The organism is Streptomyces sp. NPDC057963 (assembly GCF_042887155.1).
Taxonomy (GTDB): domain Bacteria; phylum Actinomycetota; class Actinomycetes; order Streptomycetales; family Streptomycetaceae; genus Streptomyces.
Window position 1 is genome coordinate 1 of sequence record NZ_JBHVPX010000005.1, and the last position, 55,134, is coordinate 55,134.

Consider the following 55,134-nt stretch of genomic DNA (forward strand, 5'->3'; position numbering starts at 1 on the left):
ATCGGCTCCGCGAGTGCTGTCTGCCATCCAGGCGCGCCGAAGGCGTCCGCGAAGCACTGCGTCTCGTGCACCACATGCCCGCGGGCACATTCCATGATGCTCACTGAGTAGGTGGGCACCCCGTCGTACGTGATGACGCACTCGCTCACCCACAGATTCCCGCTGCCAACGATCCGGTGGACAGTGAAGTGCAGCGACATCGACGTCATCGAGTTCCTGCGACGAGCCGGGCTTGATGACCCGGGTCCCCTTCTCGACGACCCCTCATGGGTCGTGCCGCACGCGGTCACCGCCGTGACCGGCCCCAGCGGTTCGGGCAAGACCACACTCCTGCTACTGCTGAGCCGGGGCACCGACCCCGACGACGGCACGATCAGCCTCGGGGACACCCCGTACCGGGACCTGCCGCTCGAATCGATGGCACGACGAGTGGCCACCGTCCCCCAGTTGCCCGGGGTCCTTCCGCGCAGCGTCCGCGAGAACCTGCTGCTCGCCCGCCCGCACGCCACCGACGAGGAACTACGCGCCGCGCTGGCGTCGGCCGCGCTGCCTGTCCCGCTCGACGCCCCGGCCGCGCCCCTCTCCGGCGGAGAACGCCAACGACTCGCCCTCGCCCTGCTGACCGGGGCCCCGGTGCTCGTGCTCGACGAACCCACCAGCGCCCTCGACCCCGACACGGCGCGGACCGTCATGGACACCCTGCTCGCCCTGCCCGCCCGCACCGTCGTGCTGGCCACCCACGACCACGCCCTCGCGGCGCGCGCCCACCACCGGATCGTCGTGGTCTCCGGCACGGCGCAGACCTTCGCCCAGCGGACGCTCGCCCGTACGGACGCACGCCGTCAAGCCGCCCGCACGGCCTCGGTCGAGGCGCTCCTGGAATTCTCCGAGCACCAGGAGCTGTACCGGTCCGTGACCGGAACCACCGGAGCGGTGCGTCGGCTGACCGACGCCTGGAACCACGAGCACGCCGCTCTGCGACGCCTCAACGACGTCAGCGCCCCCGCCACCTTCGTCTCGGCACTGGCCACAGCCCTGCCCACCGTCGGAATGCTTGCCCTGTGCGTCACCCTCGGCACCACCCCCCACGAGGCGTTCGCCGTGCTGCTGCTGACCCTGCGCGCCACCGCGCCGCTCGACGAACTCGTGCTCCTCGGGGTGACCCTCAGCGACACCCGGGCCGGGATCGACCAGTACGCCTCACTCGTGACCACACCGCCCCTGCCGGAATCGCCCCACCCCCGCCCGCTGCCGGAGGACACCGCCCTCCACATCGACCGCGTCACGCTCGCCCCGCCCTGCACGAAGTGTCGCTGACCGTGCCGGCCGGATCGACCACCGCCATCACCGGTCCCACCGGCAGCGGCAAGTCCACCCTGCTGAACCTCCTGCTGCGGGGCGACGACCCGGAGAGCGGCCGGATCACCCTGGGCGGCACCGACCTGTGCGATCTGGCCACCGCGGACCGGCTCGGCCGCTTCGCCATCCTCCACCAGGACCCCACCCCTCTTCGACGGGACGATCGCCGACAACATCCGCGTCGGCGACCCGCACGCCGACACCGACGCACTTGTCACGGCCACCGTCAACGGCCTCGACTGCACCCGGATCATCGACACCCACCGCGACCCCGCACGGTGGCGCCCCGACCAGATCGTCCACCTCGCCGACGGCCGCGCCACCGTGCCGGCACCGGGACGGACCCCGACCCCCTGACGGCGTTCCGTCGGCGCCTCGCCGGTCACCACCGGCGGCGTCGGCAGGGGGAGACCTTTCGCGAGGGGCGGGCCCGGGAGCCGGAGAGCCCGGGGCCCGACCACCTCCATCGGGCTGCGGCACGGACGGTTCCGGCGCCGGCGGGTAGCGGACCCGGCATGGCCCCGCGCGGCCAGACTTGCGGTCGTACGGCTGTACGCCTGTACGGGAACGGTGTGACGACGTGCTGGGTTGACGGGGTGTGAGCACGGGCGAAGAGGGGCGTGTGACCAGGTAAACCACCAGTGCTGGCGGGCGGAGGACAGGGGTTCCGAGGGACGTTTCCGGCAGGCCCGGGCCACCGGCGGCACCGGAGCCGCCCCGCTGGAGATCCGCCGGCGAACCAGTCGTGCTCCGGATCGACTTCGTCCCCTCCCGCGACCACACCGCGGTGCCCGTACGGATCACGGCGGAGACGTCCACGGGTACCACCCCGCTCGTGGACGGCCTGATGGGCCCGCTGACCGCCGGTGAGCCTACGGCCCTCGTGGAATCGCTGCGGTTCGGCGCCCGGCACATCGAATCGCTGCGTTCCGTGCACGTGATAACGCTGGGGTGGTTAGTCGGGGTGTTGGGTGGTGTGTGAGCTGGGATGTTGACGGTTGGTTGAGAACATGGGTGGGTGGGTTTTGAGGGTGTGGGATGGGGGCTGGCCGGGGGACAAGAGCATCAAGGTCGACTGCCACACCTACAAGGCCACCATCACCATCGACATCTTGATGTCGGCTCCCGGACCGTAACTTCATGGCCTTGGGCTATAGCGACGTGGCCGGTGCAGGTTTCCGCTGATGCGCCCGGAGTTCCGGGGGACGGGGGCCAACCCTGCGACGCCGTCCAGGCGGTCGGAGGTGCCAAAGGCATCCATGTTTCCGCCGGTGATGGCGATGAACTCGGCGCTCAGCAGCGGGCCCATCCCTGGCATGCTGGGGATCGCTTCCGAGTGCTGGTGCTCGCGAAACCGCGCCTTGATCAAGGTGTCGATCTCGGAGATCTCCTTGTCGAGGGCCATTACCTCCCTGGCCGGCTTGGCCACCATGGCGGTGGCCGGCTTCTCCCCGGGGACGGCGGTGTGCTGGGCTTCGGCGGCCTGGACCGAGGCGGAGCTGCGGACCTTGCGGTTCTTCAACCAGGTGGCGAGGCGGCTTGAGCCGATCCTGCGCAGTGCAGCCGGGGTCTGGTAGCCGGTCAGCAAGACCAGTGCTCCCTTGATCCGGCTGTAGTCGAAGGACCGCACCAATGCGGGGAAGTATTCCAGGAGTTGTGCGCGCAGCCGGGTCATTGCGCGGGTGCGGTCGGCGGTCAGGTCGTAGCGACGGGCAGTGAGGATCTTCAGGTCCACCGACACATCGTTCCCGACTGCCAGAGGCTCAAGGTCGTGTCGCATGCAGGCCCGATCGGCGATGACGTAGGCGTCCTTCGCGTCTGTCTTCCCGTCGCCGCGTAGGAGCCCGAAGCGTAGTGGCCGGAGCGGCCGGGGATGTAGAGCACCTTCTGCCCGTGGTTGACCAGCGGGGCGATCAGCAAGGCGGCGCCTCCTGCATTCAGGCCATCGCCCAGGTCACGTCCTCGCTGATGTTCCAGGACATCCGCGATCAGTTCCAGCAGCTCAGGCTCGCTGTTGGGCATCCGGATCGACCACCGTCGCCACCCGGCGGCATAGGTCGGGGCTGCCGGCCACCCACGGTGAGGGCCCCGCAGCTCCTGCGGGCCCTCACCGTGGGTGGCGGAAGGATGGTCATGACCCTCTCGGGGGAGTGTCCCTTCAGTGCGCGACCCTGTCGCCGGTCGTCGCTGCAGTGGCATGGGTTCGGGGGAGGGACCTCTGGAGGAGGGCGCCGACCAGCGGGATGAGCCCTGCGTTGGCGAGTTGCAGCAGGTCGAGTACCGGTCCGGAGATGACGTCGTTCAGGAACAGGTTGATCGTGAGCGGCAGGGAGCCGTTGACGGCTATGCCGACGCCGACGATGCCCAGGAGGCGCCCCACGCCGAGCGTCGGTTCCCGGTGTTTGAGGAACACGTTGACGACCCAGGCCGAGGCGGGCAGGAACATCGCGACCGAGGTCAGCAGCCCCGGGTTGTACGTTCCGGTGACGAGGGCAGGGACGATGTGGAAGAAGCAGTTGACGATGACGAGGCTGTAGAACGCGAACCCCATCATCACGTACCTGCGTGCGAGCAGGGCGCAGAGCACCGCCACGACCCAGGTCAGCCCGATGTTGACGAAGAGATAGAACTCCGTCGGGATCGCGCAGTCGGGATAGGTGCCCAGGCCGAGCGTGGTGCACAGCGAGTCGGGGAAGGCGTGCCGGGCGCCGTCGGCGGCGATGCCGTACTCCTCGAAGATGTGGAACAGGTACATCACGACGGCGAGCCAGCCCAGGCAGGAGGGGTCCTTCCACCGGGGGAGGGCGTGGTCGCTGCGCAGCGCGTCGGTCGCCAGGAGAACGACCATGAGGACGACGGCGGCGCCGAGGCCGATCCAGGCGAACTCTAGATCGAAAGTGGAGAACATACTTTGAGGCACCTTTCAGGTGTCTGGGGCACGGACCCGCTGTTCGGGGCGGATCGCGCGCTTCGTCGCGGGAGGGGAGGTGGTTCCACGGATGCAAGGGGTTGGTCGTGCTGCGCGGCTGCTCGGTACCCCACGCGTGAGCGGGGGCTGATCAGCCGGAGTCTGTGCCAGGGGCGTAGCGAAGGGCGTGGCGGGTCCGTGCCCGGTGGGCACGTGCGGCGAGCGTGTGCCGGATGCCGCCGCCGATGAATGCGCCGATCACCGGGGCGAGCAGGTAGATCCACAGATGTGTGGTGTTCCCGGACAGGAGTGCCGGGCCGAGCTGCCGTGCGGGGTTGGCGGATCCGCCGCTGCGGGGGCCCAGTGACGCGATGATGAGTGCCGTGGCCAGACCTACGGCGTACGGCAGCAGTGGTCGGGAGGACGGGCGGCGGAGGAAGGCGCCGAGCATGAGTGTCACGGCGACGACGGCTCCAGCCTCTGCCGTGAGCACCGCGGCGGCGTGCCAGGTCGGCGCGGACCCCACGACCGCGTACGCGATGGGGGCGTGGCGGGCGGTGGCCCCCCAGACGAGGCCGCCGAGCGCTGTGCCGGCCAGCGATCCGGCCGCCTGGGCGGCGATGTACGGGACGACGGCCCGCCCGGGAAAGGCCCCGAGAAGCCACAGGGCCACGGTGACGGCGGGGTTCAGATGCCCGCCGGGGTACCGCCCGGAAGGCGACAGGATGAGCAAGGTCAGCAGCACTCCGATGAGCGCGCCGAGTACGGCCGGCGCGACGTCCGGGTTCCCGATGGCCGTGGGCGAGTCGGGCGCGAGCAGCCATCGCATCGCGGTGACGACAAGGAAGAGCAGCAATCCGGTGAGGCCGAACTCGTGTGTGGCGCAACGAAGGGTGCGCCGAGGCGGGCCCGGCGACGTGTCCGGATTGGGCGGCGATTTTCTGGTCCGCATGAGGGATGACCTCGATGGTGTGTGGTGCGCGTCGGCAGGACCGCGGGGTGGGGAACCCGGCAGCGCAAGGGGTTCCCCACCACCGCTCGGCCGTCGTCACTGAGCCGTGTGCGCGGCCTCCAGCCAGTTGAGGAACTCGCAGGCGAAGTGCCACTGGTGGCCGGTGAAGACGTGCTCGGGGGCGTGTGCGGGGAACTGGATCGTCAGGCGGATGCGCAGGCCGTGCGGGCCGTCGCCGAACTCGTGCATGACGCGGCAGATCTCGGTGCCGTCGGCGAGTCGGCCGGTGCCGCCGATCCGGACGGGGTAGGTCTCGTGGCCCTTGCCCTCGATCGCGACGCCGTCGTGGAAGGTGAGGAAGAAGCGCAGCGGTCCGGAGCCGATGGTTTCGATGATCTCGACCACCCCGTCGGCGGAGTCGGCGAGGTAGTGCTCCGGATTGGCCGCGAGCAGCGCCGCCCGGTCGGCGTCGGCGAGCCGTCCCTGCCACCAGGTCAGGAACTCCTCGGCGGTGATCCCGCCGATCTCCATCTCGGTCACGGCGGACCGCCACGCGCCGCCCGAGGCGTCCGGCAGCGGTGCCATCGCCTCGTCCGCCGCGCGGAGGTCCTCGGTGAGCAGTTCCCGCATCGACTCGTCCCCGATCCGGTCCTTGAGCAGGGCGAGCGCGGTGCGGGCGCGGTCCAGCTCCCATCGGCGGACGTCGTCCTGCGTGTACTCGGTGCCGTCGATCACGGTCCGGACAGTCAGCGCGCCGTTCATGGCGTGCTCCCTTCAACATTGAACATTAAGCGGAGAGTTCATCTCCGTTTCTAGGACGATACCATAGCGGAGAGGAATTCTCCGGTTCGGTGAGTGACGGAAGGCGGTACACCGTGCGGGCGGATGCGGCACGCAGCAGGCGGCGGATTCTCGACGCGGCCCGGGACGTCTTCTTGACGCGCGGTCTCGACGCGCCCCTGGACCTGATCGTGCGCCGGGCCGGAATCGGGCCCGGCACGCTCTACCGGCGCTACCCCGACCGGGAGGTGCTCGTCCGGGACCTGACCGGCGACCTGCTCGTCCGCCTGGAGGGCGTGGCCGAAGCGGCCGCCGCGGTGGACGACGACGCCTTCGCGGCCTTGCGCCGCTTCGTCCACGGCGCGGCGGACCTGCGGATGGGCGCGGTCGTTCCCGTCCTGCTCGAAGGTCTCGTGGTCGACGAAGAGCTCGCACGTATTCGTACCAGCACCGTGAGCACCGTCGAAGCCCTGATCGACGCCGCACACCGGTCAGGCCGGCTCCGCCGAGACGTGGGCATGGGCGATCTCGTACTGCTCTCGATCCGCCTCTCCCGCCCCCTTCCCGGCGGTCTGGACCGTCTCGACGCCGACGGCGACCTCCTCCACCGCCACCTCGACCTGGCCCTCGACGGCCTCGATACGGCAGCAGCGACCAGGTCCGTGGCAGCCCCGGCGCCGGGCACTCCCCTGGGCTTTGCCGACCTCGTCGCCGCCGCCGACCGCCCGGCCGTCACCGACCGGAGGCCCGCGGGCGGGTAGTTGATGTCGTCGGCTGCCATGCCGTACGGCCCGTACCGCAGCGCCCTGGTGGCGATGAGCTTCGCCCCGGCGCGTGCCCTGTCGGTGTCGATGACGAGGCGGGGTGCGGTGTCAGCTGATTTTCGCGGCTGTCCTGCCGGCGATCTCATCGGTGGTGACGCCGGGCGCCGTCTCGACGAGGACCAGGCCGCCTTCGGTGACGTCCAGGACGCCGAGGTCGGTGATGATCCGGTCGACGCAGGCCTTGCCGGTGAGCGGCAGGTCGCACTCCTCGACGATCTTCGGGCTGCCGTCCTTGGCGGCGTGGGACATGGTGACGATGACCCGTCGGGCGCCGTGCACCAGGTCCATGGCACCGCCGATGCCGGTCACCATCTTGCCGGGGACGGCCCAGTTGGCGAGGTCGCCGTTCTGGGAGACCTGCATGGCGCCGAGCACGGCGGCGTCGATGTGGCCGCCGCGGATCATGCCGAAAGACAGGGCGGAGTCGAAGAAGGAGGCGCCGGGCAGCACGGTGACCGTCTCCTTGCCCGCGTTGATCAGATCGGGGTCCACCTCGTCCTCGTACGGGAACCGGCCGGTGCCGAGGATGCCGTTCTCCGACTCCAGCACGACGTGGACGCCGGCGGGCAGGTGGTTGGGGATCAGCGTCGGCAGGCCGATGCCGAGGTTGACGTACTCGCCGTCGCGCAGCTCGCGGGCCGCGCGGGCGGCCATCTCCTCACGTGTCCAGGCCATCAGGCCCTCACCTCCCTGGGCGTAGCGGTGACCTTCTCGATCTTCTTGTCGGCGGCCTGCTCGGGAGTAAGCACCACCACGCGCTGTACGAAGATGCCTGGCAGGTGGACCTGGTCGGGGTCGATCTCGCCGGGTTCGACCAGCTGCTCGACCTCGGCGATCGTGATCCGGCCCGCCATGGCCGCCAACGGGTTGAAGTTGCGGGAGGACTTGTTGAAGACCAGGTTGCCGTGCCGGTCGCCCTTCGCGGCCCGTAGCAGGGCGAAGTCGGTGGTGATGCCGCGCTCCAGGACGTACTCCGCGCCGTCGAACTCGCGGACCTCCTTGGCCGGGGAGACCACGGCCACCCCGCCGGCGCCGTCGTAGCGCCAGGGCAGCCCGCCGTCAGCGACCTGGGTGCCGACGCCAGCGGGGGTGTAGAAGGCGGGAATGCCGCAGCCGCCGGCGCGCAGCCGCTCGGCCAGCGTCCCCTGTGGGATCAGTTCGAGCTCTATCTCCCCGCCGAGGTACTGGCGGGCGAACTCCTTGTTGCCACCGATGTAGCTGCCGGTGACACGAACGATCCGGCCTGCGGCGAGCAGGACCGCAAGGCCCGACTCCATCGCCCCACAGTTGTTGGAGACCACGTCCAGGCCCGTGACGCGCTTGTCGTAGAGGGCCTGGATCAGGACCCCTGGCACTCCGCTGAGTCCGAAGCCGCCGACCGCGAGGGACGCCCCGTCCGGGACGTCCGCCACGGCCTCCGCGGCCGATGCGACCACTTTGTCCATCCGCCCACCACTTCCTTCCATGGCGCCCGGCGCCCTTGCCGAGATTGTTGTCCGAATTCGCAAACGGCTTTGAATGTCTTCGTTGGGGCAGCGACGCCGCCTAGCGTCGCGCTGCTGTCCCAGGACGGGGCCGGGCGCGCGCGGGATGCCGGTCCCGTCCTGGGTGGGGGAAGTGCTGTCGCCGGACTACCCGACCGGGCCCTCGGCAGCCGCCCGGCCAGCGTTGGACCTGCGGCTGCACACGCCGCGGACACAGTCCCTGGGACTTCCCAGCCGTCAGCACAAACTGGGTGCTGCGTCCAGAGGGTTCCGCAAGCGGCTGATCATTCCAGTGAGGAGATCGGCAACCTCTGCCGAGGTGTTCGCCTGCCCGTAGGTGTAGAAGTCCGGGCGGACGAGGATCGCCTGCGCGTTCGAGGAGGTGAACCACCGGTCGTACGTGCCGTCGAAGTCGACATAGGAGCCTGGAAACTTGACGGGGGCTTTGGAGACGTAGACCACGTTGATAGTGAGGAAGCCGGACACCGCATCACAGATCCGGCGGGCATCCTCGGCGAGGGAGCGATCGGCGCAGAACAGCGTCCACCCCGATCCCGCCACGTCGTCGAACCGCTTGACCTTCTCCTCGTGGACGATGAGGCCCTGTACTCCGAGCTGGCCACGGGCGCTGGAACTGCCGTCGGCCTTGCCGAGGAAGCCCGCCGTCAGGGCCGGCATCGGGGGCACGGGCGGCGGTCCGTGCCGACGGATCTCGGCGTCTCGCGCGGCCGCCTTCTCCGGGTCGGTTTCGCACAGGACGGCGCCCAGCGCGATCGCGATCCGGGTGATCTCGGAGACGTGGTCCCGTCGCTCCCGCGTGTAGGTCTCCAGGATGCCGTCCGAGGTGGTGCCCTTCAGGACCAGGTCCAGTTTCCAGGCGAGGTTGGCGGCGTCGCGGATTCCCGAGCACATCCCCTGTCCCAGGAACGGTGGCATGAGGTGCGCGGCGTCGCCGGCCAGGATGGCCCGGCCGCTTGTGAAGTCGTGGGCGACCAGGGAGTTGAAGGTGTAGAGGGTTCGACGGATCAGCGTCGCGTTCTCGGGGGTGACGCCCCAGCGTTCGAGTCTGCGCCAGCAGTTGGACTCACTGACGAGTTCGGCGGGGTCTTCTCCCGGCATCAGCATGAACTCCCACCGGGCGTGCTCGCGGGCCAGCCAGCGGAAGAGGGTCACGGGACGCTCGGGGTCGCACATCTGACCGGAGCTGGGCATCGCGATCTTCCGGTCCGGTTCGTGGAGTTTGACGTCCACGATGGAGAGCGTCTCGGAGAATCCGAAGTCGTCCCAGGTGATGCCGGCCGCCTTCCGGACGAACGAGTTGGCTCCGTCGGCACCGATGACGTAGCGGGCGCGGACTGTCGTGGTGACGCCGTTCGGCTCCCACCTCTGTCCGTCCTGTGTCCCACCTCGGAAGGTCACCTCCACCCGGTCCTCGTGTTGTTCGAGGCCGACCGCTTCCCAGCCGCGGTGGACAGAGACGCTCTCATTGGCTTCGGCCGCCTGTGACAGCAGGGCCTCGAGGTCGGGCTGGTAGAAGATGTAGTCGGACCTCCAGGACGACTTGGTGGGCTTGCCCCAGTCGATCTGGAAGAGGAGGTCTCCGTTGCCGTCGACCCAGTCGTACCCGGTGGCCGGGACGGCCCTCACCTCGAACCGGTCAGCGACACCGACGGACTGGAGGATGCGTACGATCTCGTCGTCGACATGCCCGGCCCTGGGAAGCGGATAAGGCAGTTCCCAGCGCTCGTACACCCCGACCTTCCATCCCTTCTGCCCGAGCAGGGCCGCCAGCGTCTGGCCCACCGGGCCGTATCCGACGACGCAGACGTCCAGGTCGATCGATGCCGCGTTCATTCCTTGGTCCCCGACTGGGTCGCTGCCATCGTTCCGGCCGGACCGGGCTGCTGGGCGCGCACCTCGTGGCGCATGGTCCCCACCCCGCCGACGGTGGTCTCGAGGACATCTCCGTCGTTCAGGAAACGAGGGGGCGTGCGGCCGATGCCGACCCCCGACGGGGTTCCGGTGAAGATCAGGTCGCCGGGCCGCAGCACGACGATGTCCGAGAGGTAGGCGACCACCTTCGGGATGCTGAAGATGAGGTCTTTGGTGGATCCGCTCTGGACGGTCTCGCCGTTGATGGTGCAGCTGACGCTGATGTCGTCCGGATCAACGAACTCGTCCGGTGTGGCGATGAACGGCCCGACCGGTCCGTAGCCGGGGCGGGACTTGCCCAAGCTGGGCTGGCTGTTCACTCCCAGCCGGTTCTGCACCGACCGGTCGGAGACATCCTGGCCGGCAGTAATGCCCGCCACATGGCCCCACGCCTCGGACTCGGGGACTTGGTGGGCGGTCCTGCCGATCACGACCACAACCTCGGCCTCCCAGTCGGTCGTGTCGTTGGCGATCGTGACCGGTCCGAACGGGGCCGCGAGGGACGACGTGAATTTCGCGAACACGAACGGGTGATCGGGAATGGCGAGGCCGGATTCGACCGCGTGGCTTACGTAGTTGAGGCCGATGCACAGGATCTGCCCGGGTGCCGGTGAGGGGCACATGAGGCTGTTCCCGCTCCAGGTGACGGTCGCCCCGGGGGAAGGCGAGCCGCGGTCGAGCCTGGCTGCCCGCTCGGTGACCTCCTCCCACCGGGAGAGCGCGGTGCGCGGGTCGGCGAGGCTCTCGTCCCCGGTGGCGCGGGCCAGGTCGATGCCGGTGGCGCTCCCTGTGACGAGGGTGGAGCGGCCGTTGACGTTTGCGAATCTCACGTGTTGCCCCAGGGGTTTCCGAGTCCGGCCACGTCGATGGCGGACGCTGGTTGGTCGGCGGTCGAGATGGCCGGCAGGACTTCGAGGAATGCCTCCGGCAGCGGGTTGCTGAGGTAGAAGTCGGCGGATCCCTGGGTTGGAGCCCACTTGACCGGCTTGTGGTCCGGGGCGATGCGCTGGAGGCCGGGAGAGACGATCTCCAGACGCATTCCTCCGGGTTCGCGCACGTAGACCGAGAAAGACTCCCCGTGCCCGTGGCGTCCCGGGCCCCATTCGATCGGGATCCCGGCTTCGCGGAAGATCTCGGCGGCACGGATGACGTCGGTGCGCTCGTCGACCTGCAGGGCGAAGTGGTGAAACCGGCCTCGGTACCCGGAGTCGTCGCGCAGGAAGGCCAGTTGGAATGCCGAACCGGTGGACAGGGTCGCGAAGATGGTCAGGCCTCCCTCGGGCACCTCCGTCCATTCGGTGAGGAAGACGCCGAGGTTCCTCTCATACCACTGCGCGTCCCCGAGCACGTCTGCGGAGGGGAAGTTCACATGGTCGAGGTAGCGGGCGGCGACTCCGCGGGCGGGGGTGCGCTGCGGGCGGGTAGGCAGAGGCGAGGCAAGGTGCTGAGGTGCCTGGTAGTGCTCGGCCTCCCAGAAGATCTTCTGCTTCTGCCCATTGGGCCCGACGAAGAGATACGCCCTTCCCTGCCAGGGTGCCGGCTCCTGCCAGCCGAGGCCCCCGTTGTCCGCGCCGAGCCGGCGTGCCGCGAGGTCGAGGGCTCCGGCGTTCTTGGCCCGCCATCCGATGTGGCCGAGGCCCGTCGCCGGGCTCTGCGTGAGGATCAGGTCGTAGGGGAGGTAGTTGCCCCACGTCCTGAGGAAGACCGAATCGTCGTGTTCGAGGACGACTTCCATGCCGACGAGGTCATGGAAGAACGCAACGCTCTCCTGGAGCCTGGGTGTGAGGATTTCGACGTGCGCGAGGTGCGCGATGAGATGGTCCATCTCTGTCCCTTCTGGCTAGTCGTGGGCGTGCTTCATCGGGCCATCGCATGCCGATGGCTTTCCTGGGGATCGAGGTCAGAGGGGGGATGCGCATGACGTCTCGTCCGGCGATCACTCCGCCGGGAACCCTCCTGCGCGCGACACATCGCCGTCACGGTGACGTCGGGGTGCCCCCGCTCATGAGCTGGAGGAGTGCGGGCTAAGCCACCCTGTCCAAGTCGCTCACCTCATGGACGAGCACATCCGTGCCCTCAGCGAGAGTCATGAGGTCATCTGCCGCCGCGGTGTCGCTGCTGAAGATCACTGAGAAACCGTGGTGTCGCACCGGCAGGCGAACGACGTGAAGACCGGCGGATGGTAGGCGAGCATCGCGCTCACCCGGACCAGGTCGTCCTCGTGGACAAGGAAAGGAGTGCACCGTGGCGCAAGCCCGCCGCCGTGCGCCTGCCCTCGGGATGTCTGTTTCGTCCAGCGAAACGACGCACCGATGTCAGGCAGGTCTCGTCCTGGATCCGGACGTCGCAGTCCTGACCGCTGCCGCGGCTGACTTGTCCGTGCCCGACGCCGCAAGGTCGCCTGACTTCTCCATTGAATGTCTCCTGACCTTGATGCGAACGACCCGGTGCGGGCTCACACCGTTCGGCAAAGCTCCGGCGATGCGAGCCTCAGAGCCGGAGCGGTGTTCGGCGCAACCTCGCGGAAGCATTTTTAGCACGCTGTCCGATAATAGGGAAGAGGTGTCGGTCTCCGCGTCTCTGGAGGCCCGCGTAGCCACCCGGCCTGGGCGAGCTGCCGACGGGGCCCGAGTTTGGCGAGCCGGACGGCGGGATCGGCTTCCCCCGAGAGCTCGTAGATCTGCGCGGGCGGCAGCTGGGCATTGATGATCCACGCGCGAGTACATCCAGGCCGCCGGGTTGCAGCAGGCATTGACGAGTGCCCCGCTGGCGCCGCCCACCGTGTCACCACTGCGAGAGGATAGGATTAATGAGGCACTGTTCCATAACCTGGAGGGAACCTTGACTCAGACCGCCACCAGGGGACGGCCGGCTCACATCGACCGCTTCCGCGTGAGAGACGCTGCACTGGCTCTTTTCAAGGAACTCGGGTTCGAAGAGGTCAGTACAGCGCAGATTGCAGCCGCTGTAGGGATCAGCCGGTCCAGCCTGGCCCGCTTCTACCCCACGAAACAACAGATCGTCTGGGAGGGACTCGACGACCTTTCATGCCGGCTCTCCGCGCAACTCGAACAGTCCCCGGAGCAGGGCTCAGTCTCGGCAAGGATCAAAGCATCCACTGAGGCAGCCCTGACCCTTCCCGAGAGCGAGCTGAGCATTCTCCGAACACGGCTTCAGCTCGTACGGGACAACCCTGGCCTGCAGGTGAAGCGAGCCTATGGGCGAGACCCCCTCGCTCAAGTCGTCAGCGCCTTCATCGACGCCAACTCGAGAATGGCCTACACCGAAGGCGAACTGTCCTGCCTGGCTGCGCTTATCGCCACCGCCATCGACACGGCACTCATCGAATGGAGCGGTTCGGACGAGACACAGCCGGTGAGTCACGTCGAAGAGTGCCTGGGGTTCATCATCCCGATTCTCTGACCCGGCGTGCCGCCGAGGCGAAGGACCTCGGACGGCCGCCCGCCTCGGCTGGGCCGGTAGTGCCTTCAGGAGCCACCAGGGCGCTCGCGGCGGGCGGATGTCCCGGTGCTCGGCAACGAACAGGGAGGGCAGGAACCGCGAGCTGCGGGCGTGGAGGTGGCATAGGCGTGGGCGGTGCCGAAGGTCGTCACCGACCCCACCGGCGAGGTGCTCTGGATCTCGTCTGCGCTGCCGGGCCGCACCCACGACCTCACCGCGGCCCCGGGTGGCACGTCTGCCAGGAGCCGGTCCTGCGCGCCGCCGGCATCCCCGCCACCACCCAGGAGCCAGCAGCAGGCCGGACAGTCTGCAGCGTCCGCAGTTGCACCGGAGCCCCGGTGCGGCTATCGAACCAGGCCGTGGCCCCGTGCCTCGGGGCGGGTGGCGACATTGCCGATACCGCCCACCCGTTCGACCCGGGCGTGGGCGTCGCGGAACTGCCGCGGCACGTAGCAGACGACGGCGTCGACCCTGTCACCGCGCGCGGCCACGAAGGTCCGCCGGTGGCGGTCGGAGTCCAGGGCGTGCAGCGCCGGGAGGTGCGGGGCGTCGAAGCAGATCGCCCATAGCGCGTGCACGGCTGCCTCGTCGGCCGGGGCGAGGGTGCGCAAGGTGTATGTCATGGCGTCAAGTTTCCTTCTGTGCTGACCCGGTCACCAAAGGGTGGCAGAGCTGAGCGTCGTACGCCGCGTACGCGGCGGGGCAGATGAAGCGCATCCTTGGCGCCCTTGGACAGCTCCTTCACCACGCCCATCAATGCATCTGTTCGGCGAACACGCCGCCGTCCACGACGATCCGGGCCCCGTTGATGTACGCACCGGCGTCCGAGGCGAGCAGCAGCGGGCCCACGTTCTCGTCGGGCACCGAGTAGCAGCCAAGCGGAATACGCTTTCGATAGGCATCTCGAACGCATCGCGGCCGAAGGGGAAGGCGCCGTCGATCGGGGTCCGGACTGTGCCGAGTGCGAGGGTGTCGGCGGTGATGCCGTGCGGTGCGAGTTCGACGGCGAGGGCTGAGCGCCGCATCGACGACACCGGGCCACGGCGTACGGTCGCCGTGGCCCGGTGTCCGCGCGCGGGTGTCACCCGCGCCTGGTCCGTTGAAGGCTCACCGCGTCGACGTATCCGGTCATGAGGTTCCACGCGGACGAGTACAGCGAGACGCGGACCGACGCCGTACCAGGCGGAGCCGTACCGCTGGCCCGCGCGTCGATCCAGCGCCGCTGGTCCGCGCTGCGGAGCGGTGCGCTCGCCATCCGGCCGACCGGCCCCGTCGAGGAAGCTCAGCAGCAGCACCGAATCGTCGGTGCTTCCGTCCTCGATGTATACCTTGGCACGGGCCCGGTAGTACGCCCCCGCGGCAGTCGGCACCGGCTCACTGGTCAGCTCCGCCGACGCCTCGGGGCCGCTCCGGGCCGCATCGGCGATCTTCATGCTGCGTCTGCCGGTGTATGCCCGCTCTTGGGAGAGGGCGAACAGGGTGCCACCGCCCTGCCACCCTGGGACGGCGCCGTCGTCCGGCGGCGCCACCTCGAAGCCGGCGTTGTCGACGGCCACGGCGTCGGCCAGGCCGTGGCGCACCGGGAGCATCCGCAGCCGGGACTCCGCCGTCTTGCCGAGGAAGTAGATGTTCTCGTGGCCGTCGGCGTCCCGGGCCGGGGTCATGAAGGCGACCTCCTCGTCGTAGTCGCCGAGTGTCACGTGGTCCATGGTCTTGGGGTCCACAACGGTGAGCTTGCTGGCCAGGGTGGTGTACAGCAGGCCGTCGGCGCCCCAGCGGAGGTAGACCGGCCGCCACATGCCGTAGTTCTTCACCTCGGGGTAGACGTTCTTGTAACTGACGACCTGGAGGGTGTCCGGGTCCATCGCGAACAGGAATCCGTCGGCCGCGCCCCACAGCAGGCCGTCGCGGCCGAAGCTGAGACCGCTGATCATCTTCGGGCTGTCGAGGCCGGGGAGGTCGAGGGTGAACTCCTTGACCTTGCGTTCGCCTGCGACATCCCAGACGAACATCTTGGCCTCGGACTCGGTGGCGTCGGTCCCCAGACCGCCGTAGACGGTGGTGGAGCCGTAGATCCGTCCGCCGCGCTGGGCGGGCCCGGCGACGCTCTGGTCGATGCCCGGCTCGGCCAGCGCGATCATCGCGTCCTCGCGGCTGATGAACCCGAACTGGGCGCTGTACAAGCCGAGACGCTCGGGATCAGCGTGCAGATGGCGCCGCCGTTCACACCGACTGCCAAGAGCATCGTGGAGCGATAGCCGATCGGTGATTTCCCTCGCCGTCAGCACCGGAGCCGCCGCGTGGTCAGGGGTTTGGCCAGAGCCACGAGGGCTGCTCCCAGCACCGCGCCGAGCACCGGAGCGAGCAGGTAGATCCACAGGTGGGTGATGTCCTGGGCCAGGAGCGCCGGACCGAACTGTCGTGCCGGGTTGGCCGATCCGCCGCTGAGGGGACCGAAGGTCGCGATGATGACCGCGGTGGCGAGCCCCACCGCGCAGGGGAGCAGTCTGCGGCCGGCCGGGTGCGCCAGGAGCACGGAGAGCATCATGGTCAGCAGGACGAGGACTCCGGTCTCCGCCGTGAGGATCGCGGTGGCGTCCCATGCCGGGTCGGCGTGGACGGTCGCGTAGTAGACGGGGACGCGGGAGACTGCCGGTCCCCAGACAAGTCGGCCGAGCGCCGTTCCTGCGACGGAACCGGCCAGTTGGGCCGTGACGTACGGGACGACGGCGCGGGCCGGGAAGGCACCGAGCCGCCATAGCGCGATGGTGACGGCGGGGTTGAGGTGTCCGCCGGACCGCCGGCCGGGCGGGGACGCCATGAACACCATGAGAAGCCCCCCGATGGCGACGCCAAGGATGGCGAGAGCGTAGTGGATGTCATGGACGGAGATCGGTGAGTCGGGTGCGATAAGCCAGCGCACGCCGGTGACGACGAAGAACAGCAGAATGCCGGTGAGGCCGAATTCGCAGGCTGCGCGACGCAGGATGCCGGATTCTGCTGTGGTGGGCGGGTCGGCCTGTACTGGCACGGCCGAAGGTGTGATTGCCATGGGCGTGGTCCTATCGAGGATCGCTGTTCGCTGGGCCGCGCCGAGGAGAGCCCGGGGCGCGGGGTCCCCTTGGCGGCGGGGATCCCCTGATCGCCAGGGGATCCCCGCCTGCGTGCGGAAGGGGCTCAGGCCTGGGCGTGCGCGCCTTCCAGCCAGTTGGTGAATTCGCAGGCGAAGTGCCACTGATGTCCGACGAAGACGTGCTCAGGGGCGTTGGCCGGGAACTGGATGGTCAGACGGATGCGCAAGCCGTCGGGGCCGTCGCCGAACTCATGCATGACGCGGGCGATCTCCGTGCCGTCGCCGAGGCGTCCGGTGCCGCCGATGCGTATGGGGTACTCCTCGTGGCCCTCGTCCGCGATCTCGACACCGTCGTGGAAGGTGAGGAAGAACCGGAGAGGGCTGGATCCTATGGTCTCGATGATCTCGACCACTCCGCCGCTGGAGTCGGCGAGGTAGTGCTCGGGGTTGGCGGAGAGCAGCGCGGACCGGTCACCGTCCGCGAGCCGGCCCTGCCACCAGGTGAGGAACCGGTCCGCGTCGATCCCGGCGACTGTCATTTCGGTGACGGCCGACCGCCAGGCTCCTCCGGACCCGTTCGGAAGCGGTGCCATCACCGTGTCTGACGCGGCGAGTTCGGGGGCGAGGAGTTCCCGCATCCGCTCGTCCCCGATCCGCTGCTTCAGCAGGGTGAGCGCCGCCCGTGAACGGTCCAGCTCCCACCGCCGAACGGCATCGTCCCCGTACTCGACACCGTCGATGACAGTGCGGACATTCAGCGCGCCAGCGTTCATGGCGAAGCCCCTTTCAAGTGAAGCGGAGATATTTTCTCCGCCTACGGCACGCTAGCATAGGCGGAGAGAAATTCTCCGCTTCATAGATGGAAGGTGGATCTCATGCGGGCGGACGCCGAACGCAGCAGACGACGGATCCTGGATGCCGCCCGCGATGTGTTCCTGGAGCGGGGCCTGGACGCCCCGCTGGACCTGATCGTGCGCCGGGCGGGTGTGGGGCCGGCCACGCTCTACCGTCGCTACGCCGACCGCGAGGCACTCGTGCGTGATCTCACCGGTGACCTGCTCTCACGCCTTGAGGCCGCGGCCCACCAGGCGGCGCGGGAGGAGGGTGGCGCGTACGCTGCGGTGCGGCGCTTCGTCCACGCGGCAGCCGACCTCCGGATGGGCGCGGTGATCCCGGTGCTGCTCGAACGGCTCGTTGTCGACCAGGAGTTGATCGAGAGCCGGACCCGCACATCGGGGGCGCTCGACCACCCGATCCGCGCGGCGCACGAATCCGGCAGGCTGCGCCACGAGGTGGGGGTGGGGGACCTGATCCTCCTGTCGATCCGGCTGTCCCGCCCCCTGCCTGTTGGTCTCTCCCGGCTCGACGCGGACGGCACGCTGCTGCACCGCCATCTCGACCTTGCCCTCGACGGCCTGACCACGCAGGCCGCCCCTGCCCCTGCCCCTGCCTCCGCCCCTGCCCCTGCCCCTGGCGAACCGCTCACCTTCGCCGACCTCGTCGCCGCCGCCGACCGCCCGAACACGACCGACTGAGCCCGCCGGCACAGCCCGGATCACGAGAGCCTCTCTACCAGGCGATGGAGCTGGGCTGTCATGCAAAGACGGTGCGGTGGTGGCTGCACCGTTTCAACATGCTGGGTGTGGAGGGGTTGGAAGACCGGCCGGTGGCCGGCCGTCCGCGCCGGATCACCGAGGCGGAACGGTCGAGGATCGTCGGGCTGGTCAATCAGGCCCCGCAGGGGCGTCTGACCAGGTGTGAGGATGGTGAACTGGCCGCGGAGGAAGAATCGGGGGCACCTGAATGGACACTCGACGCCCTTTCCGAAGCCGCCCGCCGCCACGGGATCGAGGTAGGACGTTCACAAGTCCGCAGAATCCTGCTGGCCGAGGGCGTCAGATGGCGCCGCACCCGTTCCTGGATCCGTTCGAAGGACCCGGATTTCGAGGGAGAAGGACGCGGGTCGTCGGCCCCTACACCTGCCCGCCCGAAGATGCGACGGTCGTCTGCGTCGACGAGCTCGGGCCGGTGATCCCGCGTACTTTCCCGCCGGTGCCGGGCCGGTCGCCGGACGGACACCGCATCAAGGCAGAACTCGACCACAGCCGCGGGCCAGAGAAGACCTTGGTCTACGGCGGCCTCCGCGTCCGAGACGGGCAGCAGGTCACCATGACCGCGTCCTCCCGCAACAGCGTCTTCTACCAGCAGTTCTTACAGAGGCTCGAGCAAGCGAACCCGGTCGGCGACATCTACGTAGTCACCGACAACCTGTCCTCACACAACAGCCTGTCCACCCGGACCTGGCTCGAGGACCACCCCCGCATCCGGCACGTCTTCATACCCGTCGGCGCATGCTGGCTCAACCTCCAGGAAGGCTGGTGGCGCATTTTCCGCAAAGCCGCCCTCACCGGCCAAACCTTCGCCGGACCCGACGAGATCACCCAGGCCACCACACTCGCAACAGTCCAGCTCAACTCCCGTGCCAGACCCCGGATCTGGGGCAGACCCGCCCCACCCACCCGCCATATGACGGCGAGCTTGGCGCCGACCTCGGCGGTCTCGTCCTCGGCGACGGCGATCTCGAGGAGAACACCGGCGACGGGCGAGGGGATCTCGGTGTCGACCTTGTCGGTGGAGACCTCGAGCAGCGGCTCGTTCTCGGCGACCTCGTCACCGACGGACTTCAGCCAGCGCGTGACGGTGCCCTCGGTGACCGGCTCGCCCAGCGCGGGCAGGGATACAGAGACGGACATGGTGGTTCACTCCTTCCCGGTCAGGCCGTAGTGCTGGGCGGCGAGTTCGGGCACGTCCGGTTCGACGTCGCCGCGGGCAGCGAGCGTGCGCAGGGTGTGCACGACGATGGACTCGGCGTCGACACCGAAGTGGCGGCGTACGTTGTCCCGGCTGTCGGAGAGGCCGAAGCCGTCGGTGCCCATGGAGGTCCACTGCTGCGCGACCCAAGGGGCGATCTGGTCCGGAACGGCGCGCATCCAGTCGGACACGGCGACGACCGGCCCCGGCGCGTCGGCCAGTGCCTCGGTGACGTACGGGGTGCGGCCCTGGGCCTCGGCCTCCATGGCGTCCCGGCGCAGTAGTGTCCAGGAGGGGGCCGACCACACGTCGGCAGCGACGTGCCAGTCGGTGGCGAGCAGCTCCTGGGCCCGCAGGATCCAGTGGATCGCCGTGCCGGAGGCGAGCAGCTGCAGGCGCGGAACGTCCGCGGCGGCAGCTGCGGCGGGCCGGTAGCGGTACAGGCCGCGCAGGATGCCCGCCTCGATGCCCTCAGCCTGCGGCATCGGCGGCTGGATCTTGGTCTCGTTGTAGACGGTGAGGTAGTAGAAGACGTCCTCGGGGTCCTCGCCGTGCATGCGCCGGAGCCCCTCGCGGACGATCACGCCGACCTCGTAGGCGAAAGCGGGGTCGTAGGGAAGACACGCCGGGTTGGTGGAGGCGATGAGGTGCGAGTGGCCGTCGGCGTGCTGAAGGCCCTCGCCGGTCATGGTGGTGCGTCCCGCGGTGGCGCCGACGACGAAGCCGCGGCCCAACTGGTCGGCGAGCGCCCAGAACTGGTCGGCGGTGCGCTGCCAGCCGAACATGGAGTAGAAGATGTAGAAGGGGATCATCGGCTCGCCGTGCGTGGAGTACGAGGTCGCGGCGGCGGTGAAGGAGGCGAGTGAACCGGCTTCTGTGATGCCCTCGTTGAGGATCTGGCCGTTGGTGGACTCCTTGTAGTAAAGGAGCTGATCCCGGTCGACGGGCTCGTACGTCTGGCCCTTGGGGGAGTAGATACCGGCGGACGGGAACAGCGACTCCATGCCGAAGGTGCGAGCTTCGTCCGGAACGACCGGTACCCAGCGCGGGCCTGTCTCCTTCTCCCGCATCAGATCCTTGACCAGGCGGACGAAGGCCGTGGTGGTGGCGATCGCCTGGTTGCCCGAGCCCTTGGCGAGCGCGGCGAACGGCTTGTCAGCGGGGGCGGGGAGCGGCCGGGCGACGACCCGGCGGGCCGGGGCCGGACCGCCGAGCGCACGGCGGTGCTCCTGAAGGTAGGCGACCTCCTCGGAGTCGGCTCCCGGATGTGCGTACGGGACCAGGTCCTCACCCAACCGGGCGTCGGGGATGGGCAGCTCAAGGAGGTCGCGCATGACGCGGAACTCCTTGCCGGACAGCTTCTTCATCTGATGGTTGGCGTTGCGCGACTCGAAGCCGGGGCCGAGCGTCCAGCCCTTGACCGTCTGGACCATGACGACGGTGGGAGCCCCACGATGCTCGAGCGCGGCCCGGTAGGCAGCGTGGATCTTGCGCGGTTCGTGTCCGCCGCGCGAGGTGCCGACGATCCGGGCGAGGTCCTCGTCGCTGTAGGGGCGGGCGAGTCCGGCGAGCGCGCCGGTGAACAGACGCTCGCGGATGTACGCACCGTCGCGGGCGGCGAAGGTTTGCAACTGCCCGTCGGGCAGGGTGTCGAGAGCGTTGAGAAGCAGCCCGTCGGCGTCGGCGGCAAGCAGGCCGTCCCACTCCACGCCCCAGGGCACCTTGACGACGTTCCAGCCGGTCGCGCGGAACCGGGCCTCCAGCTCCTGCATGATCTTGAAGTTGCCGCGTACCGGGCCGTCGAGGCGCTGCAGGTTGCAGTTGACGACGAAGGTGAGGTTGTCGAGTTCCTCGCGGACGGCGAGGGCGAGAGCGGCCATGGACTCCGGCTCGTCCATCTCGCCGTCGCCCAGGAACGCCCACACATGGCTGTGGCTGGTGTCCTTGATCCCGCGGTGATGCAGGTAGCGGTTGAAGCGGGCCTGGTAGATCGCCGAGAGCGGGCCGAGCCCCATGGACACGGTGGGGAACTCCCACAGCCAGGGCAGCCGCCGCGGGTGCGGGTAGGACGGCAGACCGCCGCCACCCGCCTCCATCCGGAATCTGTCCAACTCGGATTCGTTCAGGCGCCCTTCGAGGAAGGCGCGGGCATAGACACCGGGGGAGGCATGGCCCTGGACGTAGAGCTGATCGCCGCTGCCGTCGGCATCCTTGCCCTTGAAGAAGTGCTGGAAGCCGACTTCGTAGAGCCAAGCGGCCGATGCGTAGGTGGCCATGTGTCCGCCCAGGCCGCCGCGTTCGTTGCCGCGGGTGACCATGACTGCGGCGTTCCACCGGTTCCACGCCGTGATCCGCGCTTCCATCGCCTCGTCGCCGGGATAGGCCAGCTCAGCGGAGGTCGGGATCGTGTTGACGTACGGAGTCACGGACTGCGGCGGCAGAGGTACTCCCACTTGGCGCGCGTGGTCGACGACTCGCTGCAGCAGTCGCCCTGTGCGCTGCGGACCGACGGCGCCGACCGCACCGTCCACGGAAGCGAGCCATTCGGCCACTTCCTGGGGATCGGGTTCGGGCAGCTGGTCCAACTGGTGGTTCAAGGACATGGGATCACCCTTCTGTGACGCGGGCCGAACGGAACCGGATAGGCCTTTTGGCGGCCGGTTGTGTGGTGGAACCGGCCAGCTGTGGTCGTCGAACCCTTGTGCTCAATCTTCCTCACTGTGGAAGATTGATTTCTTTCTGCAGAAACTATGTGCCGTCTGATCGCGCGATCAATCGCTACTGACCAGCAATGTTCAATGATCGATCAAATGTCTGTAAGCATCACCGTTGTTCGGCCAGTTCGTCGGCGGTGCGCAGGATCGTCTCCCACGCGTTCGGATCGTCTCGAGTGATCGTCGGGAAGCCGGTTCCGTAGGCTCCGTGCCAGGTCGCCTCGACGCCGGGATTGGCCCACTCGCGACCGTCGGACGCGAAGACGTGCGGACTGCACCGAACTTGGTGGCGGCGGGCGCATTCGAAGTCGAGCGTCACGAGGCGACGGGCCCGACCGTCGTCCAGGCCTGCCGCGATCAGCTCATCACGCACTTCGGGGGTTTCGCGAGCAAGGGCGATGATCTCCGAGCGGGCACCGATGGGCCTGCTGTGGGCCCAGAACGCCCGGCGTATGGCCAGGTCGAGCGCCTCGGCCGCGGCAGGCCCCTGCTCCTTGGCCAACTGCACTGCCTCCAGGGCGAACAGTGAGGTGGACGGGAACTTCCAGTCGGGTGAGCGCCACATCTGCCATCCGGCGTTCGGTTCGATATGCGCGATCCCTCCGACCTCGGAGTCGGTGCCACGGCGTGGACTTGGCCCGTCGTTGAACAGTTCCAGAGGGAAGGCTCGGTGGTTGATCCGGATCCGCTCGGTCAGGCCGAGTCGTTCCCGTGTGCTGTGCAGGCGATGCAAGGCGACGTGCGCGAAGGAGCACCAGATGTCCGAGAAGATCGTCAGAGTGCCGGGGGGCGTGGTGGTGCGTGGGTCGGCGAGCCGCGCGACATGGTGCGGCGGTACGTCGTCTGCGGGGTTCTGAGCGTCGGTCGTAGGCATCAAGCATTCCTCGATTCATGTGCATAGTCCATGATGTGCAGTTCCATCAGGCGTCCCAGGTGCGGATCGCCCCGGCGTAGACCTTCGGCGATCTCTTCGTGGTCCTCCGTGTTGTCGTGGAGCTCGGTGCGCGGCCACCGCAGGGAGAGACGGGTCCAGGCCTCCACGCCGAGCCGGTCCCAGTGCCGGATCAGTACGCGGTTTCCGCATGCGTGGACGATGGCGCGGCGGAAGGCCACGCCGTGCAGGGCCTGGTCGTCGAGGTTCCCTTCGACGGCGGCCTGATGCATGGCGAGCAGGTGCCGCTCGAGCGTGGAGACGTTCCCGGCCAAGCGGGGGCCACCAGACCTTCGAGGACGAAGGCCCGCACGCGTTCATGCAGGGGGAGCCGCTCCAGGGAGGCGCCCGACCTGGTGGCTCCAGGGGGCAGGGAAGTCGCGGGGGTCGTCGGGTTCGTGTGAAGCGGCAAGTCAACTCTCCTCAGCTCCTTTTGAGCAATGATCGATCATCGGCTGCAATTATCTGGTCGCTTCAGCCTCAACCAGTACCCGCTCCCAGGTCGACTCCGCCGCAGCCTACGGCTTCGTCACCTCTTCCTGACCTCGAAGCGCAGGTCGCCCATGGCCCCGCAGAATCCGGGCTGACACGACGCCAGTCCTCAACCGGGCGCACACCTCCCGAACAGAAATCAACACGCCGGACTTGACAGGGAAACGAGGTTCACTGTTGCAGAGCCGGACGGGTGCGTCGGCCGGGGTCCCCGCCCTGGTCTCCCGCCTCGACGACGACGTCGAGGCGGGAGACCAGGGCGGTCACCTGGCGGGCGACGTCAGGGGCGGTGAGGCCGATCTCGGCGAGGATCTCTGGCCGCGAGGCGTGGTCCAGGAACTCCTGCGGGATGCCGAAGTCGCGCAGCGGCAGGTCCACGTTCGCGTCGCGCAGCGCCTGGGCGATCGCCACGCCGACGCCGCCGACCCGACCGTTGTCCTCGATCGTGACGACCACCCGGTGCTCGGCGGCCAGGTCGGGCAGCGCCGGGTCGACCGGCTTGACCCAGCGCGGGTCCACCACGGTCGAGCTGATCCCCTGGGCGGACAGCAGGTCGGCCACCTCCAGGCACATCGGGGCGAGCGCGCCGACCGAGACGATCAGCACGTCGGCCAGGCGGCCGTCCCTGGCCTCCCCGAGGCCGTCGGACTCCGCCGCGCGCAGCACGTCCATGCCGCCGGCCTTGCCGACCGCGGGGACGGCCGGGCCGACCGCGCCCTTGGGGTAGCGGACCGTGGTCGGGGCGTTGACCTCGACGGCCTCGCGCAGCTGGGCCCGGACCTGCTCGGCGTCGCGCGGTGCGGCGAGCCGCAGGCTGGGGACGACCTGCAGGATCGACATGTCCCACATGCCGTTGTGCGACGCGCCGTCGCTGCCGGTGACGCCGGAACGGTCGAGCACGAAGGTGACGCCCAACTTGTGCAGGGCGATGTCCATCAGCACCTGGTCGAAGGCGCGGTTGAGGAAGGTCGCGTAGACCGCGACCACCGGGTGCAGGCCGCCGGTGGCCAGGCCGGCGGCGCTGGTGACGGCGTGTTGCTCGGCGATGCCGACATCGAAGATGTGGTCCGGGAAGGCCTCGGCGAACGGGGCCAGGCCGACCGGGTGGAGCATTGCGGCGGTGATGCCGACGATGTCCTCGCGCTCGCGGCCGAGCGCCACCATCTCCTCGGCGAAGACCGAGGTCCAGCTCCGCCCGCCGCCGCTCTTGACCGGCAGGCCGGTCTCCGGTCTGATCACGCCGACCGCGTGGAAGCGGTCCTCGTCGTTGTTCTCGGCGGCGGGGTAGCCGCGGCCCTTCTCGGTGAGGCAGTGCACGATCACCGGGCCGCCGAAGCCGCGCGCCTTGGTGAGCGCGGATTCCAGGGCGGTGAGGTCGTGACCGTCGATCGGGCCGATGTACTTGAGGCCGAGGTCCTCGAACATGCCCTGCGGGGCGATGAAGTCCTTGAGGCCCTTCTTGGCGCCGTGCAGGGTCTCGAAGAGCTGCTGGCCGACCACCGGGGTGCGCTGGAGCGCGTCCTTGCCCCAGGACAGGAAACGCTCGTAGCCCTTCGTGGTGCGCAGGGTGGCGAGGTGGTTGGCCAGGCCGCCGATGGTGGGCGAGTAGGAGCGCTCGTTGTCGTTGACGACGATGACGACCGGGCGGTCCTTGGTGTCGGCGATGTTGTTGAGCGCCTCCCAGGCCATGCCGCCGGTGAGCGCGCCGTCGCCGATCACCGCGACGACCGGGTCGTTCTTGCCCAGCAGCTGGTTGGCCTTGGCCAGGCCGTCGGCGTACGAGAGGACGGTGGAGGCGTGCGAGTTCTCGATCACGTCGTGCTCGGACTCGGCGCGCGACGGGTAGCCGGACAAGCCGCCCTTCATCCGTAGCCGGGAGAAGTCCTGGCGGTCGGTGAGCAGCTTGTGGACGTAGCTCTGGTGGCCGGTGTCGAAGAGGATGCGGTCGCGCGGCGAGTCGAAGACCCGGTGCAGCGCGATGGTGAGTTCCACCACACCGAGGTTGGGCCCGAGGTGGCCGCCCGTCTTGGAGACCTCGGTCACCAGGAAGGACCGGATCTCCTGGGCCAGTGCGGCCAGCTGTCCGGGCGTGAGCCGGTCGAGATCGCGCGGTCCTCGAATGCGGGCCAGCAGTGACACACGTTCCTCCTCATTCAGCGTTCGCGGACCACTGGCGGTCCGACGGGCGTCGCTGTCCGGCTCGGCGTTCAAGATCATGGGACAAGGCCCCGTTACGGACACGGCAGCTCATCCCTTCTCCGTCAGGCCGTAATGCTGGGCAGTGGCGTCGGAAATCCAGTAATACTCAATGATCGATCAAATGAATCGGCGCCGATGCAGCCGCGCCAGGGAACGGGGGTCCTCGGCGTCAGGTGATTCCCGACTTGTGTGCGTAGTCCATGACGTGTAGTTCCATGAGGCGTCCCAGGTGCGGGTCGCCTCGGAGCAGGCCTTCGGTGATCTCCTCGTGGTCCTCCACGTTGTCGTGCAGTTCCGTGCGCAACCACCGCAGGGAGAGACGGGTCCAGGCCTCCACGCCCAGCCAGTCCCAGTGTCGGATAAGCACGGGATTTCCGCACGCGTGGACGATGGTGCGGTGGAAGGCCACGCCGTGCAGTGCTTGGCCGTCAATGTCCCCTTCGACGGCCGCGCGGCCCATCGCGAGCAGGTGTTGCTCCAGTGCGGCGACGTTACCGGCCAACCGGGGGGCGGCCAGCATGACGGCGCGGCGCTCCAGAGAGGCGCGCACAAGGTACACATCCCGGAGCTGATCCAAGGTCAGCTCCCGTACCCGGACGCCCTTGTTGGGTGTAGACGTCACGAGCTCCATGATCTCCAGCTCGCGCAGCGCCTCGCGCACCGGCGCCTGGCTGATGCCCAGCTCGATCGCGATCCGGCGCTCGACGATGCGGTCCCCGGGCTCCCAGCGGCCGGCCACCAGGCCTTCGAGGACGAATGTACGCACGTGTTCATGCAGAGGGACCCGCTCCAGTGAGAAGCCCGGCCTGGTCGCTTTGGAGGACGGGGGAGCTGCGGGGCTCGTGGGGCTTTTGGGAAGTGGCAACTCAGCTCTCCTCCGCTCAGCATTTGAGCAATGATCGATCATTTATTCACTATAGTACTCGACACGAAGAATCGCGTCCGCGGCTACCTCTGTTGCCGCGTATGGATGCTGCGGATGTGGGCCCGGCCCCGCGATCTGTCGATTGCTCACCAGTGCCGCAGCGCGCTTTCCCCTCACTCGCCTCGGCGAATGACCGTAGAGCCTGTCGCCGGACAGAGCCCTCACACCAGCCGCTCGGCCTCGCCCGGGGCGAAACATGATCGAGCAGTTGCTCGACCTCGCTCAGCACGAGAGGCGACGGTGTACCGCCTGGCTGCAGGGGAGGCGCACGCCGAGGATGAGGGCCGTCGTGAGGGTGCGGTAGCGCAGCCACCGCGGATGCCGCGGCGCGGTGCCCTCGGCGGTGTTGCGATGCCGCACAGCAGGCCGCGCAGAAGTCGGACTGGTGGCAGTGGTCCGGCCGGGGGCCGGTCGCCTCGGTGGACGGGACGCGCTTCGTCGTGCCCGTGCCGTCGGTGTACGCGCGACCGAACCCGAAGTACTTCGGACGCCGGGGCGGCGCCACCTGGCTCAACATGATCAACGACCAGGCGGCCGGGCAGGCGGGAAGGTGGTGGCCGGCACCCCGCGCGACTCCCGGTACGTGCTGGATGTCCTCTACGACCGCGACGGCGGCAAGCGCCCCGAGATGATTGTCACCGACACTGCGAGCTACAGCGACATCGTGTTCGGGCTGCTCACCCTGGCCGGGTTCGCCTACGCACCGCAGCTCGCCGACCTGCCCGACCAGAAGATGTGGCGCATCGACCGCGCCGCGGACTACGGCGCTTTGGGATCGACCTCGCCCGGATCGAGCGCCACTGGGAGGACATCCTGCGGATCATCGGCTCCATCCGCACCGGAGCCGTCCGCGCTTACGACGCCATCCGGATGCTGTCCCGCGACGGCCGGCCGACCCCGCTCGGCGACGCGATCGCGCACTACGGGCGGATCGCGAAGACCCTGCACGTCCTGCGCCTGGCCGACGAGCCCGCCTACCGCAGGCAGATCAAGGCGCAGGCCAACCTCCAGGAAGGCCGCCACGCGCTGGCCCGGAAGATCTTCCACGGCCGCTCGGGGCAGCTCTACCAGCGCTACCAGGACGGCATGGAGGACCAGATCGGCGCGCTGGGCCTGGTCCTCAACGCGCTCGTGCCGCTCAGCACCCACTACATGGACGCCGCCGTCACCCAGCTCCGGAGCGACGGCTCCGAGGTCCGCGACGAGGACGTAGCCCGGCTCTCCCCGTTCGTGCGGCATCACATCAACGTGCTCGGCCGGTACTCCTTCCAGCTCCCCGACCTGCCCGGCGGAATGCGCCCCCTGCGCGACCCGGACACCGCCGAGGATTGAGTTCCGCGCCGCTCTCGCCGGGCAGCCGGTGAATGCAACCGACCCGGTGACAGGCTGACGCCATGGGCAGTGGCGTGTCCGAAGCCTGTCGGGGTCAGGTGTTGAGGGCGTGCCCGGTCGTTGCGTCGACGTGGTCTGGGATCTCGTCGTGGCGATCGCCCACAGTCGGTGTCCCGGTGGGCTCGAACATGAGGATTGCGGCGCCGGACGGAGCGTGCGGCTTGTGCTCTGTGCCTCGGGGGACGGTGAAGACCGCCCCCTGCGGGAGCGGGACCGTGCGCTCCCCACCGGGCTCGCGCAGGGAGATGTGCAGTTCGCCGTCGAGTACCAGGAAGAACTCATCCGTGTCGTCGTGAACGTGCCAGATGTGTTCGCCCTCGACCTTGGCGATGCGGACGTCATAGTTATTGACGCGCGTGACGATGCGGGGACTCCACAGGGCATCGAAGGAGGCCAGAGCCTTGCTGAGGGGGATGGGTTCGCTGTTCATGGGCTCATCCTGAGCCGTTTCGCGTGGTCGCCGCGAGCGCTAGAAATTGCACATGGCGAAAGAATCCTCTCACGCAGCTCACGCGGCGGGCGTACACCGGGTCGTCGTGATCGTGGACAAGAACTCGAACCCCTTCGAGCTCGGCTGCGCGACCCAGGTCTTCGGTCTGCGCAGACCGGAGATCGGCCGTGATCTCTACGACTTCAGGCTCTGTTCCCCCCAGCCCCGCACCCTGATGCGAGACGGATTCTTCACGCTCACGGGAGTCGCCGGCCTGGAAGCGGCCGACGCGGCAGACACCTTGATCGTCCCCAACCGCCCGGACACCGAAGTGCCCCGACGCCCCGCCGTTCTCGATGCCGTCCGACGGGCACACTCCCGCGGTGCGCGCCTGGTCGGCTTCTGCAGCGGCGCCTTCACACTGGCCGAGGCCGGAGTCCTCGACGGGCGCCGGGCCACCGCGCACTGGCAGTGGGCGGATTCCTTCCGGGCCCGCTTCCCCTCCGTCAGGCTCGAATCAGACGTGCTGTTCGTAGATGACGGTGACATCCTCACCGCCGCGGGGAGCGCGGCTGCGCTCGATCTTGGGTTGCATGTGGTCCGCCGCGACTACGGCGCGGAGGTCGCCAACTCTGTGAGCCGGCGACTGGTCTTCGCGGCGCACCGGGACGGTGGGCAGCGGCAGTTCGTGGAGCGCCCCATGCCCGACCTGCCGGACGAGTCCCTGGCGCCTGTCCTGGCCTGGGCCCAGGAACGGTTGGACTCACCGCTCACCGTGTCGGACCTTGCGGCGCGTGCGGCGGTCAGTCCGGCGACTCTGCATCGCCGCTTCCAGGCACAACTGGGCACAACGCCGTTGACGTGGCTCACGGGGGAGCGGCTCGCCCTGGCGTGCCGGTTGATCGAGCGAGGTGAGTCCCGGTTCGAGATGGTCGCACGGCGCAGCGGGCTTGGCACCGCTGCCAATCTGCGCACGCTGATGCGCCGCGAGACCGGCATCACACCGTCGGCATACAAGCGCCGGTTCGGGCCGGAAGCGCACTGACGGCGGGCATCCCCTTGCGACGAACCATGTGTGCTTCATCGTCTGCTGTCGCGAGGGGTGAAAAGGCTGGTCAACTCCGAGATCGCCTCGGGGGAGGGCTTGAAGTAGCGGCGGACGTTCTTTCAGGTGCGAGGCAGGCTTCACCCGCAGTCCGCCTCAAGGACGCACCTGGGGCGGCCGGCGGGTGAAGCCTGCCTCGTCCTCGAAGCAGATGTACCCTCCGCAGGCCGCCCGGGCTCTTTTGCCTCCGCCCAGGTCGCCTCCTTCCACACCGTCACGGCCCGTTCATCGCGATCGGTCACCCGCGGCGCGGGCACCTGCGGGCTGAAGCCGAGCCGGTGCATCAGCCCCGTGGCCCCGGAGACGCTGTAGGAGACTTGGAACTTCCGGCCGATCAGCGTGGCCACCCTCGCCGCGGTCCACACCTGGTCCTCCACCCAGCCGTGCGCCGCCGGGCCCTGCTCCAGATACGCAACGAGTTTCTCCGGACAGCGCGACGACAGACGGCACCGCGACCCGCTCGGGCCACGGGAGGCCAGAGCCCGCACACCGCCGTCCCGCCACAACTGGTACCACTGATAGACCGACTTCCGGCTCACCCGCAGGCGCTGTGCGACCTCCGGCGGCTTGATCCCCTGCTCGAACAGCCCAGCCGCCTGCATCCGTACCGCCTCCCGGCGCTCACGTCCCGCAGCGGTCAACCCGCCCCCATCCGCATATCTCACACACCGCGAAGTACAGCCAACACTCCAGGTGGATCAGGGGCTTTCGGAAAGATCACTGCGTCACCACCGGCCCCGTGCCTGGCTGGGTGCGGTGCCCACCATCCGGGCCGAGGCGTAAACCGGCCCCGACCGGCCCGTACGCGCAGGCCAGTGGACCTTCCTGATCTACCGCTGGGACCCCGTCAGGGACAGGGCTCCGGTGCAGCTGGCGGACTTCGTACGCGCCGCGCTCACCGGGACACGTGAACCGCAGGTACACCGCCGGACTCGGCGCCGATTTCACCGGCGACCGGTCATTGCACCCGTCTCGGCAGTCGAGGCCCACGCGGCCAGAGTGGCCCTCAGTCCCCTTCAGGCTACCTGCAACTGCATTAATTACTGAGTGGTCGAAGTGGAGTATGCCCGGGATCTATAAGGGTTGTCTGAACTTACATATTTGTGTTTGCAAGCTACTGGGGCATAGTGTCGCGTCATGTCCACAGAGCAGACGCACGATCACCTGCCCATGGCCGAGGCGGCCACGGCGGTCGAGGCGCTACCTCCGCTGGAGGAGTTGACCTCAGAGGGGCACCTCGGGACGCCCGCGGACGTGGCGCACAGCCACCTCTTCTTCTGGATCACCCAGGTCGCGGGGCGGCGGGACCGGCTGCTGGCCCAGGAGTTCCGGGCCTTCGGTGTGCGTGTGGCGGAGTGGCGGGTGCTGCTGTCGGTGTTGCTCCGGCCGGGGATCTCGCTGAAGGAGACCGCGGAGCATGCCACGGTCGACCCGACCACCCTCACCCGCACAGTGGACGGCATGGCCCGCTCCGGGTGGCTCGCCCGGAGCCCGGACCCGGCCGATCTTCGGATCACCCGGCTGGAACTGACCGACACGGGCCGTGACCTGCTGGGGCGGCTGTGGCCGGTGGCCGAACGGGTCAACCTCCAGGCGTGCGCGGGGCTGCCGGACGGCGCGGCGCAGCTGATGTGCCACGGCCTGCGCGAGGTGCTGCGGGGCCTGGAGAAGGCGGCGCCGACCCACAGGTGACGGCCGCCGGCCGTATCGCCCGACGGCGGCCGGTGCCCGTGCGTCGGCGGGACGAGAACAGTACAACGATGAGGAGAAAAGCGATGAGCGGGCAGGTCACGGAGCTGGACATGAGTTACCACCGTGTCCCGTTCGACTGGGAGAGCCGCAAGCAGTGGCTGGAGATCCCCTTCCCGATCGAGGAGTACCACGCGCGCGTGGCCGCCGTTCGCGCGCGGATGGCCGAGGCCGGCCTGGACGCGCTGGTCGTCCACGGCGCCCCGGGCTGGCTCAACGGCGACGTGCGGTGGATATCCAACTTCCTGACCGCGATCGGCAACACGGTCGTGGTGCTGCCCGCCGACGGGCCGCTGATGCTGACCACCGACTCGATCCTGCACTCGGCGCCGATGCACTCCTTCATCCACCACACCTGGATCGCCGACGTCCGGCCGGGCGACCTGCCGGGAACGGTGGCCGACCCGCAGGGCGTCGGCGGCCACGTGCGCGACTTCCTCCTGGAACGGGGCCTGGGCGGTGCGCGCATCGGCGTGGTCGGTGGGCGCTTCATCCCGGCGGCGGTCGTGGACGAGATCCGCGCCGCCCTGCCGGGCACCGAACTCACCGACGCCCAGATGCTGTTCTGGCAGGCCAAGCAGATCAAGAGCCCGCGCGAGATCGAGCTCATCGAGCACGCGGGCCGGGCCACCGCGGCGGGCCTGGAGGCGGCCATGGAACTGGTCCGCCCGGGCATGACGGAACTGGAGCTGTCCGCGGCAGCGCACGAGGTGATGGCCTTGGGTTCGGACTGGGTCGGCCACTGCATGATCGCGGCCGGTCCGCGCTCGGGACTCAAGCACCTCTACCCGACCCCGCGCCCGATCAAGGACGGCGACCTGGTCTTCATGGACATGGGCGTCCACTACCAGGGCTACTTCACTGACACCGCCCGCACCCTGTGCGCCGGCACGGTCGGTCGCCGCCAGCGCGAGATCCTGCAGTGCGGACTGGACATGTTCGAAGCTGTCCTCGCCGAGGTCCGCCCGGGCGCGCGGGTCGCTGACCTGCAGGACCTCGCCCAGGGCATTGCCGAGGATGCCGGCTACGGCGCCCACTACTGGCCCACCGGCTTCGGGCACGGCATCGGCACCAACATTGCCGAACTTCCCAGCCTGCACTGGAAGAGCGAGACCGTCCTGCAGCCCGGGCACGTGTTCGCCCTCGAACCGATGATCGTCATTCAGGGCCTCGGCTGCGGAGTGATGGAAGACCAGGTCCTCGTCACCGATACCGGCGCCCGCTCCCTCACCCCCGCCCGCAAGAAGACCTGGTAAGGGCCGAGCCTGGGCGCCGAGGGCAGATCTCGTCCTTGGCGAGGTCGGCCTTTTTGAAAATCTTCGGAGTCCCTTGGCCTCGATCCGAGTCGTCTACGCACGAGTGCATTCCAGGACGGCGCGTATTTCACACGGACTTTGTGTCGCCGTCCGGCCTCGGTAATGCGCAATTTCGCCCGCTCGAATATTCCGGTATTCCACGCCGATACGACCCAGGCGTACTCGTTCAGCGGGCACGGGAAGCAATCTTTTCCGCCCGCCGACACGCGCGGCGCGTGAGCAACCGCTACCCGTCGTCCCGCATTCGCGCGATCAGTTGTGTCCGGGAACGGACTCCCGCCTTCTCGAAGACGTGCTGCACGTGCGTCTTGACGGTGGCCACGCTGATGAACAGCGCGGCGCCGATCTCGGCGTTCGCGGCGCCCTCGCAGACCAGGCGGACCACATCGCGCTCGCGAGGGGTGAGCCCCCACGCGGCGACCGGCGGACCGGTCTCGACGGCGCAGCGGCCGGCCTGGAACGTGTGCTCCAGGAATGCGTGGGCCTTGTCGAGAAAGCCCAGGTCGGATGGGGTGAAATCACCTAGCTCCGCAGTCCGCAGCAGGGACAGGCCGCCCACGATACGCGCGCCGCTGTAAAGGTAGAGCTCTGTCTCGTGGCGGAACCCGAGCGGGGCCATGAAGCGCCGGTAGTACTCGCCGCGCTCGTATCGCTCCGGCAGGTCGCGCATGGTCACCAGGGGTCGGCGGGGGCCGACGAAGCGCCGCGGGTGGAACGGGTCGAGGCGGTGGTAGTGCGCGGTGTAGCTCCGGTTCTCGACAGGCCGAATCCGGTGGAACGCGTGATCGACGGCGTTCAGTCGCGCGTCGACAGAGTAGAAGACGATTCCGGAGCAGTTCACCACGTTCGCCAGGAACGTCATTGCCTCGGTCTTGAAGCTCCAGGAGTCTTCGTTATCGGGAAGAAGTCGCATCGTTGTCGCCACAACCTCGAAGCGGATTTGCGCGATTCTAGCAGGAATCCGGGAAAGCGAAACAGGCGCGATCTCATACATTGGAATGATGTTCGGGGTCGAGGGACTGACATAGCTTCGCCTCGGTGATCGGGAACACCGGTCGCAGCGGAGGAAGGGAATGCCCGAGGCAATGACTGGGACCACGGCAGGGCCGGCCACAGGGCCAACGACCAGGACGATCATCACCGGCGGACGCGTGCACACCCTGGACCCGGCCGCCCCCGAAGCCGAGGCCGTCGTGCTGGAGCACGGCCGGGTACTCGCTGCGGGGCCGGGCGACGACATGGTGAGCCTCGCGGGTCCGGGCGCGCACCGGATCGACGCGGAGGGCGCCTGGGTGGTGCCCGGCCTGATCGACACTCACCCGCACGTGCTGCACTTCGGGGGGCTCGCGGGCGGCCTGGTCGACCTGACCGACGCCGTCGACCATGCCGACATCGTCGAGCGGATCCGTGCCAGGGCCGCCACCACGCCGGTCGGCGGCTGGATCATGTGCACCCCGGTCGGCGAGCCGCACTACTTCATCCGCCGTTCCGAACGGGATCTCGCGGAGCGACGACTGCCCGACCGCCACACGCTGGATCGGGCCACCACCGACCACCCGGTGCTGATTCAGGCGTGGGCGCCCAAGATGCCCGCCGTGGTGGCGTTCAACAGCGCCGGACTGCGTGCCGTGGGGCTGGTCGGCTTCCTGCCGGACCGGGTCTGCGACGTCGAGATCGACAAGGACGAGCACGGCGACCCGACCGGCATCCTGCGCGGCCCGGTCACCAACTACTACACGTACGACCCGTTCTGGGGCCAGATCCTGATGAAGCTGCCCGGTTCGGACCCCGCCGACGCGGTTCAGGGCACGATCGACGAGATGGCCCGCTTCACGGCCAAGGGCGTGACCGCGCTCTACGAGGCACACGCAATGGAGCCCGAGCACATCGACGTCTACCGCCGGCTGCGGGCCGCAGACGCGCTCACGGCCCGGGTGCTGGCGACCTGGGACATGGAATCGGCAATCTTCTATCCGTTCGATCCGCTGAGCCTCGACGCGTTCACCGAGCGCCTGCACCGCCTCGGCGCCCACTGCGTCGACCTCGACGACGACCTGCTGCGGTTCAACGGCCTCACCCTCAGCCCCGGCGGCCCGTGCTTCTCCGGCCACTTCGCGACCCACGAGCCGTACACGAACCCCTTCGGCCGGCCGGCGCACGGTACCCGCTTCATCACCCTCGACAAGGAGGAGGCGTTCGTCCGCTACTGCGCCGAGAACGGCATCCGCGCGAACGTGTGTCTGGGGGCCTTCCGCGAGCACGACGAGTTCCTGGAGATCGCCGAACGCGTAGTGCGCGAGCACGACTTCCGGGACCGGCGCTGGATCCTTCAGCACGCCATGACCATCACCCCGGCCCAGGTGCGGCGCTACCGTGCCCTCGGCTTCCAGGTCACCACGTCGGTCGGCTTCGCGTGGGGCAAGGGCACGATGTACGGCGAGCGGATCGGCACCCACGTGTGGCGTGACCTGACGCCACTCAGGCGGCTGCTGGACGCCGGCCTCGACCTCGCCGGGGGTACCGACTGGGGGCCGAAGAACCCCTGGGAACAGATCAAGCTCGCCCAGACGCACGAGTTCGCGGGCAGCGACCACCGCAACGACGGTCCGGACCAAGTACTCACCCGTGCCGAGGCGTTCGCGATGTGGACCACCGGTGCGGCCGAGGTGCTCGGCTGGTCGGACAGCGGCGCGCTGGTCCCCGGCCACCACGCCGACATCGCGATCGTCGACCGCGATCCGCTGCACTGCGACACAGACGATCTCGCGGGCACGACGGTGCTGCGCACGCTGCTCGGTGGGCGAACCGTGCACGACACCGGTGACCTGCGGACCGTCGGCGACGAGCCGGCATCGACGGGAGCGTGACCATGGACGAGAGCCTGAACCACGACAGGGGCGTGCCCGGGGCCCCGCCGACGAGCACGCGCCAACGGGTGCTCACCCGGCTCGACCTGCTGCGCGGCGAGATGCTGGACACCCTCACCGCCGCGGTCCGGATCCCCAGCATCACCCCGACCTACCCCGGTGAGGTCTACGCCGACCTGGTCGGCGCCGAGGGGGAGGTCTCGCGCCTGCTGGCCGGGGTCTACGCCGAAGCAGGCGCCGAGACCGACGTCTTCGCCGTTGAACCCGGCCGCGACAACGCGGTGGGGGTGATCCACGGCACCGGGGGCGGGCGTTCGCTGATCTTCAACGGACACGTCGATGTGGTCCCGCCCGGGGACGCGTCCGGCTGGCGCTCGGGCGACCCGTTCGACGGCGTCGTCGAGGACGGCTGGATCCGCGGTCGCGGCACCGTCGACATGAAGAGCGGCCTGGTCGCGCAGGCGTTCGCGGCCCGCGCGCTGCATGAGGCCGGGGTGCGCCTGCGCGGTGACCTGGTTCTCCAGGCGGTCGTCGGCGAGGAGAACCTGGAGAACCACCTCGGCACCTCCGCGGTGCTCGACCGCGGCTACACCGCGGACGGGGCCATCGTCTCCGAACCGACCGGCGGAGCCTCGCCTCTGTCCGTCATGGCCGCGACCCCCGGCCTGCTCGTGATGCGGATCGAGGTGACCGGCAAGAGCTCCCACTCATCGATGCGCGGGCGGATGTTGTACGGACCCGGCACGACCGGGGCGGTCGCGGCCAGCGCGATCGACCGCGGCTTCGTGATCTACCAGGCGCTGCGCCGGCTGGAGAGCGACTGGGCGGTGACCAAGTTCGATCCGCTCTTCGAACCGGGACAATTCACCCTCGCGCCCGGCGTCGTGGACGGCGGCGCGCGCCACTCGCGCAGTGGGGCGTTCATCCCCGACTCGATGAGCATGGTGTACGCGGTGTTCCACCCGCCGGGGGAGGACCAGGCAGTCGTGCGCAAGGAGATCGAGGGCCACATCGCGCACGTCGCCGCCACCGACCCCTGGCTGCGCGCGCATCCGCCGGTGGTGGAATGGCCGTTGCGGTATCCGGGTTCGCGGGTCGACGCGACCCATCCGCTCTGCGCCGCGGTCACCGACGCCCGTGAACTCGCCACCGTCGACACACCATTGGCGGGCCGCCCGCCGGTGGCGGCGTTTCCCTCCGCGGCCGACTCCACGTGGCTGTGCGCCGCCGGGGTCCCCGCGGTCGGCCTCGGGCCGGGCGAACTCGCGATGGCGCACGCGTACGACGAGCGCTGCGCGGTGGACGAGATCGTCTGCGCCGCGCGCGCGTACGCGCTGGCCGCGATGGACTGGTGCGGATCATGAGCGAGCCGGTCGCACCGTACCTGACCGTCGGCCTGTCGACGGTGGTCCACAGCATCACCTCGCGCGCCCAGATCGCGCACAACCTCGACATCGTCGAGGAGGCCGTGCACGCCGCGGTGTCCGTCGTCGGCATCAACATGCCGGTCAAGCTGATCGCGCTGGCCGAGGGCGCGTTGACCGGATTCGCGGACGAGATCCTCGACATCCCGCACGTTACCGCGGCCCGTGACCTGTTCATCGACATCCCCGGTCCGGAGACCGAGCGACTGGCCGCGCTGGCCCGGCACTACGACACCTACATCGTCGCGCAGTGCAAGGCGCGCTGGCCGGAGATCCTGCCCGACCGGTTCTTCAACACGCTGTTCGTCATCTCCCCGGCGGGCGAGATCGTGCACCGCGCGGCGAAGAACCACGTATGGTGCCGCGAACGCTCCTGCACGCCGCACGACGTGTACGACCGGTGGGTGGAACTCTTCGGCGACGGCATCGACGCGTTCTACCCGGTGCTGCGCACCGACGACATCGGCAACCTCGGCACGATCTGCTGCAGTGACGGCGAATACCCGGAGGCGGTGCGGGCGCTGGCCCTCCAGGGCGCCGAGGTGGTGTACCGCCCCAGCGAGGCGGTGCCAATGACCCAGGCCGGTCCCGACCCCGGAGGCACCTGGCTACTGCAAAACCGGGCGCACGCCCACTTCAACAGTCTGTACATGGTCTGCCCGAACGCCGGACCGGTCTATCCGACGCCCGATTCCCACCACCCGTACGACATCGCGGGCGGCAACGCGCACGTCGTCGACTTCCACGGGGCGGTGCTCGGGCACACCGTCTCCGGGTACAACTCCTTCGTGTCCGGGATCGTCGACATCGAGGCGCTGCGGCAGTTCCGGACGATGAATCTCAACAGCAACTGGCTCAAGGACCTGCGCACCGAGGTCTTCCGGCGGATGTACGACGAACCGATTCATCCGGCCAACCTGTGGCTGACGGACGAACCGGTCCGGCACGCCGAGGCGGACAAGATCTACCGCGCAAACATCCGGCGGCTCGTGGAGCGGGGCGCGTACACGCCACCGGCGCACGCGTTTCCCGGCGCCCGCTACATCGCGCCGCCGGATCCCGGTCCGACCAGGTAGCGCGCGATCGCCGGGCGCAGCCGGGTGCGCTCGAAGTCGAGCTCGGGAGCGTCCAGTTGCTCCAGGATGAGCCCGTTGAGCAGGGTCAGCAGGTGCGCTGCGCGGCGTCGCCTTCGGGGTCGTCGGCCCCCGCGACGGCCAGCTCGACCGCGAACGCCCGGCGCTGCGCGTCGCCCCACGCGTCGAGGACGGGGCGCAGGTGCGGGCGCCGGGCGACCTCCAGGAACAGTTTGTAGCGGGCGATGCACGCGTCCCGGTCGTCGTCGACGGCGCCGGCCAGGTAGTGCGCCAGGCGGGCGTCGCGGGCGGGCGGTGTGACGTCGGGCGTGGGGGACAGGCGGCTCTGTACCTCGTCGATCTGACGCGCGGCCAGCCGGCGCAGGGCCTCGTCGAGGAGCCGGTCGCGGGTGCCGGAGTAATACCGGGCCGACGCGTGGGTGGTGCCCGCCTCCTCGGCGACTACCCGGTGCGTCACGGCGCGGGCGCCCTCGCGGGCGAGCAGGCGCTACCGGTACTCCACCAACCACCAGGTCGTCATCGACGCCGACAGTCGCCTGGTCGTCGTGGTCGGCCAACCCTTGCCAGGCAACCGCAACGACTGCAAGGCGTGGGCGGAGTCCGGGGCCAAAGCCGGTGTAGGCAACACCACGACGATCGCCGACGGCGGTTACCCGGGCACCGGGCTCGTGATGCCCCACCGACGTCGGAAGGGCGAAGATCTGCCCGAGTAGAAGCAGGCACACAACAAGTCTCATAAGCGGGTACGTGCCCGCGTTGAGCACGTCTTCGCAAGGATGAAGACCTGGAAGATCCTGCGCGACTGCCGCCTCAATGGCGACGGCGTTCACCACACCATGAGCGGGATAGCGCGACTGCACAACATGACCGGATAGGGGAGCGAGCCGTCAGCGCAACGGTGTTCGCGCCCCTCAGGTGATCATTGCGGGACAAGTCTTAGCTTGATCTTTACCTCGGAGGTCGTACGACTCGTCGTACTTGATCACTCGGAGACGGCCACGAGCATGCCGGCCGCTGAGCGGGTCAAGGTCGTCAAGGAGCTCACCCGCGACGACGAGGTGGCCACCTCGGTCACCTCCGAGCTGCTGCAACGTCCTCGCGTCGCCCGGCAGGCGATGCGCAACGACGACACCCGCTTCACTGTCAACCGGCCCCAGTTCGACAACTCCGAACAGGCCCGTGAACGGATCCGTGAACGTGTCCCCGCGGTCCGCAAGATCGAGCACACAATGGAATACCTCGACCTGGTCGGCTCCGCGCACCAGTACGTCGCCACCCTGGGCAGGCTTGTTCCCCGCCTGCGGGACCAGGAGTTCAGCGACGACGAACCCGAGACGATCCGCCGCTCGATCGCGAAGGTCCGCGGGGCCGCCGACTGGCTGGAGGCCGCGCTCGACACCGGCACGTTCACCCTGGACGAGCAGCTCGCCCAGCTCCTCAAAGGCGACTGACCCATGGCCCGCCGCAGCCGCGGCGCAGGTCAGGCCCGGCCCCTTGCCGAGCACTACGGCGACCTGGTCCGCGTCGCGCTCATGGAAGCCAGACCCGCAGGACTGCAGACCAAGCAGCTGGTCGCCGCAACCCGTCTCTCCCCGTCCCAGGTCGCCCGAGGGATCCGTCACCTGCGCGACGTCGGCGCCTCCGAACACCTCACCCCGATCATCTGGCGCCGCAAGGAGGGCTACCTCTTCTCCGACAAGCCCGCCGACTGGATCGAGTACGAGAAGAAGCAGTTCAAGATCGTCCTCGGTCGCCTGACTCGGTTGATCACGGGGACGCTCGACCCGCACCTTCAGCGTCATCCTGACGACGAATGGGCGCAGCTGGCATCCGCCCAGCTCACCGGCGTCCGCGCCACCCTCGCGCAACTCTCGAAATGACCCCCGGACGACCCCTGATGCCTACCTCTGTCCGCCGGCGCCGCTATCCCTCCGACACCTCTGTCGCGGAATGGGCGCTGATCGAACCGCTGCTTCCCGTCCCGGCCTGCCAGACCAAGACCGGCGGTCGGCCGGAGAAGTGGCACCGCCGTGACATAGTCGACGCGATCCGCTATCTCGTCGACAACGGCGTCAAATGGCGGGCGCTGCCAGCCGATTACCCGCCCTGGCAGACCGTCTACTACCACTTCGCCGCCTGGCACCGCCGTGGCGTCATCGCCTTCCTCCGTGATCAACTCCGTCGGCAGATCCGCGCTGGCCAGGGCCGATGCGCCTGGCCAGTGACGTTGATCGTCGATTCACAGTCGGTCAAAGGGGCAGAGACCGTCTCCAAGGCCACCCGCGGCTTCGGCGCCGGAAAGAAGATCAACGGGCGCAAGAGACACATCGCCGTCGACACCCTCGGGCTTCCGGTGGTGATCACGGTGACACCCGCCGACACCACCGACCGCGACGCAGCCCGCGAACTCCTCTGGCGCCTACGGCTCATGCAAGCGCAGATCACGCAGGTCTGGGCTGACTCCGCCTACGCCGGCCAACTCGTCAACTGGTCCGAAGACTTCCTCAACATGACCCTCAAAACGGTCTCCCGGCCCCGCGGTGCGAATGGCTTCGTCGTCCTGCCCCGCCGCTGGAAAGTCGAACGAACCCTCGGCTGGATCATGAAGGCCCGGCGCAACGTCCGCGACTACGAACGTCTGCCACAACATTCCGAAGCCCACCTGACCTGGGCACTCATCACCCTGATGACCCGGAGGATCACCCGCAGCGGTCCTCGCAAGGACTGGTCGAAAAGGGACTCACCGGCATAAGAGCTCGCAGAGGATGCTTGGGCCTGAAGAGCGGCAGCACCACCTCGGGTGCTGCCAAAAAATAGATCGCCAGGACGGACCAAGCCTCCTACCGTTCCGCCATGCAGATCGTTGTGACGCTGGACTGTATCGACACCGAAGCGCAAGCGAACTTCTGGCTCGCCGTGCTCGCCCCGCTGGACTACCGGCGCGGCTTCCACGGACCTCCCTACCTGAGCCTGGTCGGGCCCGCTCCTGCACCAACCCTTCTCCTGCAGCACGTCCCAGAACCAAAGCAGGGCAAGAACCGCATGCACCTTGACCTCGACTTTGGCACCGCAGATCTGGCGTCCGAGGTCAATCGCCTCGAACGGCTCGGCGCTGCGAAGCTCTCTGAAGAACTCAGCGAACACGGCTTCCGCTGGATCGTCGTTGCCGACCCGGAAGGCAACGAGTTCTGCGTATTCAATCCCCCGAACAACATCAACGTTGCGCGGTAGTTACGCGGTCGGGCTGAGGTTCCACCATGGCCTGGGAAGCCGCCTGCGGCGGCTTCCCAGGCCGGAGCCTGTTCCGTCGATTACCGCCCCTTGCAGAGGGCCTGGGCCTCTAGCGCCGGTGTCCCGTCTTTCCAGACACTCACTGAGAGCCGCCTCTACGGCACCGCCACCGCACGGGCCTGGGACCGGCTCCACCCGCGGCTGACCCACCGATCCGCCTGCAGGTCGAGTACCTGCCCAGCGGCGCGACACCGAAGCCGGTGTGGCTGTGGTGGTCGGGCACTGATGCCACCACAACCGACGTCGACCGTCTGTGGCAGGCGCTCCTACGACGCTTCGGCATCGAGCACACCTTCCGCCTGTTCAAGCAGACCCTGGGCTGGACCTGCCCGAAGATCCGCACCCCCGAAGCAGCCGACCGGCGGACCTGGCTGATCCTCGCCGTGTTCACCCAACTACGTCTGGCCCGCCCGCTGGCGGCCGACCTCCGACGGCCGTGGGAGAAACCGAGCCTGCCTGACAGGCTCACTCCCGCTCAGGTCCGCCGCGATTTCCGGCACCTCCGCCCAAAGACGGCCTGTCCTGCCGGAGCACCGAAATCCTCTAGCCTCGGCCCAGGCCGGCCGCCCGGTCGCAAAAGCACCCGGCCGACCCCACGCCACGACGTGCACACAGTCGGCAAAACGGACCCCACAAAACGACGGACGAAGAAGTCAACAACCCCGCGTCCACGCCGCACAGGTTAAGGATCAAGCTAGCCGTCGTCACTGGTGGTCCCGTTCAGGCCTGGGCGCCGGTTCCTCTCAGAGCGGCGCACCACCTCGCCTGCGGCGAGCGTCATGGTGGCCACGGCACGGACCCAGCGGGGCCCGCCACGCTCCGCCCACACCACACATACGCACCCGCCGACAGCAAGCGCCAAGACGCCGAGCAGTACCAGAACGATCATATTCCCCACCTCTGCGTTCATTCGTTCGGTCCTGCTGATCGTCTCAGGTCGGGAAGGGCGATCCTGCGAGATTGAACCCCTATGGGATCGTCAGCCTCACCCAACGTGGATCTCCTGACAGGCCGCGCGAAACGCATGGCCAGCAAACCGGCCCGCCACCTCCGCGCTCAGCCCCGCCAACTCGAGAACTCACTCGCCAGGTGAAGCGCTCAGTCACAACGGCCAGGCTGGGTCACAGCCGTGTCCGGCCTGGCCCGTACGATGACGGCGTGACCGTCTGCCGTGCCCTTGGCGCAGGCCCCCAGGCTCCCGCGCACAGCATCCGAGCCGCCCAGGCCGACCTGCTCGACGTTCTCCCCGGAGAGCGCCTGCCCGACCCCGACGAACTGCGAGCCCGAGGCGTGCTCGGCTCGCGCCCGGCGGCGGCCCCGTCCCCGCGGTGGGCCCTTGGGATCGGTGGCCGCACCGACGAGGAACTGCCCCATCATCCCGCCTGACGCCTTCTCGGCGATGGTGCGGTACCTCAGTGGTGCCGCCCCGCTCTCCACTCCAAGGCGTCGGCGGCCACGCTCCGTACAGGTCAGAGCAGGGATGCGTACGGTGCGGGCGTATCGCACGCATCACCTGGAGGCGTCAGACGTCCTCGGAAGGGTTGGGGACGCGCCAGAACGCACCACGGGGCTGCTGGTACGCAACGCGCACGCAGCGGGCACGCACCACGGAGGAGCGACGAGAGGCCCCTCGTCAAGCGGTCACACCCACCCTGGGAGGTGACTACAAGTCACCTCCCAGGCCCCCGGATACCCTCCGAAGACCTGGAAGCCGGCGAAGGTCAGCTGGACGAAAGAAGCTGCGTTGATGGAGGAGAGCACCTCCGCCCCGGTACCGACGGACGAAGCTGGTCCTCGGCCTCCGCTCAGGTCGGTCCCGCCGGCCATCGTGCCCGCACTATCGGTGGGGACTGGAAGGCTGGTCGGCGATGAGCTGTTGCTGAACGGCCGGGCCTTCGGCGACGACCACGACGACCCCAACACCCCGCTTCCGCGCCGGACCTACGCCGAACTGGTCGGCGGTCTGCTGGACGGCCTGCTGCTGAACATCACGGCTGGCGGACCGAGGAAGTCGACGACGGCGTCGCCCTGACCACTGAGCTCTCCCGTGGCCCAGCGGTCGCGCCCTGTACGACCCGCGCCCGGCGAACCCCGCACACCGGGCCCGGATCTCAGCCGATGCTCTGGCGCGGCGTTACGCTGCGCCAGGTCATGTATCGGCTCGTCTCCGAGGGCGTGCTGCCGCATACCCCGTTGATGTACCGGTACTTGTCCTCCCACCTCGCCCAGGCCAGCGTCGCGAGGGCGACTTCCCGGACCTGATCGATGACGTGTCGCTGGACGGCATCATGGGCACGGCCGTCGGGCCGGTGTGAGGTCTCTACCTGGGGTGACCCGTTGTTTCATGTGCACTGGATGCGCAGCCCTGTGTGCTGGGTGTGTATTCGGCACATGAACAGATACAAGGTTCCGACATCACCCCACATCGCGTCGGTGAGCTCACTCGGCCGGATCTGCAGCAGCAGCTCCATCGACAGCGTGCACTGCGTGCAGACTGGCGTTTCATCCCCGCCGTTCGCCCAGTACGGATACCCGCCGATCGCCACCGCCCCATTGCGCATGTGCGGCGCTCGGGCGCGCTCCTGCGTCAGACCGAGCGCGGCGCGGTCGACGACGTGCCAGTTCGCCCACGCCTCGTGGGAGCCGCTGTCGCCCGGCACAAGGTCCCAGAGTTCAGGGCAGTGCAGGCGCATTCCCACCGCGTCGGGCAGAGACATCTCCAGGCGTGGTACCGCGTGGCGTTCCTCGAAGTCGGGCTCGGTGCCGTGCACGAGAACCTTGGGACACCGCAGTGCGGTGTAGGAACGCACAAGCCATCCGCCCCGCTCGCGTTTTCGCCCCCACGGGCGGCACTTCCAGCAGTAGAAGAATGTGAAGAACGAGATGGGGAGCCTGTCGTGCAGGCCGTCGCGGGAGTGGTCGACCTGCGCGACGAACGTGAGGTCGTCGGCACAACCGTCGCACAGGGGCCAGCTCTCGCCCTCCTCCACCGTCGGGAACCCGCCGAACCGCGTGGCGGCGAACTCCCGGGTCACATGGGGCTGCGCAGGAACGGCCGGAGGAGCGGCGTGCCGTGGGCGGCGTCCACGCGCACGTGGCTCGGGCGGGCTTTGGACCGGCTCGAGCACGGTGCGCGTCCGCATCAGCGGCCGCAACAACTGCACCACGTGTTCCTTCTCAAGTGCGGGCACGCACGTATCGTATGCGGCGGACCAGCAGCCGCGTCGATCGCGTGTTCCAGGCCCGGCCCGAGACCTGGCCGACGCGGTGCGCCCGCACGTCAGCGACCTGCGCATCCCCCCACGTCACTTGGCACCAGCCTGTTGAGTCGTGGGCGGTGATCGGGCCGTTGCTGGCTCCGTCGCGGATGGGCTGTCCGGTGCGGGATCGCCAGTAGGTGGTCAATGGGATCCTGTGAAAGCTGTCCACCGGGGCGGCCTGGCTGGATCTGCCCGAACCGTACGGGCCGTGGAAGACGGTGTACGAACGCTTCCGCTGCTGGTCGGCAGAAGGTACCTGGGACAGGCTCCTGGCCCACGTCCAGCAGCACCGCGACGCCGTCGGCGCGGTCGACTGGACCCTCGTGTGCGTGTTCTGCCGTCCGGTTATTTCCTTCGCCCTGCCCGTCGCGGAACGCAATGATTTCCGTGCCGGGTAGGTGTATACGTACTGCCGGTCAGTGCCCAGTTTCCGGTGACGCTGGATGCGCCATCCGAGAGAACCAAGGCCCTCGTCAACCGCGAGGTGCTCCACCCGCTCGCGCGTCCCGGTGTGCACGTACCCCCGGCGGTGCTGGCCGCCCGGGACCGACCGGGTACGCATGCAGCCGGCTGGCGTTGATGTCCCGGTCCCGGGCGGCCGGTAGCCGCGTCGGTGATCGTCACACGCCTGCGGTCGGAGCCTCCCACCAGGATTCGTACGCACCGCTGGGGTCCGTCGGCCGAGGTGCAGGACTGGTAGACCTGCCCGCGTTCGTGGTAAGCCGGATCCCGCGCAGCACCACCACCCGAAGGGGCGGCCTGGTGGTCGGGCGATTCAGGCTCGTCGGCCCGGGTGGCGTTCGGCTCCCCGCAGTGCCTCGTTCGCCGCGGTCACCTGGTGGTTGCCCTGCGGCGGGACCAGGCCGACAGCCCGAGTGCCACGGCCGTGCCGGCGAGGAGGACGGCGACCGCGATCCAGGTGGCGTGGGTGACCGCGTCGGTGAAGGCGGTGCGCGGGTCGCGGACGTGGGTGACGCGGTCCTCGAAGCGTGTGGTGACCAGTGTACCGAGGACGGCGCCGATCTGGCGGGCGGCGTTGACGGTGCCGCCAGCCTCGCCCTCGCGGCCGTGGGGGACGTGACCGACGGCGAGTGCGGTGGACGGGGCGTTGGCGAGACCGCAGCCGAGGCCGAACAGGACGAAGGCGGCGGCGTATCCGGCGAACGCGGTGTCCGGTTCGACCTGCGCGAAGAGGGCGGCGCCGACGGCCGCGAACAGCAGGCCCGCCGTGATCAGGACGCGCGGGTCGAGTCGGCGTACGAGTATTCCAGCCAGGACCGAGGCGGCGATGAACGCGCCGAATTCCGCGAGGAGTTGGACGCCCACCTGCAAGGCGGTCAGTCCCCGTACCCGCTGCAGCCACAGCACTTGGAGAAGGCAGAGGCCGACGAAGCCGAACAGGACGGTCCCGGCCAGCAGAAGGGAGACGCTGTAGGAGGGATCGCGCATCAGCCGCAGGTCGACCATGGGGGCGGTACGGCGCAGTTCGACTAGTACTGCAACCGCGTTTGGTGTGACGGAAGCTCATTTCAAGGGCTGTGGCCTCGTCGTTTGTAGTGGCTGACGAGTGCTCGGTGTTGCGCTTGCCTGCGCCAGTGGGACCAGTGCAGGACCTGGGCGAACGGGGGAAGGAGACGTGCTGTGAGGTGGGCGGTCAGGCGGCGGATCTCGGGCAGGCTCAGCGGGACGAGGTGCTGTTCTCCGGATTCTGATCCCCTTTTTTGAGCTCTTCCACGCGGACCGTTGTCAGGTAGGCATGGGCCGCCATGGCAAGGGTGATGTGTCGGTACCAGGCGTGGTATTTACGGACCTGGTAGTGGTCGAGGCCGCATTCGTTCTTTGCGGTCTGGAAACACTCCTCGATCGTCCACCGGCGGCCGGCCACGGTCAGGAGGGTGTTCAGGACGGTGCCTTCGGGTGCGAAGCACACGTAGTAGGCGATCTCGGTGGGATCGGTGATGCTCCGGCGGGCCAGGACCCAGTGCTCGACACCTTCCTCACGCCATGGGCGGATCGGCGCCCGGGCCCAGTCGTAGACGCGCTCGCCGTGGGCGCCCCGCCCGCATGAACGGCGCTTCCACGCCTGTCGGGGCAGACCGGAGACCAGTTCGTCCACGGGATGGTCCATGCGTGAGGAGGTGACGACGGTGTCGGTGCGGCGGGTTGCCAGCACGTGGAACACCTCGCGCTGTTCAAGCCAGTAGCGCAAGCCCTTGACCTGTCCGTATGCCTCATCGGCGGTCAGCCACGCGAACGGCACCCGGGCAGCGAGCGCCCGCTCGGTCATCGCCTTGGCGTGGTCGATCTTCGTGGCGAAGGCGACCTCGTCGGGGATTGCTGCGGCGCGGCAGCGCTCACGGTCGTCGGTCCAGGACGCGGGCAGGTACAGCTCACGGTCGATCAACGTGTGACCGGCATCAGTGGCATAGGCCAGAAATGTGCCGACCTGACTGTTCTCGACCCGGCCTGCCGTACCGGTGTACTGGCGCTGGACCCCGGCCGAGCGAACGCCCTTCTTCAAAAACCCTGTGTCGTCCACGATCAGAACGGCCTGCCGGTCGCCGAGACGCCCAACAACGAACTCCCGTACGTCGTCCCGGACTTCGTCCGCATCCCAGTCGCACGTATTGAGTAATCGCTGCAAGCGGTCCGGCCGGTCATGCCCCGCCCGCTCCGCGACCGTCCACGCGTTCTTCCGCTCCAGCGACGACACCAGCCCACGCATATAGGCCAACGCCGATTCGCGAGGCTCAGAGCGCTGGAAACGGTGCACGAACCGTTCATGCACCTCCTCCAGCCCCGCCACCCACCGCCACACGTCACCAGCTTCGAGGTCCCCACCCATGACAGGAACAACGACCACGCCGACAACCTGTCACGCCAAACGCGGTTGCAGTACTAGAAGTGGACGAAGCCGCAGGGCGCCAACCGGTTCTCCGTGACCGCGTCTTTACTCACTTGCCGTCTGGTTATGGCCGGCCCGCCGGGTCGCCGCTGCGGTAGCGGGACACCACGCGGCAGGGTGTTGGCCCCGCCGCGCACGGCTGGGTCCGGGGTCAGGTGAGGAGGGTGTCGACGGTGGGGACGACGGTGCCGAACAGGTCGGTGATGGTGGTCAGGGTAGCTGCCTGGAGAGTGGAGGCGGGCAGAACGGTGCCGTTGTGGGTGGCGAGGGCACGGGTGGCGGTCGTCTCGGCGACGACGGTGGGGCGGTAGCCGAGGTTGAAGGCGCCCTGGGATGTGTAGTTGACGCACATGTGGGTCATGAAGCCGCCCATGACCAGGTCCTTGCCGCTGCCCGGGGCTGCGCCCAGGTTGGTCAAGGTCTCTGTCAGTTCGGTGAGGTGGAAGGAGTTGGGGAACTGCTTGACCACGACCGCCTCACCGCTTTCCGGGGCAACTTCGTCGCTGATCGCGCCGATGTGGGAGCGGATGTCGTAGGGGGTGTTCTCGCCGCCGTCGTTGACGATGTGGATGACGGGGGTGCTTGTGGCACGGGCGCGCTCCAGTAGGCGGGCGGCGGCTGCGAGGGCTTCCTCGGAGCCTTCCAGGGCCATGACGCCGGTGCGGTAGGTGTTCTGGAAGTCGATCATGATCAGGATGGAGTCGCCCAGTTTGGGCGGCTGGTTGTCCAGGCCGATGACGTCGCGCAGGGTGGTGGAGGGCTGGTGCGTGCTCATTGGGTGCCTTTCATGAGGAGTGAGGCATGGCGGCGCTGTCCGTCCTTGCCTGTGTGCTGGGGTATCGGTGGTGGAGGGGGTCAGGCGGTCTGGGTGCGGAAGCGACGGCGGTAGGCGGCGGGGGTCGTGGCGAGCTGTCGCTTGAATGCCCGGTGCAGGGTCTCCGTCGAGCCGAGCCCGGTCGCGGCCGCGACGTGGTCGAGCGGGCTGTCGGTGGATTCCAACAGGCGCCGGGCCACCTCGACCCGGGCGGCTTCGACGTAGGCGGCGGGGCTGGTTCCGGTCTCTTGTTTGAAGACGCGGGCGAGGTGCCTCTCGCTCAGACACATCCGGGCCGCCAGCATGTCCATGGACAAGTCCTCGTCGAGGTGGTCGGCGATCCACAGCCGCAGTTCGTCGATGTCACGGCGGGCGGAGGCGGGTCGGCTGAGCGGTACGGAGAACTGGCTCTGCCCGCCCTGCCGTTTGAGGTACATCACCAGTTGCCGTGCCACTGCCAGCGCGGTGTCTTCGCCCAGGTCCTCGGCCACCAGGGCGAGCGTGAGGTCCAGGCAGGCGCTGATCCCGGCGCCCGTCCACAGCCGGCCGCGGTCGGTGCGGACGAAGATGGGGTCCGGGTCGACCGTGACGGCCGGGTGGTCGGCGGCAAGTTGGGCGGCCGTCGACCAGTGTGTGGTCGCTGTCCGCCCGTCCAGCAGTCCGGCCGCCGCGAGCACGTGCGCGCCCACGCACACGGACGCCACCCGCCGGGCGTGACGGGCGGTCTCCTTCACCCACGCCACGACATTGGTGTCGATCCGGGCCAGAGGCCCTTTGTCGGTCATCTCGACCGCGCCGGGCACCAGCAGAGTGTCCACTTGTCCGTCGACCTCTTCGAAGGCCAGATCGGCCAGCAGTCGTACACCGGCCGATGTCCGCACCTCGCCGCCGGCCGGCCCGGCGAGGCGGACCTGGTAGCTGGTGCGGCCCGCTGCCTCCCGGTTGGCCAGTGCGAAGACCTCGGCCGGGCCGGTGACGTCGAGGAGATCGACATCGGGGAAGACCGCGATGACGACACGGTGCGGAAGGGGCATGGCCCCATCCTCACCGTCACTGCCCATGGCCGCAATGACGACTAACTGTCACATCCGGAGATGCAGCCGAGCTTCCGTCGCCGACGTTCCCAGAGTCGACACAGCAGTGCAGCCGCGGCGTTGCCCTCCGCCAGACGGATAGCCGCCTGGACTTGCGCGACTCCGTTAGTCCTCGCCTTCACCGATCGTCTGCTCTCCCAGAGCCAGTCCTTGGGTTCATCTGGTCCGCAATTGCGGCTCGGCCCCTGCCCCCTCACGCCTGCATCGGGCCGACCGCCGCCGGAGACCGTCCATGCCTCACACTCGTCGCTCTCGGATCCGGCACCTCAGGCACGGTAGGGCGGCACCCGCACCGGATACGTCTTCTGACGGCTGGAGCCCGGCCGGGTTCCCGCTCGGGACGTGGCTCGCCGACCGGCGCTGGTTCAGCAAGCCTGGGCGGGTGCCGGGGTACGAGCTGAAGTGCGGAGTCCCGTACGGATCAACGCGCAGAGGTGTCCGGTGTCCGGTATCAAACGTCTGGTATCAAACGTCCGGTGTCAGGTGTCAGGTCTCCGCGATGGAGGTGGTCCCGCTCTTCGGTAGACATGTGCGGCTGGGGCCCGGTCATGTGCAGGCAAGCCCTCCTGCCCCCGGTCAGCCTCGGCAAATGCAGAAGGGATGACCAGCGGGATCAGTGAGAACCCGCGCCCTGGCGGCCTCATGAGGCTGGTGGTCCGGCTTGCCCGCGCCCAGCTCCAGCAGTTGATCCTCGGCCTCGTCCAGATCCACTACGTCGAAGCAAAGGTGCAGCTGCTGGGGAACGGTCTGGTCGGGCCAGCGTGGAGCCCGGTAGCCGTCGACCCGTTGAAAACCGATGATGAGGCCGTCCTCACGGTTGAGGCCTGCGAAGTCGGCGTCCGACTTCGGGTGGGGTTCGAGGCCGGTGGCCTGCTGATAGAACGCCGCCAGGGCCAATGGATCAGGGCAGTCGAGTGTTATCGCGCTCAACTTCATCTGCAGGGGCATGACACCTCCGGGGCAACCACTGGACTTCCGCAATGAACATCCTAGAGACGGCTGCCCACGTATGAGCGGGATACCGTCCACCCGCCCCGTCCCAGATATCCGTAGACACCGCAGGTCAAAGCCTCGCCCTGCCCACGGTTTTCCGGGGCAGGTCGTCGAGCCGCTTCGTTCTCCCGCTCGACGACCTTGAGCCGGTTCTTGGGCCGGTTCTTGAGCCGGTGGCGAGATGTCGCCGGTGGCGGTCCGGCGTCCCTTAGCGGTCGGCAGGCCGTCCCGGCGCGTCGCCTCGACGCCGGTGAACCCGTGCGCTTGGGCGAGACGTTGCTCGAAGAAGGCTCCACCGCTCCCCGCCTGCGTTGCCTGGTCCGGCGCTATACGCCGGTGGCGCCGTCGATACGTTCCCGGAGCAGGTCGGCGTGGCCGTTGTGGCGGGCATACTCCTCGATCATGTGGACGTAGATCCAACGGAGGTTGACGTCCTGCTCCATGAAGCGACCAGTATCGCCCAGAGCACGGTCGACGCAGTACTCGCGAGCGTGGGTGATCTCCGCGTGCCAGGTGGCGAGGGCGTCGCGCAAGGTGGCACCCTCGGCCAGTTCGAAGCCGCCGTCGGGGCCGATCGGGTCGGCCTGCGGGTCGTAGATGGGCGGGACCTGTTCGCCGGCGAACACTCGGCGGAACCAGTTCCGCTCCACCTCTGCCATGTGCTGGACGAGACCGGTCAAAGTGAAGCCGGACGGTGGCACGGACGCGACGGCGGCCTGCTCATCATCCAGACCCTCGCACTTCCTTGCGAGGGTGGCGCGGTGAAAGTCGAGCCAGCTTTCAAGCGTGGTGCGCTCGTCAGCGTTCAGGGGCGGCAGAGGACGTTCGATGATACTCACCGGTTGATTACACCAGCAGCCGAGCCGTCGACAGGCAGCACCTCACAGCATGGCGAACGTCGCCTGATGCGGCACTCGTTTCCTGCGTCTCAAATGTCAGGCTTACTGATTGTTTCAGAGTAAGGTTCGGATTCGTCTCAAGTAGACGATGCTGCAGGCGAGTTGGATCAGGGCGAGGTGGAGGCCGGCGCGTGTCTCGTAGCGGATGCGAAGTCGTTTGAACTGGTGGCACCAGGCGTAGGCGCACTCAACGCCCCATCGGGTCTTGCCCAGGCCGGAACCATGCGTGACGCATCGGCGGGCGATCTCGGGTGTGATCCCACGAGCCCGGGTGAGACGACGGTACTTGTCGAAGTCGTAGCCGCGGTCGGCGAAGAGCCGCCGGAGGCGGTGGCGTGGCCGGCCACGCGGTCCGCGGATGCGGGGCATGGCGTCCGGCAACGGTCTCCGCTGGTCCACGGCAGCTCCAGGCACCAGGTGGCGGGTCCGGTGGCTTTCCGGAATGGGGCGGGGGCAACGGCAATGTCCTACCGGGCGTTGCCGAGCACCCGCGGCACGGCTGAAACCTGCGGCGGGATTCAGCCGAAGACGTTGTACTCGCCTGCCGTCCAGCCCGCGAGCAGGGGCCGTCGTCTTCTCGGTCTCTGTGCGCTCCGGCCTGGTCGAGGCGGCCGCCCACCAGTCCTCCACCTGGTGGGCGGCGACGGGGACGGATTCCCGGTACCCGTCGAAATCGCCGGATCTTCGGCGACACTGATGCGGATGGGTGGGTCATCGGGCAGATCCTCGAGGGCTTCGGCCCGGTGGTCAGCCGGTGTCGGGGAGGTTGAACAGGCGCTGTGCCCGTCGTTCGTTCTCCTGTCGGAGCGCGCTCGTCCAGGGCCAGGGGTCTTCGGGTCGGAGGTAGGGGCAGACCGTACGGTGCGCGATCCGGCACTGGGTTCCGGGGAGGGGTTCGGCGTCCCACAGGTTCATGGCGGCTCCGTCCGAGGTGATGATCCAGCGCCGGCGCGGGGGGACGGTGTGGGCGGGGACGATGATGCGGGGTTCGAGGAGGACCCAGTGGCCCTCGTAGTGGGTGGGGTAGCGGTCCTGTGGGAGGTCGCAGAACGGGCAGTCGGGTGCGGCGGGCGGTCGTGGCGCGATAGCGCCTTCCAGGAGGGCGCGAAACGTGTCGTCGGTACTGTCCGGACCTGGTGTGATGTTTCCGGTATCCCCCATGTTCTTCAGGGTCCGGACGGGTCGTCAGTGCGGGTAGGGCGCGATTCGGCCGTGCCTGGTGCGGGAGAAACCTACCTACTGTGCCGAGGTGCACACCGTGAGGCGTACGGCGACACAGCAGCCCCTTGGGCTCAGGCTGAACGCGACGCCGAGGGAGGAGACCGGCCCCTTTCCATGGCCTTCTTCATGGTGACGTCAGCGCTGAGCAGTGCCGGCACTGGGAAGTTTCTGAACCGGCGGGTCGGTGCGACTTCATCGAGGAAGATCAGCTTGTGGCTGAACGTTCGATGACCTTGAGCAGAATCGAGCTCGCAGACTGGCGAGCTGTCCACTCCTGGGCTTCTCTGGCCCAGGTCTGCCGCTTCCAGGCCTGGGGGCCGAACACCGAAGCGCAAACGTGCGCGTTCGTGGCGAGTGCGGTCGAGGCCTGGTCGCACACACCGCAGCGGCGTTTCGCTTACGTGGCACGTGTCGATGGTGACGCGGTCGGCATGGGTGAGCTCCATGTCCGGAGCCGAGGACAACGTCAAGGCGAGATCACCTACGCGGTGCATCCTGAAGTCTGGGGACAGGGAGTCGGAACGGCGATCGGCAAGGAACTGCTGGCGCGAGGGTTCGAGAATCTCGACCTCCACCGCATCCATGCCACCTGTGACCCGCGGAACCTCGGGTCGGCACGAGTGCTCGGCAAGCTCGGCATGACACGAGAGGGACGTCAGCGTCATACCTCGCTAATCCGGGACGGTTGGCGCGACTCCGAGATGTTCAGCATCCTCGAAGACGAGTGGCGCGCCATCACCCCATCCTCCCGACCACCTCATGGATGACTCGTTGGGCCCGGTTCACGGTTCGGGTCGCTTCGACCAGTTCGTCGCAGGCCCCTTGCGGGTCAGCCGCCTGGTCGTCACGGTGAGCATGGTCGTGAATCCACGGTGCTGCTGGTCGGCGTGCTCTTCGCACGCCCATAGACGTGGTGGAAGAGCCGCTCGGCGCCGGTAGCGCATCCGAATGCGGCCACGGGCTGACGGTGCAGGGGGCGGCGGCCGGCTGAGGCCAGAGCCTCCGGACCCCGGACGCGGCCGGGCCGACTGTCACCGCCGCCCCGTCACCCCGCCTCCGCCCCCGCACGCCGGACTGACGGCACCCCCAGCACCAGGGCCACGGCGGTCAACTGCCAGAGCACCCCCCACCCCAGCACCACGGGCGCGCCCGCTTCGGCGCCCCCGCGCGCGCCACCCACGGCGCCGGCAACCGGGCCCGCGAGGGCCAAGCCCAGCGGGCCCAGCGCGAACGCACCCAGGCCGTCGAACGCCCCGATGCGCCCGCGCAGGTGCGCCGGCACCCCGCGCTGGAGGGCCGTCGCGTGCAGCGTCCCGCACGCCGCGCCGCACGCACCCGCGACGCCGGCGGCGACCGCCACCCACGCCATCGGCGCTCGTAGGGCCAGTGCGGCGGCGGGCAGCGCCCAGCCGGCGGACGCGGCGACCGACCACGCCAGCGCCCGGCGCGGCGCCCGCCCGAGCAGTGCGGCACCGCCGAAGGCCGACCCCGCGCCGTAGACCGCCAGCACCACACCCCAGCCGCCCGCACCCCCCAGGCGCCGCTGTGCCACCACCGGGCCCAACACCAGGAACGGTGCCCACAGCAGCAGGTTGAACAGCGCGAAGTGTGCCGTCGTCACCCACAGCCACGCGCGCGAGACGAACGCGCCCCAGCCGTGCCGCAGGTCGGTCAGCCAACCACCACGCGCCGCCGCCGCCGGGACAGGAAGCGTCAGGCCGACGAGGGCCAGCGCGCTCACCGCGTAACTCGCCGCATCCACCGCCACGACGACACCCGGGTCCCACAGCGCGATCAGCAGGCCAGCGAGCCCGGGGCCGGCGACCGAGGCGATGCCCTGCCCCACCTGGAGCAGTGCGTTGGCGTCGGCGATCTCCCCTTCCGGCACCAGCCCGGGCACCAGCGCGGCGGGGCCCGCGCCGAACCCGCCCTCGCCCACGCCCAGCACGACGGCGAGCACCACCACTTCCCACAGCTGTGCCGTGCCCGTCAGCAGCAGCACCGCGAGCACCGCCTGCGCCGCGCACCGCGACACCTCCGCAGCCCACATCACCACCCGCGCACCCAGTCGGTCGACCAGGACACCGCCCGCGAGCAGCACCGCCAGCACGGCTGCGATCCGCACCGCCATCACCGCGCCGACCGTATCCGCCCCGCCGCCGGGCATCTGCAAGACCGCGAAGGACGTGCCGACGGTGTTCATCCCCGAGCCCAGCAGCGATGTCGTCTGCCCCAGCGCGTACCGGCGGAACGGCCCGTGCCGCAGCACCCGCGCCCGGCGCCCCGGGCCCCGCGCCACACGTTCTCGCACCGCCGCCGCGGCGGCCTCCTGATCGTTCGTCATGCCCGGGAGGATGCGGCCCGCGCACCGCGCGCAGCAAGGGGCGACAACCCCATAGTTGAGCTTCTTTGACGCAACTTTACAAAGCGGCCG

General features: G+C 68.8%; 53 protein-coding genes and 9 pseudogenes. 25 read left to right on the top strand and 37 right to left on the bottom strand.

The window, feature by feature from the left end; all coding sequences use genetic code 11:
- Positions 1-183 precede the first annotated feature (183 nt).
- From ACFVT1_RS13005 to ACFVT1_RS13015, 3 genes are all read left to right on the top strand, one after another.
- Complete coding sequence (locus ACFVT1_RS13005; RefSeq protein ID WP_389794634.1) at positions 184-1,317, top strand: ATP-binding cassette domain-containing protein; 1,134 nt, start codon at positions 184-186, stop codon at positions 1,315-1,317.
- A 2-nt stretch (positions 1,318-1,319) separates the two neighbouring features.
- Positions 1,320-1,961 (top strand): ATP-binding cassette domain-containing protein, encoded by a 642-nt coding sequence (locus ACFVT1_RS13010; RefSeq protein ID WP_389795451.1) that lies wholly within the window; start codon positions 1,320-1,322, stop codon positions 1,959-1,961.
- Positions 1,962-2,104: 143 nt separating this feature from the next.
- Positions 2,105-2,341: a hypothetical protein gene (locus ACFVT1_RS13015; protein ID WP_389794636.1), complete on the top strand. Its 237-nt coding sequence runs from the start codon at positions 2,105-2,107 to the stop codon at positions 2,339-2,341.
- A gap of 156 nt (positions 2,342-2,497) precedes the next feature.
- Here ACFVT1_RS13015 and ACFVT1_RS13020 read toward each other — a convergent pair whose 3' ends face one another.
- The 5 genes from ACFVT1_RS13020 to ACFVT1_RS13040 form a co-directional block, all read right to left on the bottom strand.
- Positions 2,498-3,157 (bottom strand): transposase, encoded by a 660-nt coding sequence (locus ACFVT1_RS13020; protein ID WP_389795452.1) that lies wholly within the window; start codon positions 3,155-3,157, stop codon positions 2,498-2,500.
- On the bottom strand, positions 3,085-3,381 hold the full coding sequence (locus ACFVT1_RS13025; RefSeq protein ID WP_389794638.1) for a hypothetical protein: 297 nt from the start codon (positions 3,379-3,381) through the stop codon (positions 3,085-3,087). The genes ACFVT1_RS13020 and ACFVT1_RS13025 overlap by 73 nt, the downstream gene beginning before the upstream one ends.
- A gap of 136 nt (positions 3,382-3,517) precedes the next feature.
- Positions 3,518-4,267: an HXXEE domain-containing protein gene (locus tag ACFVT1_RS13030; protein WP_389794639.1), complete on the bottom strand. Its 750-nt coding sequence runs from the start codon at positions 4,265-4,267 to the stop codon at positions 3,518-3,520.
- A gap of 151 nt (positions 4,268-4,418) precedes the next feature.
- Entirely contained in the window at positions 4,419-5,219 is an 801-nt protein-coding gene (locus ACFVT1_RS13035; RefSeq protein ID WP_389794641.1) for an MIP/aquaporin family protein, read from the bottom strand.
- A gap of 96 nt (positions 5,220-5,315) precedes the next feature.
- Positions 5,316-5,981, bottom strand: a complete 666-nt coding sequence (locus ACFVT1_RS13040) for a hypothetical protein (protein WP_389794643.1) — start codon at positions 5,979-5,981, stop codon at positions 5,316-5,318.
- A gap of 89 nt (positions 5,982-6,070) precedes the next feature.
- Between ACFVT1_RS13040 and ACFVT1_RS13045 the strand changes: the two genes are divergently transcribed.
- Positions 6,071-6,760: a TetR/AcrR family transcriptional regulator gene (locus tag ACFVT1_RS13045; RefSeq protein ID WP_389794645.1), complete on the top strand. Its 690-nt coding sequence runs from the start codon at positions 6,071-6,073 to the stop codon at positions 6,758-6,760.
- A 111-nt stretch (positions 6,761-6,871) separates the two neighbouring features.
- Here ACFVT1_RS13045 and ACFVT1_RS13050 read toward each other — a convergent pair whose 3' ends face one another.
- The 5 genes from ACFVT1_RS13050 to ACFVT1_RS13070 all read right to left on the bottom strand — a co-directional run bounded on the left by ACFVT1_RS13050 (position 6,872) and on the right by ACFVT1_RS13070 (position 12,064).
- Positions 6,872-7,498 (bottom strand): CoA transferase subunit B, encoded by a 627-nt coding sequence (locus ACFVT1_RS13050; RefSeq protein WP_389794647.1) that lies wholly within the window; start codon positions 7,496-7,498, stop codon positions 6,872-6,874.
- Positions 7,498-8,268, bottom strand: coding sequence for a CoA transferase subunit A (locus ACFVT1_RS13055; RefSeq protein ID WP_389794649.1), 771 nt, complete (start codon positions 8,266-8,268; stop codon positions 7,498-7,500). Before ACFVT1_RS13055 ends, ACFVT1_RS13050 begins: the two co-directional genes overlap by 1 nt.
- A gap of 276 nt (positions 8,269-8,544) precedes the next feature.
- Positions 8,545-10,161, bottom strand: coding sequence for a bifunctional 3-(3-hydroxy-phenyl)propionate/3-hydroxycinnamic acid hydroxylase (locus tag ACFVT1_RS13060; protein WP_389794651.1), 1,617 nt, complete (start codon positions 10,159-10,161; stop codon positions 8,545-8,547).
- Complete coding sequence (locus ACFVT1_RS13065; RefSeq protein ID WP_389794652.1) at positions 10,158-11,069, bottom strand: fumarylacetoacetate hydrolase family protein; 912 nt, start codon at positions 11,067-11,069, stop codon at positions 10,158-10,160. The genes ACFVT1_RS13060 and ACFVT1_RS13065 overlap by 4 nt, the downstream gene beginning before the upstream one ends.
- Positions 11,066-12,064 carry a VOC family protein gene (locus ACFVT1_RS13070; protein WP_389794654.1) on the bottom strand — a complete coding sequence of 333 codons (999 nt, stop codon included), beginning with the start codon at positions 12,062-12,064 and terminating at the stop codon, positions 11,066-11,068. The genes ACFVT1_RS13065 and ACFVT1_RS13070 overlap by 4 nt, the downstream gene beginning before the upstream one ends.
- Positions 12,065-13,080: 1,016 nt before the next feature.
- Here ACFVT1_RS13070 and ACFVT1_RS13075 point away from each other — a divergent pair.
- Together ACFVT1_RS13075 and ACFVT1_RS13080 are read left to right on the top strand one after the other, a co-directional pair.
- On the top strand, positions 13,081-13,662 hold the full coding sequence (locus ACFVT1_RS13075; RefSeq protein ID WP_389794656.1) for a TetR/AcrR family transcriptional regulator: 582 nt from the start codon (positions 13,081-13,083) through the stop codon (positions 13,660-13,662).
- A gap of 180 nt (positions 13,663-13,842) precedes the next feature.
- A pseudogene (locus ACFVT1_RS13080) lies at positions 13,843-13,923 on the top strand (IS5/IS1182 family transposase); the annotation flags it as partial.
- A 122-nt stretch (positions 13,924-14,045) separates the two neighbouring features.
- On the opposite strand, the gene ACFVT1_RS13085 reads toward ACFVT1_RS13080, so the two are convergent.
- From ACFVT1_RS13085 to ACFVT1_RS13100, 4 genes are all read right to left on the bottom strand, one after another.
- The gene (locus ACFVT1_RS13085) at positions 14,046-14,324 is read right to left on the bottom strand and encodes a GNAT family N-acetyltransferase (RefSeq protein WP_389794658.1); all 279 of its coding nucleotides are present in this window, start codon (positions 14,322-14,324) and stop codon (positions 14,046-14,048) included.
- A gap of 30 nt (positions 14,325-14,354) precedes the next feature.
- On the bottom strand, positions 14,355-15,884 hold the full coding sequence (locus ACFVT1_RS13090) for a hypothetical protein (protein WP_389794660.1): 1,530 nt from the start codon (positions 15,882-15,884) through the stop codon (positions 14,355-14,357).
- A 98-nt stretch (positions 15,885-15,982) separates the two neighbouring features.
- Positions 15,983-16,753 carry an MIP/aquaporin family protein gene (locus tag ACFVT1_RS13095; protein ID WP_389794661.1) on the bottom strand — a complete coding sequence of 257 codons (771 nt, stop codon included), beginning with the start codon at positions 16,751-16,753 and terminating at the stop codon, positions 15,983-15,985.
- A 125-nt stretch (positions 16,754-16,878) separates the two neighbouring features.
- Entirely contained in the window at positions 16,879-17,547 is a 669-nt protein-coding gene (locus tag ACFVT1_RS13100; RefSeq protein WP_389794663.1) for a hypothetical protein, read from the bottom strand.
- A 102-nt stretch (positions 17,548-17,649) separates the two neighbouring features.
- Between ACFVT1_RS13100 and ACFVT1_RS13105 the strand changes: the two genes are divergently transcribed.
- The 3 genes and pseudogenes from ACFVT1_RS13105 to ACFVT1_RS13115 all read left to right on the top strand — a co-directional run.
- Positions 17,650-18,309: a TetR/AcrR family transcriptional regulator gene (locus ACFVT1_RS13105; protein WP_389794665.1), complete on the top strand. Its 660-nt coding sequence runs from the start codon at positions 17,650-17,652 to the stop codon at positions 18,307-18,309.
- A gap of 44 nt (positions 18,310-18,353) precedes the next feature.
- Positions 18,354-18,806 carry a helix-turn-helix domain-containing protein gene (locus ACFVT1_RS13110; RefSeq protein ID WP_389794667.1) on the top strand — a complete coding sequence of 151 codons (453 nt, stop codon included), beginning with the start codon at positions 18,354-18,356 and terminating at the stop codon, positions 18,804-18,806.
- 20 nt (positions 18,807-18,826) lie between these two features.
- A pseudogene (locus ACFVT1_RS13115) lies at positions 18,827-19,138 on the top strand (transposase); the annotation flags it as partial.
- 143 nt (positions 19,139-19,281) lie between these two features.
- Here ACFVT1_RS13115 and ACFVT1_RS13120 read toward each other — a convergent pair.
- From ACFVT1_RS13120 to ACFVT1_RS13145, 6 genes and pseudogenes are all read right to left on the bottom strand, one after another.
- Positions 19,282-19,515: pseudogene (locus tag ACFVT1_RS13120) on the bottom strand (biotin/lipoyl-containing protein); the annotation flags it as partial.
- Positions 19,516-19,533: 18 nt separating this feature from the next.
- On the bottom strand, positions 19,534-22,188 hold the full coding sequence (aceE, locus tag ACFVT1_RS13125; protein WP_389794669.1) for a pyruvate dehydrogenase (acetyl-transferring), homodimeric type: 2,655 nt from the start codon (positions 22,186-22,188) through the stop codon (positions 19,534-19,536).
- 220 nt (positions 22,189-22,408) lie between these two features.
- Positions 22,409-23,173: a DsbA family protein gene (locus ACFVT1_RS13130; protein WP_389794670.1), complete on the bottom strand. Its 765-nt coding sequence runs from the start codon at positions 23,171-23,173 to the stop codon at positions 22,409-22,411.
- Positions 23,173-23,505 (bottom strand): FCD domain-containing protein, encoded by a 333-nt coding sequence (locus ACFVT1_RS13135; RefSeq protein WP_389794671.1) that lies wholly within the window; start codon positions 23,503-23,505, stop codon positions 23,173-23,175. The genes ACFVT1_RS13130 and ACFVT1_RS13135 overlap by 1 nt, the downstream gene beginning before the upstream one ends.
- A 388-nt stretch (positions 23,506-23,893) precedes the next feature.
- Positions 23,894-25,861, bottom strand: coding sequence for a 1-deoxy-D-xylulose-5-phosphate synthase (dxs, locus tag ACFVT1_RS13140; RefSeq protein WP_389794672.1), 1,968 nt, complete (start codon positions 25,859-25,861; stop codon positions 23,894-23,896).
- A gap of 229 nt (positions 25,862-26,090) precedes the next feature.
- Positions 26,091-26,687, bottom strand: a complete 597-nt coding sequence (locus ACFVT1_RS13145) for a GntR family transcriptional regulator (protein ID WP_389794674.1) — start codon at positions 26,685-26,687, stop codon at positions 26,091-26,093.
- A gap of 551 nt (positions 26,688-27,238) precedes the next feature.
- Between ACFVT1_RS13145 and ACFVT1_RS13150 the strand changes: the two are divergent.
- Positions 27,239-28,178 (top strand): annotated as a pseudogene (locus ACFVT1_RS13150) (Tn3 family transposase); the annotation flags it as partial.
- Positions 28,179-28,272: 94 nt separating this feature from the next.
- On the opposite strand, the gene ACFVT1_RS13155 reads toward ACFVT1_RS13150, so the two are convergent.
- Positions 28,273-28,668, bottom strand: a complete 396-nt coding sequence (locus tag ACFVT1_RS13155; protein ID WP_389794675.1) for a cupin domain-containing protein — start codon at positions 28,666-28,668, stop codon at positions 28,273-28,275.
- 52 nt (positions 28,669-28,720) lie between these two features.
- On the opposite strand from ACFVT1_RS13155, the gene ACFVT1_RS13160 reads away from it, so the two are divergent.
- Positions 28,721-29,713, top strand: coding sequence for a GlxA family transcriptional regulator (locus ACFVT1_RS13160; protein WP_389794677.1), 993 nt, complete (start codon positions 28,721-28,723; stop codon positions 29,711-29,713).
- A 35-nt stretch (positions 29,714-29,748) separates the two neighbouring features.
- Here ACFVT1_RS13160 and ACFVT1_RS13165 read toward each other — a convergent pair.
- Positions 29,749-29,835: pseudogene (locus tag ACFVT1_RS13165) on the bottom strand (site-specific integrase); the annotation flags it as partial.
- A gap of 18 nt (positions 29,836-29,853) precedes the next feature.
- Positions 29,854-30,414: a transposase gene (locus ACFVT1_RS13170; RefSeq protein ID WP_389794679.1), complete on the bottom strand. Its 561-nt coding sequence runs from the start codon at positions 30,412-30,414 to the stop codon at positions 29,854-29,856.
- A 496-nt stretch (positions 30,415-30,910) separates the two neighbouring features.
- On the opposite strand from ACFVT1_RS13170, the gene ACFVT1_RS13175 reads away from it, so the two are divergent.
- Positions 30,911-31,465: a MarR family winged helix-turn-helix transcriptional regulator gene (locus ACFVT1_RS13175; RefSeq protein ID WP_389794681.1), complete on the top strand. Its 555-nt coding sequence runs from the start codon at positions 30,911-30,913 to the stop codon at positions 31,463-31,465.
- Between the two features lie 83 nt (positions 31,466-31,548).
- Positions 31,549-32,778, top strand: coding sequence for a M24 family metallopeptidase (locus ACFVT1_RS13180; protein ID WP_389794683.1), 1,230 nt, complete (start codon positions 31,549-31,551; stop codon positions 32,776-32,778).
- A gap of 286 nt (positions 32,779-33,064) precedes the next feature.
- Here the strand turns inward: ACFVT1_RS13180 and ACFVT1_RS13185 are convergent, their stop codons facing one another.
- Complete coding sequence (locus tag ACFVT1_RS13185; protein ID WP_389794685.1) at positions 33,065-33,832, bottom strand: response regulator transcription factor; 768 nt, start codon at positions 33,830-33,832, stop codon at positions 33,065-33,067.
- A 91-nt stretch (positions 33,833-33,923) separates the two neighbouring features.
- Here ACFVT1_RS13185 and ACFVT1_RS13190 point away from each other — a divergent pair, with 91 nt between their 5' ends.
- From ACFVT1_RS13190 to ACFVT1_RS13200, 3 genes are read left to right on the top strand one after another with little or no spacing between them, the layout of a single operon-like run.
- Positions 33,924-35,705: an amidohydrolase gene (locus ACFVT1_RS13190; protein WP_389794687.1), complete on the top strand. Its 1,782-nt coding sequence runs from the start codon at positions 33,924-33,926 to the stop codon at positions 35,703-35,705.
- Positions 35,706-35,707: 2 nt separating this feature from the next.
- On the top strand, positions 35,708-37,069 hold the full coding sequence (locus ACFVT1_RS13195) for an ArgE/DapE family deacylase (protein ID WP_389794688.1): 1,362 nt from the start codon (positions 35,708-35,710) through the stop codon (positions 37,067-37,069).
- Complete coding sequence (locus tag ACFVT1_RS13200) at positions 37,066-38,205, top strand: nitrilase-related carbon-nitrogen hydrolase (protein WP_389794690.1); 1,140 nt, start codon at positions 37,066-37,068, stop codon at positions 38,203-38,205. The genes ACFVT1_RS13195 and ACFVT1_RS13200 overlap by 4 nt, the downstream gene beginning before the upstream one ends.
- Before the next feature lie 85 nt (positions 38,206-38,290).
- Here ACFVT1_RS13200 and ACFVT1_RS13205 read toward each other — a convergent pair whose 3' ends face one another.
- A complete protein-coding gene (locus ACFVT1_RS13205) occupies positions 38,291-38,680 on the bottom strand; it encodes a TetR/AcrR family transcriptional regulator (RefSeq protein ID WP_389794692.1) in 390 nt (129 codons plus the stop codon).
- Positions 38,681-38,702: 22 nt separating this feature from the next.
- Here ACFVT1_RS13205 and ACFVT1_RS13210 point away from each other — a divergent pair.
- The 6 genes and pseudogenes from ACFVT1_RS13210 to ACFVT1_RS13235 form a co-directional block, all read left to right on the top strand.
- Positions 38,703-39,098 (top strand): annotated as a pseudogene (locus tag ACFVT1_RS13210) (transposase family protein); the annotation flags it as partial.
- Between the two features lie 66 nt (positions 39,099-39,164).
- Positions 39,165-39,674: a DUF6192 family protein gene (locus ACFVT1_RS13215; RefSeq protein ID WP_389794694.1), complete on the top strand. Its 510-nt coding sequence runs from the start codon at positions 39,165-39,167 to the stop codon at positions 39,672-39,674.
- Positions 39,675-39,677: 3 nt separating this feature from the next.
- Entirely contained in the window at positions 39,678-40,103 is a 426-nt protein-coding gene (locus ACFVT1_RS13220) for a hypothetical protein (protein WP_389794696.1), read from the top strand.
- Positions 40,104-40,120: 17 nt separating this feature from the next.
- Positions 40,121-40,975, top strand: a complete 855-nt coding sequence (locus tag ACFVT1_RS13225) for an IS5 family transposase (RefSeq protein WP_389794698.1) — start codon at positions 40,121-40,123, stop codon at positions 40,973-40,975.
- A gap of 101 nt (positions 40,976-41,076) precedes the next feature.
- Entirely contained in the window at positions 41,077-41,454 is a 378-nt protein-coding gene (locus tag ACFVT1_RS13230; protein WP_389794700.1) for a VOC family protein, read from the top strand.
- A 117-nt stretch (positions 41,455-41,571) separates the two neighbouring features.
- Positions 41,572-42,200, top strand: a pseudogene (locus tag ACFVT1_RS13235) (transposase); the annotation flags it as partial.
- 8 nt (positions 42,201-42,208) lie between these two features.
- On the opposite strand, the gene ACFVT1_RS13240 reads toward ACFVT1_RS13235, so the two are convergent.
- Both ACFVT1_RS13240 and ACFVT1_RS13245 read right to left on the bottom strand, forming a co-directional pair.
- Entirely contained in the window at positions 42,209-42,403 is a 195-nt protein-coding gene (locus ACFVT1_RS13240) for a hypothetical protein (RefSeq protein ID WP_385654639.1), read from the bottom strand.
- A gap of 209 nt (positions 42,404-42,612) precedes the next feature.
- Positions 42,613-43,020, bottom strand: a complete 408-nt coding sequence (locus ACFVT1_RS13245) for a hypothetical protein (RefSeq protein WP_389794702.1) — start codon at positions 43,018-43,020, stop codon at positions 42,613-42,615.
- A 337-nt stretch (positions 43,021-43,357) separates the two neighbouring features.
- Between ACFVT1_RS13245 and ACFVT1_RS13250 the strand changes: the two genes are divergently transcribed.
- Positions 43,358-43,546, top strand: a complete 189-nt coding sequence (locus ACFVT1_RS13250; protein WP_389794704.1) for a hypothetical protein — start codon at positions 43,358-43,360, stop codon at positions 43,544-43,546.
- A 310-nt stretch (positions 43,547-43,856) separates the two neighbouring features.
- Here the strand turns inward: ACFVT1_RS13250 and ACFVT1_RS13255 are convergent, their stop codons facing one another.
- The gene (locus ACFVT1_RS13255) at positions 43,857-44,705 is read right to left on the bottom strand and encodes a DUF1963 domain-containing protein (RefSeq protein WP_389794706.1); all 849 of its coding nucleotides are present in this window, start codon (positions 44,703-44,705) and stop codon (positions 43,857-43,859) included.
- A gap of 146 nt (positions 44,706-44,851) precedes the next feature.
- On the opposite strand from ACFVT1_RS13255, the pseudogene ACFVT1_RS13260 reads away from it, so the two are divergent.
- Positions 44,852-45,106: pseudogene (locus tag ACFVT1_RS13260) on the top strand (transposase); the annotation flags it as partial.
- A gap of 499 nt (positions 45,107-45,605) precedes the next feature.
- On the opposite strand, the gene ACFVT1_RS13265 reads toward ACFVT1_RS13260, so the two are convergent.
- From ACFVT1_RS13265 to ACFVT1_RS13300, 8 genes and pseudogenes are all read right to left on the bottom strand, one after another.
- Positions 45,606-46,241, bottom strand: coding sequence for an MFS transporter (locus tag ACFVT1_RS13265; RefSeq protein ID WP_389794708.1), 636 nt, complete (start codon positions 46,239-46,241; stop codon positions 45,606-45,608).
- Positions 46,242-46,452: 211 nt separating this feature from the next.
- Entirely contained in the window at positions 46,453-47,619 is a 1,167-nt protein-coding gene (locus ACFVT1_RS13270; protein ID WP_389795454.1) for an IS701 family transposase, read from the bottom strand.
- 211 nt (positions 47,620-47,830) lie between these two features.
- Positions 47,831-48,454, bottom strand: coding sequence for an isochorismatase family protein (locus tag ACFVT1_RS13275; protein WP_389794709.1), 624 nt, complete (start codon positions 48,452-48,454; stop codon positions 47,831-47,833).
- 80 nt (positions 48,455-48,534) lie between these two features.
- Entirely contained in the window at positions 48,535-49,527 is a 993-nt protein-coding gene (locus ACFVT1_RS13280; RefSeq protein WP_389794710.1) for a GlxA family transcriptional regulator, read from the bottom strand.
- 636 nt (positions 49,528-50,163) lie between these two features.
- On the bottom strand, positions 50,164-50,535 hold the full coding sequence (locus tag ACFVT1_RS13285) for a VOC family protein (protein WP_389794712.1): 372 nt from the start codon (positions 50,533-50,535) through the stop codon (positions 50,164-50,166).
- A 371-nt stretch (positions 50,536-50,906) separates the two neighbouring features.
- Positions 50,907-51,419 carry a DinB family protein gene (locus ACFVT1_RS13290; RefSeq protein ID WP_389794714.1) on the bottom strand — a complete coding sequence of 171 codons (513 nt, stop codon included), beginning with the start codon at positions 51,417-51,419 and terminating at the stop codon, positions 50,907-50,909.
- 114 nt (positions 51,420-51,533) lie between these two features.
- Positions 51,534-51,878 (bottom strand): annotated as a pseudogene (locus tag ACFVT1_RS13295) (transposase); the annotation flags it as partial.
- Between the two features lie 348 nt (positions 51,879-52,226).
- Positions 52,227-52,640: a DUF6083 domain-containing protein gene (locus tag ACFVT1_RS13300; protein ID WP_389794715.1), complete on the bottom strand. Its 414-nt coding sequence runs from the start codon at positions 52,638-52,640 to the stop codon at positions 52,227-52,229.
- Positions 52,641-52,912: 272 nt separating this feature from the next.
- On the opposite strand from ACFVT1_RS13300, the gene ACFVT1_RS13305 reads away from it, so the two are divergent.
- On the top strand, positions 52,913-53,467 hold the full coding sequence (locus ACFVT1_RS13305) for a GNAT family N-acetyltransferase (protein ID WP_389794717.1): 555 nt from the start codon (positions 52,913-52,915) through the stop codon (positions 53,465-53,467).
- 278 nt (positions 53,468-53,745) lie between these two features.
- Here the strand turns inward: ACFVT1_RS13305 and ACFVT1_RS13310 are convergent, their stop codons facing one another.
- Complete coding sequence (locus ACFVT1_RS13310; RefSeq protein ID WP_389794718.1) at positions 53,746-55,044, bottom strand: MFS transporter; 1,299 nt, start codon at positions 55,042-55,044, stop codon at positions 53,746-53,748.
- Between the last annotated feature and the right edge of the window lie 90 nt (positions 55,045-55,134).

Excerpts from the sequence above, each read along its gene's own strand:
- ACFVT1_RS13025 (WP_389794638.1), bottom strand. The coding sequence starts at position 3,381 with ATGCCCAACAGCGAGCCTGAGCTGCTGGAACTGATCGCGGATGTCCTG.
- ACFVT1_RS13030 (WP_389794639.1), bottom strand. The coding sequence starts at position 4,267 with ATGTTCTCCACTTTCGATCTAGAGTTCGCCTGGATCGGCCTCGGCGCC.
- ACFVT1_RS13035 (WP_389794641.1), bottom strand. The coding sequence starts at position 5,219 with ATGCGGACCAGAAAATCGCCGCCCAATCCGGACACGTCGCCGGGCCCG.
- ACFVT1_RS13040 (WP_389794643.1), bottom strand. The coding sequence starts at position 5,981 with ATGAACGGCGCGCTGACTGTCCGGACCGTGATCGACGGCACCGAGTAC.
- ACFVT1_RS13050 (WP_389794647.1), bottom strand. The coding sequence starts at position 7,498 with ATGGCCTGGACACGTGAGGAGATGGCCGCCCGCGCGGCCCGCGAGCTG.
- ACFVT1_RS13055 (WP_389794649.1), bottom strand. The coding sequence starts at position 8,268 with ATGGACAAAGTGGTCGCATCGGCCGCGGAGGCCGTGGCGGACGTCCCG.
- ACFVT1_RS13060 (WP_389794651.1), bottom strand. The coding sequence starts at position 10,161 with ATGAACGCGGCATCGATCGACCTGGACGTCTGCGTCGTCGGATACGGC.
- ACFVT1_RS13070 (WP_389794654.1), bottom strand. The coding sequence starts at position 12,064 with ATGGACCATCTCATCGCGCACCTCGCGCACGTCGAAATCCTCACACCC.
- ACFVT1_RS13085 (WP_389794658.1), bottom strand. The coding sequence starts at position 14,324 with ATGACATACACCTTGCGCACCCTCGCCCCGGCCGACGAGGCAGCCGTG.
- ACFVT1_RS13095 (WP_389794661.1), bottom strand. The coding sequence starts at position 16,753 with ATGGCAATCACACCTTCGGCCGTGCCAGTACAGGCCGACCCGCCCACC.
- ACFVT1_RS13100 (WP_389794663.1), bottom strand. The coding sequence starts at position 17,547 with ATGAACGCTGGCGCGCTGAATGTCCGCACTGTCATCGACGGTGTCGAG.
- ACFVT1_RS13105 (WP_389794665.1), top strand. The coding sequence starts at position 17,650 with ATGCGGGCGGACGCCGAACGCAGCAGACGACGGATCCTGGATGCCGCC.
- ACFVT1_RS13110 (WP_389794667.1), top strand. The coding sequence starts at position 18,354 with ATGGAGCTGGGCTGTCATGCAAAGACGGTGCGGTGGTGGCTGCACCGT.
- aceE (WP_389794669.1), bottom strand. The coding sequence starts at position 22,188 with ATGTCCTTGAACCACCAGTTGGACCAGCTGCCCGAACCCGATCCCCAG.
- ACFVT1_RS13130 (WP_389794670.1), bottom strand. The coding sequence starts at position 23,173 with ATGCCTACGACCGACGCTCAGAACCCCGCAGACGACGTACCGCCGCAC.
- ACFVT1_RS13155 (WP_389794675.1), bottom strand. The coding sequence starts at position 28,668 with ATGAACAGCGAACCCATCCCCCTCAGCAAGGCTCTGGCCTCCTTCGAT.
- ACFVT1_RS13160 (WP_389794677.1), top strand. The coding sequence starts at position 28,721 with ATGGCGAAAGAATCCTCTCACGCAGCTCACGCGGCGGGCGTACACCGG.
- ACFVT1_RS13175 (WP_389794681.1), top strand. The coding sequence starts at position 30,911 with ATGTCCACAGAGCAGACGCACGATCACCTGCCCATGGCCGAGGCGGCC.
- ACFVT1_RS13180 (WP_389794683.1), top strand. The coding sequence starts at position 31,549 with ATGAGCGGGCAGGTCACGGAGCTGGACATGAGTTACCACCGTGTCCCG.
- ACFVT1_RS13185 (WP_389794685.1), bottom strand. The coding sequence starts at position 33,832 with ATGTATGAGATCGCGCCTGTTTCGCTTTCCCGGATTCCTGCTAGAATC.
- ACFVT1_RS13190 (WP_389794687.1), top strand. The coding sequence starts at position 33,924 with ATGACTGGGACCACGGCAGGGCCGGCCACAGGGCCAACGACCAGGACG.
- ACFVT1_RS13195 (WP_389794688.1), top strand. The coding sequence starts at position 35,708 with ATGGACGAGAGCCTGAACCACGACAGGGGCGTGCCCGGGGCCCCGCCG.
- ACFVT1_RS13200 (WP_389794690.1), top strand. The coding sequence starts at position 37,066 with ATGAGCGAGCCGGTCGCACCGTACCTGACCGTCGGCCTGTCGACGGTG.
- ACFVT1_RS13220 (WP_389794696.1), top strand. The coding sequence starts at position 39,678 with ATGGCCCGCCGCAGCCGCGGCGCAGGTCAGGCCCGGCCCCTTGCCGAG.
- ACFVT1_RS13225 (WP_389794698.1), top strand. The coding sequence starts at position 40,121 with ATGCCTACCTCTGTCCGCCGGCGCCGCTATCCCTCCGACACCTCTGTC.
- ACFVT1_RS13230 (WP_389794700.1), top strand. The coding sequence starts at position 41,077 with ATGCAGATCGTTGTGACGCTGGACTGTATCGACACCGAAGCGCAAGCG.
- ACFVT1_RS13240 (WP_385654639.1), bottom strand. The coding sequence starts at position 42,403 with ATGATCGTTCTGGTACTGCTCGGCGTCTTGGCGCTTGCTGTCGGCGGG.
- ACFVT1_RS13265 (WP_389794708.1), bottom strand. The coding sequence starts at position 46,241 with ATGGTCGACCTGCGGCTGATGCGCGATCCCTCCTACAGCGTCTCCCTT.
- ACFVT1_RS13270 (WP_389795454.1), bottom strand. The coding sequence starts at position 47,619 with ATGGGTGGGGACCTCGAAGCTGGTGACGTGTGGCGGTGGGTGGCGGGG.
- ACFVT1_RS13275 (WP_389794709.1), bottom strand. The coding sequence starts at position 48,454 with ATGAGCACGCACCAGCCCTCCACCACCCTGCGCGACGTCATCGGCCTG.
- ACFVT1_RS13280 (WP_389794710.1), bottom strand. The coding sequence starts at position 49,527 with ATGCCCCTTCCGCACCGTGTCGTCATCGCGGTCTTCCCCGATGTCGAT.
- ACFVT1_RS13285 (WP_389794712.1), bottom strand. The coding sequence starts at position 50,535 with ATGCCCCTGCAGATGAAGTTGAGCGCGATAACACTCGACTGCCCTGAT.
- ACFVT1_RS13300 (WP_389794715.1), bottom strand. The coding sequence starts at position 52,640 with ATGGGGGATACCGGAAACATCACACCAGGTCCGGACAGTACCGACGAC.
- ACFVT1_RS13310 (WP_389794718.1), bottom strand. The coding sequence starts at position 55,044 with ATGACGAACGATCAGGAGGCCGCCGCGGCGGCGGTGCGAGAACGTGTG.